Origin of the sequence: Kosakonia sp. CFBP8986 (genome assembly GCF_034044935.1) — a bacterium.
Lineage (GTDB): Bacteria > Pseudomonadota > Gammaproteobacteria > Enterobacterales > Enterobacteriaceae > Kosakonia > Kosakonia cowanii.
The window spans coordinates 620,835-668,292 of the sequence record NZ_JAXCXB010000002.1; the positions used below are offsets into that span (position 1 = coordinate 620,835).

49 protein-coding genes and 1 tRNA gene (1 of these 50 running past the window's edge) are annotated in these 47,458 nt (G+C 53.1%); 20 read left to right on the forward strand and 30 right to left on the reverse strand.

Features of this window, described 5'->3' with window-relative positions; all coding sequences use genetic code 11:
• Nucleotides 1–652, reverse strand: the 5' portion of a protein-coding gene (gene mtfA, locus SOM48_RS06550) for a DgsA anti-repressor MtfA (protein WP_128482674.1). The gene continues 146 nt to the left of window position 1, outside the view; the window shows 652 of its 798 coding nt (coding positions 1–652); the start codon lies at nucleotides 650–652; its stop codon lies off the left edge, out of view.
• Between the two features lie 93 nt (nucleotides 653–745).
• Here mtfA and SOM48_RS06555 point away from each other — a divergent pair.
• Nucleotides 746–835: transfer RNA gene (locus tag SOM48_RS06555), tRNA-Ser, on the forward strand.
• A 192-nt stretch (nucleotides 836–1,027) separates the two neighbouring features.
• Here SOM48_RS06555 and SOM48_RS06560 read toward each other — a convergent pair.
• Nucleotides 1,028–1,777, reverse strand: a complete 750-nt coding sequence (locus SOM48_RS06560; RefSeq protein WP_320511648.1) for an SDR family NAD(P)-dependent oxidoreductase — start codon at nucleotides 1,775–1,777, stop codon at nucleotides 1,028–1,030.
• A 97-nt stretch (nucleotides 1,778–1,874) separates the two neighbouring features.
• Here SOM48_RS06560 and SOM48_RS06565 point away from each other — a divergent pair, with 97 nt between their 5' ends.
• A complete protein-coding gene (locus SOM48_RS06565) occupies nucleotides 1,875–2,234 on the forward strand; it encodes a winged helix-turn-helix transcriptional regulator (RefSeq protein ID WP_206616715.1) in 360 nt (119 codons plus the stop codon).
• Between the two features lie 147 nt (nucleotides 2,235–2,381).
• Here the strand turns inward: SOM48_RS06565 and SOM48_RS06570 are convergent, their stop codons facing one another.
• Nucleotides 2,382–3,452, reverse strand: coding sequence for a LacI family DNA-binding transcriptional regulator (locus tag SOM48_RS06570; RefSeq protein ID WP_313354439.1), 1,071 nt, complete (start codon nucleotides 3,450–3,452; stop codon nucleotides 2,382–2,384).
• A 203-nt stretch (nucleotides 3,453–3,655) separates the two neighbouring features.
• Here SOM48_RS06570 and SOM48_RS06575 point away from each other — a divergent pair, with 203 nt between their 5' ends.
• The 3 genes from SOM48_RS06575 to SOM48_RS06585 all read left to right on the forward strand — a co-directional run bounded on the left by SOM48_RS06575 (nucleotide 3,656) and on the right by SOM48_RS06585 (nucleotide 5,555).
• The gene (locus SOM48_RS06575; protein ID WP_320511649.1) at nucleotides 3,656–3,910 is read left to right on the forward strand and encodes a hypothetical protein; all 255 of its coding nucleotides are present in this window, start codon (nucleotides 3,656–3,658) and stop codon (nucleotides 3,908–3,910) included.
• Nucleotides 3,897–5,162 carry an MFS transporter gene (locus SOM48_RS06580; RefSeq protein WP_320511650.1) on the forward strand — a complete coding sequence of 422 codons (1,266 nt, stop codon included), beginning with the start codon at nucleotides 3,897–3,899 and terminating at the stop codon, nucleotides 5,160–5,162. Before SOM48_RS06575 ends, SOM48_RS06580 begins: the two co-directional genes overlap by 14 nt.
• A gap of 138 nt (nucleotides 5,163–5,300) precedes the next feature.
• Nucleotides 5,301–5,555 carry a MafI family immunity protein gene (locus SOM48_RS06585; RefSeq protein ID WP_071193837.1) on the forward strand — a complete coding sequence of 85 codons (255 nt, stop codon included), beginning with the start codon at nucleotides 5,301–5,303 and terminating at the stop codon, nucleotides 5,553–5,555.
• A 163-nt stretch (nucleotides 5,556–5,718) separates the two neighbouring features.
• Here the strand turns inward: SOM48_RS06585 and SOM48_RS06590 are convergent, their stop codons facing one another.
• Nucleotides 5,719–5,901 carry a hypothetical protein gene (locus SOM48_RS06590; RefSeq protein WP_139568280.1) on the reverse strand — a complete coding sequence of 61 codons (183 nt, stop codon included), beginning with the start codon at nucleotides 5,899–5,901 and terminating at the stop codon, nucleotides 5,719–5,721.
• A gap of 83 nt (nucleotides 5,902–5,984) precedes the next feature.
• Nucleotides 5,985–6,887, reverse strand: coding sequence for a LysR family transcriptional regulator (locus tag SOM48_RS06595; RefSeq protein WP_139965341.1), 903 nt, complete (start codon nucleotides 6,885–6,887; stop codon nucleotides 5,985–5,987).
• Between the two features lie 124 nt (nucleotides 6,888–7,011).
• Between SOM48_RS06595 and SOM48_RS06600 the strand changes: the two genes are divergently transcribed.
• Nucleotides 7,012–8,403, forward strand: a complete 1,392-nt coding sequence (locus tag SOM48_RS06600) for an MFS transporter (RefSeq protein ID WP_320511651.1) — start codon at nucleotides 7,012–7,014, stop codon at nucleotides 8,401–8,403.
• A gap of 126 nt (nucleotides 8,404–8,529) precedes the next feature.
• Nucleotides 8,530–9,189: a hypothetical protein gene (locus tag SOM48_RS06605; protein ID WP_288882774.1), complete on the forward strand. Its 660-nt coding sequence runs from the start codon at nucleotides 8,530–8,532 to the stop codon at nucleotides 9,187–9,189.
• 304 nt (nucleotides 9,190–9,493) lie between these two features.
• On the opposite strand, the gene SOM48_RS06610 is transcribed toward SOM48_RS06605, so the two are convergent.
• The gene (locus SOM48_RS06610) at nucleotides 9,494–10,927 is read right to left on the reverse strand and encodes an MFS transporter (protein WP_320511652.1); all 1,434 of its coding nucleotides are present in this window, start codon (nucleotides 10,925–10,927) and stop codon (nucleotides 9,494–9,496) included.
• Nucleotides 10,928–11,067: 140 nt separating this feature from the next.
• Here SOM48_RS06610 and SOM48_RS06615 point away from each other — a divergent pair, with 140 nt between their 5' ends.
• Entirely contained in the window at nucleotides 11,068–11,424 is a 357-nt protein-coding gene (locus SOM48_RS06615; RefSeq protein WP_054803179.1) for an ArsR/SmtB family transcription factor, read from the forward strand.
• A gap of 241 nt (nucleotides 11,425–11,665) precedes the next feature.
• Here the strand turns inward: SOM48_RS06615 and SOM48_RS06620 are convergent, their stop codons facing one another.
• Both SOM48_RS06620 and SOM48_RS06625 read right to left on the reverse strand, forming a co-directional pair.
• Nucleotides 11,666–12,103 (reverse strand): VOC family protein, encoded by a 438-nt coding sequence (locus SOM48_RS06620; protein ID WP_320511674.1) that lies wholly within the window; start codon nucleotides 12,101–12,103, stop codon nucleotides 11,666–11,668.
• A gap of 57 nt (nucleotides 12,104–12,160) precedes the next feature.
• Nucleotides 12,161–12,580, reverse strand: a complete 420-nt coding sequence (locus tag SOM48_RS06625; protein ID WP_289745614.1) for a bleomycin resistance protein — start codon at nucleotides 12,578–12,580, stop codon at nucleotides 12,161–12,163.
• A 313-nt stretch (nucleotides 12,581–12,893) separates the two neighbouring features.
• Here SOM48_RS06625 and drpB point away from each other — a divergent pair, with 313 nt between their 5' ends.
• The 4 genes from drpB (at nucleotide 12,894) to SOM48_RS06645 (ending at nucleotide 22,589) form a co-directional block, all read left to right on the forward strand.
• Nucleotides 12,894–13,157 carry a cell division protein DrpB gene (gene drpB / locus SOM48_RS06630; protein WP_320511653.1) on the forward strand — a complete coding sequence of 88 codons (264 nt, stop codon included), beginning with the start codon at nucleotides 12,894–12,896 and terminating at the stop codon, nucleotides 13,155–13,157.
• 32 nt (nucleotides 13,158–13,189) lie between these two features.
• Nucleotides 13,190–13,888, forward strand: coding sequence for a phosphohydrolase (locus SOM48_RS06635; protein WP_312201214.1), 699 nt, complete (start codon nucleotides 13,190–13,192; stop codon nucleotides 13,886–13,888).
• Nucleotides 13,889–13,900: 12 nt separating this feature from the next.
• Complete coding sequence (locus SOM48_RS06640) at nucleotides 13,901–14,371, forward strand: very short patch repair endonuclease (protein ID WP_054803175.1); 471 nt, start codon at nucleotides 13,901–13,903, stop codon at nucleotides 14,369–14,371.
• 331 nt (nucleotides 14,372–14,702) lie between these two features.
• Entirely contained in the window at nucleotides 14,703–22,589 is a 7,887-nt protein-coding gene (locus tag SOM48_RS06645) for a hypothetical protein (protein WP_320511654.1), read from the forward strand.
• 101 nt (nucleotides 22,590–22,690) lie between these two features.
• Here SOM48_RS06645 and yedA read toward each other — a convergent pair whose 3' ends face one another.
• Nucleotides 22,691–23,602 (reverse strand): drug/metabolite exporter YedA, encoded by a 912-nt coding sequence (gene yedA, locus SOM48_RS06650; protein ID WP_320511655.1) that lies wholly within the window; start codon nucleotides 23,600–23,602, stop codon nucleotides 22,691–22,693.
• Nucleotides 23,603–23,814: 212 nt separating this feature from the next.
• Here yedA and SOM48_RS06655 point away from each other — a divergent pair, with 212 nt between their 5' ends.
• From SOM48_RS06655 to dgcQ, 3 genes are all read left to right on the forward strand, one after another.
• Nucleotides 23,815–24,723 (forward strand): DUF808 domain-containing protein, encoded by a 909-nt coding sequence (locus SOM48_RS06655; protein WP_320511656.1) that lies wholly within the window; start codon nucleotides 23,815–23,817, stop codon nucleotides 24,721–24,723.
• 73 nt (nucleotides 24,724–24,796) lie between these two features.
• Nucleotides 24,797–24,979, forward strand: coding sequence for a YodC family protein (locus SOM48_RS06660; RefSeq protein WP_042717206.1), 183 nt, complete (start codon nucleotides 24,797–24,799; stop codon nucleotides 24,977–24,979).
• An 87-nt stretch (nucleotides 24,980–25,066) separates the two neighbouring features.
• Nucleotides 25,067–26,776 (forward strand): cellulose biosynthesis regulator diguanylate cyclase DgcQ, encoded by a 1,710-nt coding sequence (dgcQ, locus tag SOM48_RS06665; RefSeq protein WP_320511657.1) that lies wholly within the window; start codon nucleotides 25,067–25,069, stop codon nucleotides 26,774–26,776.
• Here the strand turns inward: dgcQ and SOM48_RS06670 are convergent.
• Entirely contained in the window at nucleotides 26,740–27,570 is an 831-nt protein-coding gene (locus tag SOM48_RS06670; protein ID WP_094420817.1) for a mannosyl-3-phosphoglycerate phosphatase-related protein, read from the reverse strand. The genes dgcQ and SOM48_RS06670 overlap by 37 nt on opposite strands.
• A 207-nt stretch (nucleotides 27,571–27,777) precedes the next feature.
• Nucleotides 27,778–28,008, reverse strand: a complete 231-nt coding sequence (gene yodD / locus SOM48_RS06675; RefSeq protein WP_054803162.1) for a YodD family peroxide/acid resistance protein — start codon at nucleotides 28,006–28,008, stop codon at nucleotides 27,778–27,780.
• 127 nt (nucleotides 28,009–28,135) lie between these two features.
• Here yodD and dsrB point away from each other — a divergent pair, with 127 nt between their 5' ends.
• On the forward strand, nucleotides 28,136–28,324 hold the full coding sequence (gene dsrB / locus SOM48_RS06680; protein ID WP_023479212.1) for a protein DsrB: 189 nt from the start codon (nucleotides 28,136–28,138) through the stop codon (nucleotides 28,322–28,324).
• Between the two features lie 43 nt (nucleotides 28,325–28,367).
• On the opposite strand, the gene rcsA is transcribed toward dsrB, so the two are convergent.
• The 14 genes from rcsA to fliF form a co-directional block, all read right to left on the reverse strand.
• Nucleotides 28,368–28,991: a transcriptional regulator RcsA gene (gene rcsA, locus SOM48_RS06685; protein WP_076770094.1), complete on the reverse strand. Its 624-nt coding sequence runs from the start codon at nucleotides 28,989–28,991 to the stop codon at nucleotides 28,368–28,370.
• A gap of 280 nt (nucleotides 28,992–29,271) precedes the next feature.
• A complete protein-coding gene (gene fliR / locus SOM48_RS06690) occupies nucleotides 29,272–30,060 on the reverse strand; it encodes a flagellar biosynthetic protein FliR (RefSeq protein ID WP_076770093.1) in 789 nt (262 codons plus the stop codon).
• A gap of 8 nt (nucleotides 30,061–30,068) precedes the next feature.
• Complete coding sequence (fliQ, locus tag SOM48_RS06695; protein WP_023479157.1) at nucleotides 30,069–30,338, reverse strand: flagellar biosynthesis protein FliQ; 270 nt, start codon at nucleotides 30,336–30,338, stop codon at nucleotides 30,069–30,071.
• Between the two features lie 8 nt (nucleotides 30,339–30,346).
• Nucleotides 30,347–31,084, reverse strand: a complete 738-nt coding sequence (gene fliP, locus SOM48_RS06700; RefSeq protein WP_023479117.1) for a flagellar type III secretion system pore protein FliP — start codon at nucleotides 31,082–31,084, stop codon at nucleotides 30,347–30,349.
• On the reverse strand, nucleotides 31,084–31,458 hold the full coding sequence (gene fliO, locus SOM48_RS06705) for a flagellar biosynthetic protein FliO (RefSeq protein WP_054803161.1): 375 nt from the start codon (nucleotides 31,456–31,458) through the stop codon (nucleotides 31,084–31,086). The genes fliP and fliO overlap by 1 nt, the downstream gene beginning before the upstream one ends.
• Nucleotides 31,459–31,465: 7 nt before the next feature.
• Complete coding sequence (gene fliN / locus SOM48_RS06710; RefSeq protein ID WP_023479148.1) at nucleotides 31,466–31,882, reverse strand: flagellar motor switch protein FliN; 417 nt, start codon at nucleotides 31,880–31,882, stop codon at nucleotides 31,466–31,468.
• The gene (gene fliM, locus SOM48_RS06715) at nucleotides 31,879–32,883 is read right to left on the reverse strand and encodes a flagellar motor switch protein FliM (protein ID WP_054803160.1); all 1,005 of its coding nucleotides are present in this window, start codon (nucleotides 32,881–32,883) and stop codon (nucleotides 31,879–31,881) included. The genes fliN and fliM overlap by 4 nt, the downstream gene beginning before the upstream one ends.
• A gap of 4 nt (nucleotides 32,884–32,887) precedes the next feature.
• Nucleotides 32,888–33,355, reverse strand: a complete 468-nt coding sequence (gene fliL, locus SOM48_RS06720; protein WP_042712913.1) for a flagellar basal body-associated protein FliL — start codon at nucleotides 33,353–33,355, stop codon at nucleotides 32,888–32,890.
• A gap of 101 nt (nucleotides 33,356–33,456) precedes the next feature.
• The gene (gene fliK / locus SOM48_RS06725) at nucleotides 33,457–34,737 is read right to left on the reverse strand and encodes a flagellar hook length control protein FliK (protein ID WP_139965354.1); all 1,281 of its coding nucleotides are present in this window, start codon (nucleotides 34,735–34,737) and stop codon (nucleotides 33,457–33,459) included.
• On the reverse strand, nucleotides 34,734–35,177 hold the full coding sequence (gene fliJ, locus SOM48_RS06730; RefSeq protein WP_023479175.1) for a flagellar export protein FliJ: 444 nt from the start codon (nucleotides 35,175–35,177) through the stop codon (nucleotides 34,734–34,736). Before fliJ ends, fliK begins: the two co-directional genes overlap by 4 nt.
• 20 nt (nucleotides 35,178–35,197) lie before the next feature.
• Nucleotides 35,198–36,568, reverse strand: coding sequence for a flagellar protein export ATPase FliI (gene fliI / locus SOM48_RS06735; protein WP_023479135.1), 1,371 nt, complete (start codon nucleotides 36,566–36,568; stop codon nucleotides 35,198–35,200).
• The gene (gene fliH, locus SOM48_RS06740; protein ID WP_076770091.1) at nucleotides 36,568–37,290 is read right to left on the reverse strand and encodes a flagellar assembly protein FliH; all 723 of its coding nucleotides are present in this window, start codon (nucleotides 37,288–37,290) and stop codon (nucleotides 36,568–36,570) included. The genes fliI and fliH overlap by 1 nt, the downstream gene beginning before the upstream one ends.
• A complete protein-coding gene (gene fliG, locus SOM48_RS06745) occupies nucleotides 37,283–38,281 on the reverse strand; it encodes a flagellar motor switch protein FliG (protein WP_023479131.1) in 999 nt (332 codons plus the stop codon). Before fliG ends, fliH begins: the two co-directional genes overlap by 8 nt.
• Nucleotides 38,271–39,983, reverse strand: coding sequence for a flagellar basal-body MS-ring/collar protein FliF (fliF, locus tag SOM48_RS06750; protein WP_128482692.1), 1,713 nt, complete (start codon nucleotides 39,981–39,983; stop codon nucleotides 38,271–38,273). Before fliF ends, fliG begins: the two co-directional genes overlap by 11 nt.
• 223 nt (nucleotides 39,984–40,206) lie before the next feature.
• Here fliF and fliE point away from each other — a divergent pair, with 223 nt between their 5' ends.
• Nucleotides 40,207–40,521: a flagellar hook-basal body complex protein FliE gene (fliE, locus tag SOM48_RS06755; RefSeq protein ID WP_094193003.1), complete on the forward strand. Its 315-nt coding sequence runs from the start codon at nucleotides 40,207–40,209 to the stop codon at nucleotides 40,519–40,521.
• Nucleotides 40,522–40,612: 91 nt separating this feature from the next.
• Here the strand turns inward: fliE and yedF are convergent, their stop codons facing one another.
• Together yedF and yedE are read right to left on the reverse strand one after the other, a co-directional pair.
• Nucleotides 40,613–40,843, reverse strand: a complete 231-nt coding sequence (yedF, locus tag SOM48_RS06760; protein WP_034812490.1) for a sulfurtransferase-like selenium metabolism protein YedF — start codon at nucleotides 40,841–40,843, stop codon at nucleotides 40,613–40,615.
• The gene (gene yedE / locus SOM48_RS06765; RefSeq protein ID WP_320511659.1) at nucleotides 40,840–42,051 is read right to left on the reverse strand and encodes a selenium metabolism membrane protein YedE/FdhT; all 1,212 of its coding nucleotides are present in this window, start codon (nucleotides 42,049–42,051) and stop codon (nucleotides 40,840–40,842) included. Before yedE ends, yedF begins: the two co-directional genes overlap by 4 nt.
• A 205-nt stretch (nucleotides 42,052–42,256) precedes the next feature.
• Here yedE and yedD point away from each other — a divergent pair, with 205 nt between their 5' ends.
• Nucleotides 42,257–42,667 (forward strand): lipoprotein YedD, encoded by a 411-nt coding sequence (gene yedD, locus SOM48_RS06770; protein WP_320511660.1) that lies wholly within the window; start codon nucleotides 42,257–42,259, stop codon nucleotides 42,665–42,667.
• 65 nt (nucleotides 42,668–42,732) lie between these two features.
• Here yedD and fliT read toward each other — a convergent pair whose 3' ends face one another.
• The 3 genes from fliT to fliD are packed head-to-tail and all read right to left on the reverse strand — an operon-like array spanning nucleotide 42,733 to nucleotide 44,938.
• Nucleotides 42,733–43,092, reverse strand: a complete 360-nt coding sequence (gene fliT / locus SOM48_RS06775; protein WP_320511661.1) for a flagella biosynthesis regulatory protein FliT — start codon at nucleotides 43,090–43,092, stop codon at nucleotides 42,733–42,735.
• Nucleotides 43,092–43,502, reverse strand: coding sequence for a flagellar export chaperone FliS (fliS, locus tag SOM48_RS06780; RefSeq protein ID WP_076770089.1), 411 nt, complete (start codon nucleotides 43,500–43,502; stop codon nucleotides 43,092–43,094). The genes fliT and fliS overlap by 1 nt, the downstream gene beginning before the upstream one ends.
• A gap of 23 nt (nucleotides 43,503–43,525) precedes the next feature.
• Nucleotides 43,526–44,938, reverse strand: coding sequence for a flagellar filament capping protein FliD (fliD, locus tag SOM48_RS06785; protein ID WP_054803155.1), 1,413 nt, complete (start codon nucleotides 44,936–44,938; stop codon nucleotides 43,526–43,528).
• 244 nt (nucleotides 44,939–45,182) lie between these two features.
• On the opposite strand from fliD, the gene SOM48_RS06790 reads away from it, so the two are divergent.
• Both SOM48_RS06790 and SOM48_RS06795 read left to right on the forward strand, forming a co-directional pair.
• Nucleotides 45,183–46,088: a flagellin N-terminal helical domain-containing protein gene (locus SOM48_RS06790; protein WP_054803154.1), complete on the forward strand. Its 906-nt coding sequence runs from the start codon at nucleotides 45,183–45,185 to the stop codon at nucleotides 46,086–46,088.
• Between the two features lie 185 nt (nucleotides 46,089–46,273).
• Nucleotides 46,274–47,179, forward strand: coding sequence for a flagellin N-terminal helical domain-containing protein (locus SOM48_RS06795; RefSeq protein WP_054803153.1), 906 nt, complete (start codon nucleotides 46,274–46,276; stop codon nucleotides 47,177–47,179).
• The last annotated feature ends 279 nt before the right edge of the window (nucleotides 47,180–47,458 follow it).

Consider the following 47,458-nt stretch of genomic DNA (forward strand, 5'->3'; position numbering starts at 1 on the left):
CTGACAGCACCGCGAAACACTCGGCGGGATCGGTAGCGGCATAGGCATCAATGCTGGCGGCGCTTTCGCCGACGAGATCGATCTCATCCTGAATATTCTCCATGGCGGCACGCAGATCGTGCTCCCAGCCCGCCACATCGCGCAGCGGGATCAGCGGAATGCCGCTGGCGCGATCGCCGTTGCGCATATCAAGCTTGTGCGCCACTTCATGAATAATCAGGTTGTAACCGGAGGCATCGAAGGAGTCCTGAATGTCGAGCCAGTTAAGCACGATAGGACCCTGCTGCCAGCTCTGCCCGGAGTGAACCATGCGCTGGTTATGCACGAGGCCGAAATCGTCCTCCCACTCATCATCGACGATAAAAGGGGCAGGGTAGATTAGCACTTCGTGAAAGCCATCCAGCCATTCGAGGCCCAGCTCCAGCACCGGCAGGCAAAACAGCAGGCTGATGCGCGCGCTTTTCAGCGCGTCCAAATCGAATCCCTGTAGTGCCACCAGGCGCTTTTGCTGCAAAAAACGGTCGGCCAGCTGAACCAGTCTGTTTTGCTCGTCGGGCGATAAATTCGCCAACACGGGGACTTTTAACGCATCTTGCCAGGGAAGATCTGCTTCATCGGCAGTCTCCCGGATTTTCCAGGGCCACTTAATCATCGTTTTGCTCGCAAACTCGCCACTTGAACCAAATCAACGGGACTGGGTCTGTTAAAATGCCAAATTTCCTGGCATGATGGCAACTATCTGAACGGAGAGATGCCGGAGCGGCTGAACGGACCGGTCTCGAAAACCGGAGTAGGGGCAACTCTACCGGGGGTTCAAATCCCCCTCTCTCCGCCATTATTCAAGCACTTACCCGCCTGGCTTTCAACGATCCAGATCCCAATGAGAAAATCCTTTAAGAAAAATGCGGATCTAAACGTTCACGTTTTTTGGTTCAACTTCGGGCTCACTTTCACCTCTCTGCCGTAAACCCATACCAGCGATTTATACTTACAGGCACCCCGGCACTTATCGGAGCGCCTGAATTGTTCACACCTGAGCCATGCCGCCATCGACGAAGACTTCGCTGCCCGTCATGAAGCTGCTCTCATCGCTTGCCAGGAACAAGGCAACAGCGGCCGTCTCTTCCGGGCGGCCGATGCGGCCAAGCGGCGTTTGTGCGGCAAGGCCCGCGAGCAACGCTTCCGACTGTCCGCTTGTCCCGAACAGGTCCTGCAACCCCGGGGTTTCCGTGCCGCCGGGTGAGAGCACATTGATGCGAATACCGGTTCCCTTCATATCGAGAGCCCAGCTTCTGGCGAAGTTTCTGATTGCCGCCTTCGTCGCGCTGTAGATGCTGAAAGCGGGCGTTCCCATTGAACCTGTGGTTGACCCGGTCAGGATGATCGAGCCGCCAGCGCGCATGAGCGGAAGCGCCTTCTGAACCGTAAACAGCGTCCCCTTCACGTTGACGCCGAACATGTGGTCGAAGTCCGCTTCACTGATCTCGCCAAGCGGAGCGAACGTTCCTAAGCCAGCGTTAGCGAACAGGATATCGAGTTGGCCTGCTTCGGCCTTGATCTGCGCGTAGAGATGGTCGAGATCCTCCAGGCTGGAGACATCACAACGGATTCCCGTCGCGCCATGACCAATTTTGGCTATTGCCTTGTCAATCTCGGCCTGGCGACGTCCTGCGATATAGACGCGGGCGCCTTCTGCTGCGAAGCGTATGGCGCTTGCAAGGCCGATCCCCGTGCTTCCACCTGTAATCAATGCTGTCTTGCCTGTAAGTCTGGACATAAGCGTCTCCTTAAGTGATTTGCTGACTGCTGCACTTTAGACGGGAAATTACTTTTGGTATAGTATGCACCTTTTGGTAAGTACATAAGGAAACCCGATGACACCCTCATTTACATGTGGTCTGGACGCAGCGCTGGCTGTAATTGGCGGTAAGTGGAAGCCTTTGATCCTGTTCCATCTGGCGCATGACACCCGCCGCTATGGTGAGCTGAAACGCGCGGTTGCTGGCGTCAGTGACAAAATGCTTATTCAGCAACTGAAGGAGTTGCAGGCCGACGGCGTGGTTCAGCGCATCGACTACCAGACTATTCCGCCCAAAGTCGAATACTCGCTTACCGAATTCGGCGTCAGCCTTGCCAATAGCCTTGCCCCACTGTGCGCATGGGGAAGCGCGCACATGAGCGAGATTGAGAGGATTGCGCTTGCCCGACAGGGCGCATTGACGTCGACAGAGTGATAGCCGTTGTGGCAGGTGAAACCAGTCGTAGGTGTTTGGCTGTGCTCAAGGCCTTAAACGCTGTGAAAAGCACTCAATGTCCGCTTTGTGCCAGGAGTGAACGTTGATTAATAAGATGAGGCGCCCCACGGGCAGAATCTGTAGATCTTACAGCTTTTTCACCAGTGTTTTTAATTGCGTAATTAGCTGCGCGTTGTCATCCCCGGAGTGGCCGGCTACAGGCCAGGTGGACTGACGAATAACCAGTCGTGTAGGCAGCAGCTCACGGATCCTGATTTGCGGGTCGGCCACAAGTTGGATAAGCATCTCCACGGCCCGCTTACCGAGTTTATCGAAATCCTGTGCCACGGTCGTTAGCGGCGGCTGGAAGTAAAGGCTATCTGCCGTATCGTCATAACCCGTGACGGAGACCGCCTGGCTCCCGTTGCGATTGAGCTGCGCCAGGGCGCTCAACACGCCGAGTGCCATCTGATCGTTCGCCACAACGATTGCACTTATCTTCGGGTACTGATGTAACAGTTTGAAGGCATTGTGCCAGCCGCTGGCCGCGCTCCAGTCGCCAAAAACCGTCACAGCATTACTTACCCCAAGTCGATGCAACGTCTCACGCCAGCTGCTCAAGCGCATGCGCGCTGAAACCGAACTTTCAGGTCCGGCAAGCAGACCGAAATCCCGGTGCCCCAGTTCCCAGAGATGACGGATGCAAGCGCTACAACCATCAAGATGGTCAAAGCGCACGCAGCAGACATCGGTCTCCGGCGAAATATCCAAAAACAGACAGCAAATATCCGGATTCTCACTCACCAGCTTTTCGGCAACACTGCCTTCCAGCGGCAGATTGATAATTGCACCACGGATATTCTGCGCGCGAAACTCATTTAGCCGTGCCTGAAGTGAGGTGTAATCCACGATCGCGGGCATTGCAATAGCGACCTCAAGCTGGCGTGCGCTGGCGTGACTTTTTATTGCCGCGGCGATTTGTGAGGGCGCATGCAGGGTCAACGACGCGGTAATCAAACCAATCGACGGCGCAGACTTCCCCGCCAGCAATTGCGCCGAACGGTTAGGAACATAGAGTAACGCCTGCATCGCGCTGATAACCTTATCGCGGGTGCGTTCAGACACAACCCCGGGTTTATTCAGTACACGCGAAACCGTCTGCTGCGACACCCCGGCCTTGCGAGCTACATCTTCTAACGTTGCCGTACGGCGCTGCATAAACCACTCCTGTACACGTTCGTAACAATGTCGTTCGCTAACATTTTATGTCTTAAAGACGACAAAATAACACCATTTCCGCGGTATTTCGTGATCGTGTATGAGTTTCACTTTCGCCAGCATTGTGGCTTTAAACAAAATATCTGATAACTCACCCATCTTGTCTAGCGAACGACATTCTCATTTATCAGGCGAATATACCTATGCAATATCACGATCCCCGGACGTCTCCGGGCCACCTGTTTCATGACGTGCTGGCACGAGAGGAGTGGCAAAACCCGACAGGCTGCGATTCACTGACGTTCAGCATCGAGCAAAACTGGCGGGCTGGTGGCCTGAAGCAGGTTATCTTCGATGGCGATAACGCTCTGACCGGGGTGAAAGTGCGAAACCACCAAAAAAGCGGCTTTAATAATGACGCGTACACAGGATGGAATATAGACAATGAAACTCTCTGAACTCGCGCCAAGAGAACGGCATAACTTCATCTACTTTATGCTGTTCTTTTTCTTCTACTACTTCATTATGTCGGCCTACTTTCCCTTTTTCCCGGTCTGGCTGGCGGAAGTTAATCATCTAACCAAAACAGAAACGGGGATCGTTTTCTCCTCAATCTCGCTGTTCGCGATAATATTTCAGCCGATATTTGGCCTGATATCTGACAAGCTGGGGTTACGCAAACACCTGCTGTGGACCATTACGATCTTGCTGATCATGTTTGCGCCGTTCTTTATTTTTGTGCTGTCGCCGTTATTGCAGCTGAATATTTTCGCCGGTGCGCTAGCGGGCGGTATTTATCTGGGGGTGGTCTTCTCCAGCGGTTCCGGGGCGGTAGAGGCCTATATTGAACGCGTCAGCCGTGCGAACCGTTTTGAATACGGAAAAGTGCGCGTTTCCGGCTGTATTGGCTGGGCACTGTGTGCGTCCATCACCGGTATTTTGTTTGGCATCGATCCCAATATCACCTTCTGGATTGCCTCAGGTTTTGCGCTGGTGCTGGGAGTACTGCTGTGGATGTCACGTCCGGAAGGGAGCAACAGTGAACTGGTAATCGACGCGCTGGGAGCCAACCGTAAGGCCTTCTCGATGCGCACCGCCGCGGAACTATTACGTATGCCACGCTTCTGGGGATTTATTGTCTACGTAGTTGGCGTCGCCAGCGTATATGACGTATTTGACCAACAGTTTGCCAACTTCTTTAAAGGCTTTTTCTCCAGTCCGCAACGCGGAACAGAAGTATTCGGTTTCGTCACCACCGGAGGGGAATTACTTAACGCGTTGATTATGTTCTTTGCCCCTGCCATCGTGAACCGGATTGGCGCGAAAAACGCTCTGATCACTGCCGGTATTATTATGTCAGCGCGTATTCTGGGTTCTTCTTTTGCCTCTTCAGCTATCGAAGTGGTGATCTTAAAAATGCTGCATATGTTTGAACTCCCGTTCTTGCTGGTGGGCACCTTCAAATACATATCATCTGCCTTTAACCCGAAACTATCGGCAACGCTGTTCCTGATTGGTTTTAACTTATCGAAACAGCTTTCAGGTGTTGTACTCTCCGCATGGGTCGGAAGGATGTATGACACCGTCGGCTTCCACCAGGCTTATCTCATTCTGGGCAGCATTACGCTGAGCTTTACTATCGTCTCCCTCTTTACCCTGAAAGGGGGTAAAACGCTGCTGCAGGCTACCGAATATAAAAGCGCAGCCTGATAAGACGAGCCCGCTCTACAGAGCGGGCTTTATAGGTTATAGCCTTCGATGTAATGGCCAAATGACAGGTTGGTGCGAAAAGCAGACATTGATATATGTTAATTTATGGAGAGCAGGTCAGTTGAGGAATTTTAAAAAATGTTTGCTAATCGAATAAGGGAGTTTGGAAAGGCATTTGAAGGCAGATTAGAGCCTTTTTTGCTCGAAGGTGCTTTGGACTATATAAACTTTAACGAAGAACCATTAGCCTTTGAAATCTTATGCGAACATATTTGTGAGTATGATGTACAGCTTAGCCAGACTGAATATGATGAAGCCATAGCATTAGCTAAACATATGGGGTTAGATGTACTGGATGGACCCTACAAGCACTTAGCTGGATTGATTGTATAATGAGTCGATTTGACCTATACCCCGTTGATTTTCAAGGAATGTTATTAGCAATTTCCGCTCTGTGCCAGAGGTGGTCATTGCTGGCGTTACTTTGTGTTAATAGCAGGAGAACATGTCATTCAACCGTATCCATTTTAGCTGAAGCGTCTACTGCCAGGATTCATTAACTATCTGGATAGCTGCCTTCATTTGTCATATCTCTTTTCATATCTCTGGCAAAGAGATTCATATTGCGGCGAAATGCTTTACGCATGATGGCACCATCCGGGAATCTACTTACCTTTGTAATGACAGAAAGGAGGGGATTAATATTTTCGATTTTACTTCTGGTAAACCCCAGCCGCATAGTCTCGCCGGAGAGAGTCCCATGTGGCTTAAAACTTCCGTGATAACAGTGCAATTTACTTAGTTGATATGGGATGGAATACTTCACCGTTCTCGACACACTTCTAAAATTTTCTCCCGAAGCCAGCGGTGACCGGGTTCCTTTTCCATTCTTGGGTGCCACATCTGCGACACCACAATGTTGCGGGTTTTGAATGGCAATTCAAAGAGATGTAAATTGTCTGTCATTCGTTGGTTGCGCAAGTACAGTGCGGGAACCATGGCGATAAGGTCTGAGGCCAGGGCGACGGATAACGCAGTGGGAAAGCCTGGAACCACGCTCACCACTTTGCGCGTGACGCCTAACGCCGCCAGGGCATCATCGACAAAACCATGTAGCACCCCGTCGGGTGACGCCACCACATGTCCCCAGGCAATATAATCTTCAACGCTTATTTCCGGCCGTGAGGCCAGCGGATGCTCCTTGCGCACCGCTCCAATAAAGCGATCCTGAAAGAGTCTCTGCACCCGAATTTCTGGCCCCATATTGCTCTGAACACCAATCTCCAGGTCAACCAAACCCTCACGAAGATAACGAGACGTTTTTTCAGGTTTCGGCGCAAAGCGTATGCAAATACCTGGGGCCGCTTCGGCCACGGCGGCAATAAGCAGTGGGCCAAATGCCACCACAAAACCATCATTGGCCCTGATGGTGAACAGCCGTTCGAGGTTTTCCACCTTAAGCGTCCCGGATGAGGGCTGAAGTACCGCTCTCGCCTCATAGACCGCGCTTCTGGCACGGTCCCGGGTTGCTTCAGCCCAGGGGGTGAGCACCATGTTACGTCCTGCTCGCACCAGGATGGGATCCCCTGTCACTTCACGTAGCCTGCTGAGTGTGCGGCTCATCGCTGAGGTACTCAGGTTTAAGCGTCGAGCCGCCCCCGCAACGCTGGCTTCTGCCAGCAAAAAGTCGAGCGCAACCAGCAAGTTAAAATCAGGATCGGACATAGTGGTTCCTGGTGAGAATTCAGATATGGCGTCGAATGCAATTATAGAGTGCAAATGCTGCGTCTTCCGCCCTGACTCGCTGCTGATTATAGTTTTCGCATCCTTCCTTTCACAGGCATTAAAGATGACAACGTTATTTGCAAATCAGCCGGGCGATGAAGGCCTGCCGGGACAAGAGCGTGCACGCGTGATGGCCGCCGTGATGACCACGACGTTGATGGGCGTGTTTGACGGCACGATGATTAACATTGCCCTGCCATCCATGGCAAAAACGATGCAGGTACCGGCGAATGTCGCGGTCTGGTTCGCTAACGGCTATCTGCTCTCCGCCGCTATGACGTTGGCTATCTTCGCTGCGCTGGCAGTACGCGTCGGTTACCGCCCCGTGTTTCTTTCAGGCCTTACCGTTTTTACGCTCACTTCACTGGGTTGCGCGCTGGCCAGTACGCCGGAGATGCTCATCGGAATGCGCATTATGCAGGGGATCGGCGGCGCAGCTACCCTGAGCATTGCCCCGGCGATACTGCGTTCTGTTTTCCCCGGGCGACTGCTTGGCCGTATTCTTGGGCTACATGCCCTGCTTATTGCTTCAAGCTCGGCCATAGCGCCTGTACTTGGCGGTACAGTGCTGAACATAATGAGCTGGAAATGGTTATTCGCCATAAACGTGCTCCCTGGCGCCGTTTCCCTGCTGCTGGTATTCAGGTCGCTGCCACCAAAACCGGCGTCCGACAGAACGCCGTTCGATACGCCAGGCGCTGTGCTGTCTGCACTACTTTTAGGCTCAATGGTGATGGCGGCAAACAGCTTCTCCTCAGACCATCACATCAGCGTCGGGGCTATCAGCTGGAGTCTGCTTGCGATGTTTAGCGCCATCACATTTATCTGGCAGATCCGCCGGGCAAAGCATCCTTTATTACCACCCGTAATGTTCAAAAATGGACGCTTTACCCTCGCGGCTTTAACTTCGCTGGCCTGTTTTGTGAGTCAGGGAATTACCTTTATTGCGCTGCCATTTCTGTTTCAGAGCGTGTATGGCTACAGCCCCGTAATGTCGGCGTTACTTTTTACGCCATGGCCGATCGGCATTGTGTTGATAGCGACTCATGCGGGCCGGTGGGCCGACACATTTTCAGCGCCTCTGATTTCTACCGTTGGGTTAGCGCTTTTTGTGGTGGGTTTGATTTTGCTGGCCACGCTACCCGCCAGCCCTGCGGCATGGGATATCTGTTTACGTAGCCTGTGGTGCGGCATCGGATTTGGTTGTTTCCAGAGCCCTAACAACCGGGAGATGCTTTCTAACGTATCCCGCGACTATGCCAGCTACGCATCAGGGGTATTGTCTATCGTGCGGACGTTCGGTCAATGTCTCGGCGCTGCTGTCATGGGGGTGCTGTTGGCAATAAATGAACTGCAGGCTGTCCATTATGCTCTGTGGATTGCTGTCGTCGCTTCTGCGGCATCAGTGGTGTTAAGCGTGAGCCGGTTACGTAAAACAGGCCTGGCGGCAGCCTGAACTTGCGTGCTTGTGTCATTCAATCGGGAGGAGGGCATATACCTGCATCATTTTCTTGCGGAACTATTACTGGGGCAAACCCACACAATATCGGTTAATGAGTTTCCAGGAAAAAAGGAGGTCATAATGCAAGTAAATCGCTCAACTCCATTAACGCACCACGCTCAAGCTGAAGCTGGTCAGCCGTCATCTCAAGAAAGCGTCTCCCTGAAAGGGCCTTTAAGCGGCCTGCACGCTGGCGCTCCAGCTATGCGGGGTTCTGAGGCTCCTGAAAACCTGAAAAAAGGATTACTGGGGATGGGGCAGGCTGCACTTTTAAAAGGCAAAAACACCAGGATGGAAACAGGAGGGTGTGGTCCCTGTATTGGCGTGGGAATTACTTACCGATCAAACAACGGAGAAGTCAGTGGGTTACTTGCCCATCTTCAGCCCGAGGCCGACATCAGTGATTTTGCCCGTAATGTTCGGCATGCCTTTGATGACCACTTTGAGTCTGAAATGAAACTGACTCTTACCACCACGCTTGATGAAGATAAAAACGTCGCGAGTGACCAGCAGCTGAGACTGGAAAAGCTTCAAAATAGTCTCAAATCCCAGTATGACTTTCTTGATCTTGATGACGAGAACATACATGTATCCACATCCCATTCATCACTTTCTGTAGATATAGCTAAACAGGAAGTCAATCTCGGGCAAGATACAGATAAAAATTTCAGTAAGGATGACATGGACTATATGCAACATCACATGCTTAACGACAGCAGTTCATTGCGTTACTTTAGCTAGATTGTCGTGGTCAGGTAACACTGACCACTGTTTTACAGGCGACGACATTAGCAAAATCTCCATTTGCTGCAGAACAATAGTGGATGTCCGCTCCTTGCTCAAAGCAGACCTTCAGCTCAGTCAGCTTCGTGCCAGAGCAGACATTCATATACAGGCTGTTATTGCAGCCGTTGAATTTCTCGCGCACCTGCGGGCGTAAGTCAGCGACGCTGAGGATTATTTTCAGAAAGACCCGCCTGATAGCGGGTCTGTGAAGCGCTTATTTTAGGTGCATAAGCAGGTGCAGAAGAGGTTTGATCACCCGTTACGCGGAGGCTGTTGATAAACCCTTTGCCGCTTTACGAGGTAACAGACGGGAAACAAAAAGCCCCGCAACCTGTCCGGCCGCAGCAAGGTAAAAAGCCAGCTGTAAGGCATTCTCAAGACTGCTCACAGAGGTTTCCCGTTGCAGGCTCTCACTCCCGCTACCGGATAGCGCTATCAGCACAGCTATACCAATCGCATTACCCACATTCAGCGTTGTAGAAGCCATACCTGAAGCGATCCCCTGCTCGTTATGCGGAACGCCTGAGCCTGAAGCTATCCACATTGCCGTCCATACAATACCTTGTCCTGCTCCTGAAATGACCAGCCCCGGCATTATGTTCGCATAAGATGCACCAGAAAATGCTGCCGGTGCCAGAGCCAGCGTACCGGTAATCCCCATTAAAAAACCAATAAGTAATGTTGTGCGCACCGGCAGACGGTTTGCGAGCCGGGCACCGAGCTGCGTTCCGGCAAAGATTGCCAGCGAAGGAATAATAAAGGCCAGACCCGTCTGTAAAGCGCTGTACCCCATAACACTCTGAAACAGAATCGTCAGGAAATAAGGCAGAGCGCCGAATGTCCCCATATAAATGGACGTCATCGCCATGCCTGTAACCAGACTGCGGTTTCTGAATAACCGTAACGGCATCAGTGGATCCTGGCTACGAGCCTCAATAGTGACAAACAGCAGCAGAGATATAGCGGCCAGACTCAGAGAGAAAAGAATATGTCCTGACTGCCAGCCATCTTCAGGCCCCTGAACCAGAGCGTATACCAGCAGGGTGGCGCCCACCGTCACCGTTACCGCACCTGGAAAATCAAAACTGCGGCGCGTCTTCCTGAGGCTGTCTTTCGGTAAGACATAAAAAGCCGCACAAATCGCGATGGCTGACAGTAAAACGTTGACGAAAAATACTGACGGCCAGCCATACGCACTGGTAAGTACTCCTCCGGCAAGCGATCCCAGGGTGAGACCACTTGCGCCTGCGCCGCCCCAGACAGCCAGAGCCCGGTTTCGTGCAGGTCCTTCCTCAAACAGTCGGTTTATAAGTGACAGCGTGGACGGAAAAAGTAATGCAGCGCCTATGCCTTGCAGGGCTCGCGCAATGACGATAACGCCAGGCTCCCACGCTAAACCACCTGCAAGCGAAGAAAAGGCATATAGCCATAATGCGCAAATAAATACGCGACGTTGCCCCAGCAGATCGGCAGCCCGCCCGCCGAAAAGTAAAAAACCTCCGCAACATACCGTATAGGCACTCACGACCCACTGCAGAGTCTGCTCAGAAAACCCCAGTCCGGCACCAATTTCCGGCAGCGCCACAAATACAATATTTATATCCAGCGAGTAAATGAGCTGGGCGAACGCCAGTAGCGCAAGGCTCCAGTGTTGTAAACGTCGGGCACCTGAATCCATTGTGGATGTGGGCATAGAACAATCTCCGTATAATTTTAAGAAAACCAATGTACGAGTACATACGTACATTTAATGTATGTATGTACTCGTACATTAGTCAACTGATAAAACTTAAAGTAGGATAGGGAGATGTTAACTCCCTTATGGAAAAACGGATGCTTGCAAACCACCCTGACAGAGAACAACTTCGTCTTGAGAACGTGCTGGCCGCTTTGGGAAATCCATTACGCCTGACAGTGGTACGTGTGCTTGCTGGTGGCGGCGAACATGCGTGTAGCGCGGTGCTGAGTGGTATTCCCAAATCGACGCTGACTCACCACTGGCGTGTATTGCGCGACAGTGGTGTGATCTGGCAGCGCCCCTTCGGGCGAGAAAACTTATTGTCGCTACGTCGGGAAGATCTCGATGCGCGCTTTCCCGGTCTCCTTGATGTCCTGTTGGGCGCAGTTAACAATGATGCTCTCACAAAAGAGTCGACCGCAAAAAATCTGCCGCAGCCATCTTCAAAATAGGGTGCGGATGCAAGACTGAAAGAGAATCACATTACGAATTCGATATTCCTACAATCCGCTTTCCGCTCAGAGCTGCTGGCTGATAAAGATGACTTCGCCGCCTTTCGCAGCTTTATTACGGGCAGACGTGGTTGCTCGTCAGAAGATAGTCGGAGAGCCTTGAGGTCCGCTTCGTGCCAGAAGCGGACTTTGCAGGCATCACTGTGTTAATTAGAGGATAACAGGTCATTAGATGTGGACTTCATTGACTGGGTTCCATCAATTCAAGCGTCTGACCATCAGGGCTTTGTAAATATATTACTCTGGTTCCCTGCATGGGGCCTGACAACACTGTCTGAGGTTTACCCGGCGTCTTCCAGCCATACTCCGATACTTTGCTCAAGAGCGTATCGAGATCCTCAACTGTAAAAGCAAGGTGAGCGTAGCCTGGGATATAGGGTGCTGAAGGTTCTTCTGGCTGCTCAATGTTATTGTATTGTAGTAATTCAATCTTAATATCAGCCAGTTCAAGCAAAGCCATTTGTACATCAGCTCCCCTTGCTCCTGTGACTTCATCGATTATAGGTCCAGACAATTTTCCTTCGCGTAATAACTTACCCCCGAGGATCTGAGTCCAGAAGAATAATGAGTCTTCAATATTTTTAACTGAAAAACCAACGTGATTAGCACTTAAGATCATGCGATTACCTGCTGAGTTTTGAAAAATGAGCATCCAACTATCTGAAATTCCTGTATTTCATTCAATGTACTGGCTAAAGCGTAAAAGATAACCATCGGGGTCCTGCACGAGGAACTCTCTCTGGCAGGCGGACGTTTCTCCGGTACTGTAATGGCTATCGTGGAGATCCCGATAAAGCGTTACGCCATGTGCATGCACCCGGGCGAGGATCTGTTCAATATCGTCCACTTCTATCTGAAAATTAATGCCCCGTCCAAATGGCCTGGTGAGTTCGCCCGTATTCCAGCCGCCCGGATGATACTGCTCAAGCATCAGTTGTGCTTCACCCAGAGAGATATAAGCAAAATCAGGATCTTTGCGCTTTATCATGATGTTAAAGCCAAGCACGTCTGCATAGAAGTGCAGGGAGGCTGTAAAGTCCGTTACAGTTAGTTCTGGAACCATTCGGTTCCAGAAGATTTCATTCTTATCAATCAACTTTGCTTATCCTTTATTAACAGACCTAACATCCGGCAGACCTTCTCAATCCTGCGCGTGCATGCTTATTCCTTTTTCGGCTTTGCTAATACCATATATTCATAAATGTTTTTATAATTATTTTATTTATCAACGGGTTAATAAGTAGTTAACGCTGCAAGCGATGCGAATTATTCCGCCGTTATGCCTTAAAAGTATCAAAATTGTTGATATATCTTTAATTCATATTTTCTAACGATATGATGTCGGAGAACTCTGAATAGTGAGAACGTATCTTATTAACAATCCCCGACCACAAAAGGAAAACGAGATTATGGACGATTTCGCAGTTCGTAGCGCAGGTGGAAAGCTCGCGCTATGGGTCTTCTGGATTTTCTGCCTCTATTTTGGCTGGTCTCTGGCGAGCAATCTCTGGCTTGCCGGCCCGGCTGATATCGTCTCAGGCTTCGCCAGCGGCGCGGCGCGATCTGTCGAAAGCGGGTTAAACACGGTGTCTGGCATCGTTGCATTAAGTGCGGTAGGTGCGATACTGGGCGCCATTGCCTGGTATACACGTCCACGTGATATGCAAGCGTGACGTCAGGGCTCCACCGTTTCACAGGATGATGCATGTCTCTCTTCGACTGGCAGCAGCGCTTTGACAGCTGGATGACGCAGCACTTTACCCACGCCGATGCCGCTCACGATCTCGCGCACTTTCGCCGCGTATGGCAAACGGCGCAAACCTTGATGGAAGGCGAACAGGCTGACGCGCTGGTGGTGCTTACCGCCTGCTACTTCCACGACATTGTCAGCTTTGCCAAAAATCATCCGCTGCGTCACACCTCGTCGCAGCGGGCGGCAGAAAAAGCCGCCGCGATCCTTACTACCGACTTTCCTGACTTTCCTGAAACCGCCATTCCTGCGGTGCGCCACGCCATTGAGGCGCACAGCTTCAGCGCCGCCATTACGCCACAAACCCCTGAAGCTAAAATCGTGCAGGATGCCGACCGGCTGGAGTCCCTTGGCGCGATTGGTCTGGCACGGGTCTTCGCCGTCTCCGGCAGCATGGGGGGCGCGCTGTTTGACGGCGACGATCCTTTTGCTGCCCGCCGCGAACTGGACGACAAACGCTTTGCCCTCGACCACTTTCGCTGCAAGCTGCTAAAGCTGCCTGCGACCATGCAGACCGCCAAAGGCCGCGCACTGGCCGAGCATAACGCCGATTTCCTGGTACACTTTATGGCAAAACTGAGCGCCGAACTGCAGGGCGATTTTCAGCGTCTTGATGACGAGGTGCTGCGCCGCTACAGCGCGCGCCCATCCTGAGGAGAGGGAACGATGGCAGATGTGCATGACAAAGCGACGCGCAGCAAGAATATGCGCGCCATCGCCACGCGCGATACCGCCATTGAGAAACGGCTGGCCGGTTGCCTGGAGGCGCTGGGGCTGGACTTTCGCGTGCAGGACGCCACTCTGCCCGGACGCCCCGATTTTATCGTTGATGCCTACCGCTGCGTTATCTTCACCCACGGCTGTTTCTGGCACCATCACAACTGCTATCTGTTTAAAGTCCCCGCCACGCGTACCGATTTCTGGTTAGAGAAGATTGGCAAAAACGTGGCGCGCGACGCCCGCGACTGCGCACTGCTGCTGGAGCAGGGCTGGCGGGTGTTAGTCGTCTGGGAGTGTGCGCTGCGCGGAAAACTGAAACTCAGCGACGACGCGCTCAGTGTTCGTCTGGAGGAGTGGATCTGCGAGGGGCAACAGACCGCACAGATCGACACCCAGGGAATTCATGGCGCGTTTTAATTTGCCATAGCGAAAATAACTTCTCGGGTAAGTAAGGATGAGTGAGGCCCTGATTCCTGATAAGGAAATTAAAATAAACTCTCTAATTCATTAATTACTGCCGTAAAAAAGCAACGCTCTTTTGTTGCTTATAAACACTGAAGCCCATCACTGCTTAATTATTAGGTTGAATCAACCCCGTGTTTTGTTGTGTGGGACGCACGCCATCTGACTCGCTTTTATTAAAACCAACACATGTTGTATTTACTGATGATCAACAGGGTTGTTGTCGTCTGAATAAGACGGCCCCCAATAGATTGAAATAGATCACTCTTTTTATTGTGGAGGTTTTATGTCATCTCACGAGGCTTTATCTAAAACAGTTCATATCCTCTTTACTGATGATGAAAAGGCATCTTTTTCGTCTGCAGTAAAAAAGACTGAAGATGGTGAGGCGTTATTCTGCGAGGAGATGATTGACGTTGCGATAGATATTCCGCCGCGGGATCTGCATGGGGTGAGCAGCGAATGCTTATCGCGGCAAACAGAAGAGGCACAACACCTGAAAGCGCGCCTTCTTGAGACCCTGAGCCGCAAGATGCCGCACCTCATCGAAAACCGACATCGGGGATACAACAGGCATGAGCCTGATGCGGCCGACATTCAGCGGATACAGGAAAAGCTACGGGCCGTTCAGAGTACAACTGTGCCGGAGAGGCTTCTCGCCCCCGCTCACCATTTTCTCGACACCCTGTTATTGCTGCAACAAAGCCACCATCCCGCCGCGAATGAAATAGACCCTTACGCCTTCGATTTAATGTACGCGATCTCCGATGCGCTGGATGCTGTCACCGCCGCCGAAAAAGTCGAGCATCTGGAGTGGGACGCGCAGGTTGCCGCAACGGCGGATGCGTATCGACATAACTTGATCGCTGCACTCCCACAGGAACTCACCCAGCCTCAACAGGCTGAGGATTTACTTCTGTCCGCAAGCAATGCGTCATGTGTGGAGTATCAGCGATTCGCTCAGCTTAAACAGTCGCTTATGGCTGAAACCCGGCTGACCCGTCAGCGTCTGGCAGAATACCTGCAACAGCAGGCCAACGTCATACAGAGTAATGCCCGTGATGCGCGGCTATTCGCGATGAAGATGTTACTCAGGCAAGGGGATCGAGCGGCGTTGGGGAGTGCTGAGCAACTGGCAGACTGGATGCAGGAGTATCTGGTCTTCGCGTACCCGATGCCCGGCGTTGATGGTGCGCTGCAAGGCAATCCGCAGGTCAGCGAGCGCAAAGCAGGGGAGGATCATGAGCCCGATGATATCCGGCTGGTTCGTCATATTCTGCACATTGGCAAGATGTTTGGAAGCCTCGCTGCGAGGCTGAAGCAGGTGCAAAAGCGTGTCGCGCCTGACGATGAGAAAAAAGCGGCGGATAAACTGTGGCATCGCGCCGGGTGGCGGGTCAGAAATCTAACCCAACTTGCAAAGCAGGCCGGCGCTGGCCCGCACAATACCCTTACCAGAGTGAGCGCAAGGGAAAAGCCTTTGCGTCAGCCACCCTACAGCGAAGTTCTCAACCGTGCGGTAAGAGATAGCGCATTGCTTCTGCTTGACGCAATTCAACAGACAGAACGGCGAATCAAACAGATCCCTGCCGCCGCAGGGAGAGTGGCAGACGCAGTTGAGCAGTATCTGCAAATGATCGAATCTCGCGCGGGTGATGAGGTGTTACCGGTGCTCAATCATCTGCTCACTCAAGAGGTGGAGGCTGATGCAACGCGCTGGCACTCTGTCGCACATCACGCGCAGCAGCAGCTGGAAGCGCTTATTGATCCCCTGGCTAAACGCACAGAAGAGGAGTGGGCAGCCTTATTCCGCAGCGCTCATTTTGAAGCGCTTCGCGATGCGGGCAGAGGAGAAGAGATCGAAAAACTCGATAAAATCCTCCGTCAAACCGCAGAGGAGCTAAGCCAGCTGGCGCTGCAAATGCAGAGCGCAGTGGTTCGCCTGGCGAAACGCGGTCACAGCGGCAGGATTGAACTTAATCACCATATTGCGCAGTGGTTAGTGGCGTTAAAGCGGATGAAAGCAGGGGTCAAAAATAGTGTCGTTGAGATAACGGGCCGCGCGCTGGGCAGTTTCTCGCACAGTGGAATGTTGGTACGCGGCATAAGCGATTGGGCGACAGCGTTACGTCAGGAGTACTTACGTGACGTCCACCCGCAAAACAAAACCGAAGCAGCCATCTTATTTGACCGAACAGTACTGGAACTCATCAACGATAGCCGCAGTCACTGGGCGAAAAAATCCGATCCGCAGGCTGAAGGTTTCATAAGCAGGCTAAAGCTCTCGCTTCAGCTTGCAGCAGAAGTTACCACGGCTTACCCACCCACGCCGGAGGCGATCCTGGCCGGATCCCTTAGCCTGCCGGAGGATCTCCAGCGCTGGGCTAAGAGCAAGGTAATCGGTGGCGCATTGTCAGCGATACTCCGGGAAGGTTTTAGCCTGACAATCGGACCATGTTCTCTACCCGTGCGAGTCGTGCTAAGGGAAGGGCAAACGGGGGTGAATAGTTCTCGTCGCGATCGCATTATCAATAAAGCGTTATCGCCAATCGCGTTTCGTTTAACGATGTCACTGTCACCAACGCGAGATATTAGCGTCGCGGCCGCGCCTCTCTATAAACAGCAGGGTGAGATAACAAAACAGATCGTTTCGTTGCCGCAGGCGCTGGCCTGGACGGCAGGGTTTGTCGGAACGGGGGCAGGGGTTAATACTGCGCTGAGGCGTTGTATTGAGCAGGCACTGGTGCGGGAAGTTGAGAAATTCATGGCCGAAGCGGCTATACAAGGTGAGCTGGCGGCGAAACCCGCAGCACCCTTCGCAGAAGTAGATGAAAAATTACCGTCACGGCGGAAAAAACGCGCAGCCGAGTATCCTCAGGAACCCTCCGCGAAAGATTTTGATCCTGCGCCCGAACGGGAAACGGCACCTGATTTACAGCATGAGAGTGAAGTAAAAGAGGAGCCGGGTAATAAAGGTGCAACGGCTGCTTTATTATCTGATGTCAGGGGCTGGAACGTACGGGGCGCTTATAATCTTGCCCTCACTGGCGTACCCCGTGAGGGAGGTATTTACCATGCTGACGATGGGCATTTATATATTTATCTTGCCAGCCGCTTCTGGCCCTGCAAGAAATTGAGTGCCGATCTATACGGCGTGTTTGTTAGCGCGTGGGGTATGAAAAAAGTCGTAATTATCAGTGATGTTAATGGTCATTGGGATTACGCAGATCAGACCGATGTTGAAAAGTTTAACGCCTTTTTAGCTATCCAAAAAAACATTGCAGAATCTAATCTGGAATCTGCAGCGAAAAAAATAATTGATGCGTCTCTTTCTGCGGATAACTTTATCTCCTGGGGTGACTTAATTAAACGGATAATTAATATCATTAACAGGGAGTTTTATAATGTTTATTTGCATCCAGAGAATGAAAAACTTATCGCAATTATGATGCTCAGAAAATTGATTCTCGATACCCAGAGTGTGGCGGACGGGATCCTTAAAGGCAGAGCATATGAGAGCACGAATTTATTCTGGAATCAGCAGTTGCTGTCTCACTATTGGGAAGCATTCAATGTTGATATTACCGATATCAGTATATTAGCCACCGCGCGCTATGCGCGCATCCTCGCCGATGACGCGCTGGCTAAATATAATAAGCTTAATAAGAAATTCTTCGAGAAAGAAAAGAAACGATTGGCGAAAATTAACGCTAGCATCGCTGACTTGAAAAATAAAATATGGGAGGCGGAAAACAATCCTCGAGAATATATTAGCGCCTCTCTTGCTATGGCTTTCTATGTAAGATATAGCCAAGATTTTACCACCGAGTTGAAGAAAAAAGAGGGTGAAAGAAGCGTTGTTCAATCCATCGTTAACAGAGTGCAGAAAAAAAGAGATAGCTACAGACAACTTATTCAGGCGTATAAGGAAAAATACCAGCGATATGAAGAGGGAATGGCGCTTGGCGATAAAGCTTTTACCCAACGCCTGAGATTGCAGCATGATACATCAGATATTATTACCGCCGCAAAAGAAGCCGTGGCAGAGTTGGCGCTGAAGGAGGTTAAACTCCGACAAAGCCTTCGCTTCGGTGACGGCGAATGGGATAGCGAACAGATTGATACGCTTCGTATCGCCCGGGCAACCGTAAGAACAATACTGGTGCAACAACAAACATATATCGATTTGGTCGAAACTCTGGAAACGATAAATATTACAATACCCGCCGCCAGGGAGAGTTATGCTGATATTGTTTGGGCGAACAACGTTACTGATGAGATATACCCGAAAATCTTTGCCGGGGAAGAAAACGCTGCAGCACGCGATCTTCTTCCCGCTATGCTGCACTGGTTGCAGAAGAATAAAAAGAGTGTTTCACATCTAAAAAATCTTCGTGCGCAGGAGATCATTGATACTTATGCAAAAAGCCGTCATGAACTAAACCCCTTAATGATTGAAAAAGATATTCCAGAAGGATACACCTCCTTATCTGCAATGTTGGGTAGAGAATATTTTTCGAGTAAATGGTATTACAACCAGCAATTTATTGAGTACAAAAGAAAGTACAGCAGTTATGAAGCAAGCGAGCGGGTTAAGGAGTTGCTGATTGTTTCAGGTCTTTCGGTCGATGAAATTACAGCACCTGTTAAAAAAAGCATCCGGCTCGATGTCAGAAAGAAAAATAATGTCAAAAATGTTCATGCCGGAGAGCTGTTATTTATTCAACTTAAAGACAACAATTGGGTCTTTTTTTCCATTTTTCCAAATGCAACCTTTAGTCGACGCTTTACTGAAGCGCAAATGCACAGCAACCCGTGGCTGAACGCCATTGCCAATCTTGTGCCCCAGAGAGTTCATAGCCATGGGCTGGAGAGTGTATTTACCGAGGCCTTTTTTAAAAAGCAGTTCGGTCATGCAAATGAAAAAATTTATTGGGATGGCACGCGACGTGCAGCGAAAGAAAAAGAGGCCTTTATCAATAACATCCTTTATAAGAATGAGGGTGAAACGGAATATCCTAATCCCTTTGCACACGCTCACTTTGGTGGCACCGAGTACAGTGTTTATAAACATGAGGAGCAATTACACCATAGTCTTGTCGTTACGCTGAACATCAGTATGAAAAATGCACTCGATCGTTCGGCCAATAAACTTAAATCCGATCTTTATAAGCCATCTGCGCTGCATCGTATTGCATGTATTTTCATCCCATTTTATTCCGATATATACGGATCTGTGACTGATGGTGAATATCAACCCGATGGTTTTGCCCTCATTGCCGATATTTTTGCGGTAGTGTGTGTTGCGGCGCAGTTAGGGGCAAAAATAGGCGCGCTGATAAATAATGCGAAAGGGATCGCAACTATCGCACGCGAAGGGGTCGCGAGAGGTTTAACAGGTAAAAGCTTGTATAAATATATGATTCGTGAGATGGGGGAACAGGGGGTTATCAACGCTATTGAATTGGGAAAAATAAGTGCCAGCGCGATATTCGATTTAGTTGATGCATTAATGCTACGCGATCTCTCCAGCTATATCATGTCTAAAATTCGCGCTGACATGATCTTTCATAATATTGTTCCTGGAAAATCAGTCGCTGCAACAGTGGGTAAAGAGTTTATTCGTCTGGATGTAACGTTAAAAGATATGCATAAGCAGACTTTGCGCGGCGGTGAGGTTTATGTAAGCATCTCTCCTAAAACCAGGTTGCGCGTTTATTATATAGAAACTGCAAACGGTATCGCTGAAGTGCGTTGGAGCCCGACAACTAAAGCATGGCGTACTGTTGATCCCAAAGACCCATCAAATCCCGGTCAGATTATGCATCCTGAAAAGAACAAATGGGTCGTTACCTCAGTTGCGAAAGGTACCAGTATTCAACCTGAGATGGGTATACAGAGGTTACGTACTAATTTACCTGATGAAAAAATCCCCTTTAATACCCAGCATGCAAAAGAAACCGAAGGGGTGGATGCGCAGGCTTTACTTGAGGAGCTTTACAGACGTAATTCAATCAAACTCGCGATGACTAATCCTTCAGAACGAAGCAAATATGTAATGGCTTCAGTCGGAAATTACATGATCGAAAAAGGCTTCGAAAACATCCGCTATCGCGGTATGGCTGTTTTTGTAGACTCTGTGGATCAAATGCCGGCAAACCACTTTGTCGTTATCGGTGCTAAAAATAATCGCGACTATGTTTTTGATCTCTCGGCGGGAGCGTTCTCCAGAAAATATGATGAATTCAATGGTCCTGTTATTCTTCCTGAAGAGTTGTGGGCGCAAAAATATGCAAACATCAACGGTGCCAGCCTGATTAAATACGCTGATTATAAATCTCGCGTAAAAGCAGATGAGATATTTGGTGCTTACAGTGAATATACCCACCATGGGCCTCAGGCTGTTATTCCCAATGCGAAAGTGCTCAGGCGCCCTGAATGGTATTACCCCGATTCGGTAGCGGCAGATAACAGTGCTGAGGTAGTGACAACTGCGGCGCTCTGGCACGGTGCAGGAAATGAACTCATGTCATCGGTGCGCCGTAGCCAGAGGAGAACGGTTACCACTGACAATGCTGCAGATTACGCTGTAGATCTGCTCGAAAACAGTGAATTACTGAATAAAGAAACGGCGAATTTACTGCGCCAGTGCATAAAGCATGTCGAAGAGGGAGGAAAGGCGATTACCGAAGCCACGGGCTTACTCGACACGCCACGGCTGATTACCTCTCAGGACGATCTGCTGTGCGTGGATAAAGGGGAAATGCTGTTCTTCTTCAGGACGAATGCAGCGGTGCAGGCCACTTCGACACATCCTGTTCACGTTATGGTCAGCGTCGGTAACGGGCGTTTTGCCGGCATAAATAACAGCACTCTTGATCAGGCGCTCAGCAATGACCCCCGCATTCTACTGGCTGAGCAGCTTGGCGGCTTTACAGGCACTCAGGCCAAACGTAATGCAGACGGAGAAAAAATGCAGATCTTTGCGGCCAGGCCGACAGGACTTCTTCTCGCGGACAAACCGGCATTACGCGACTTAGCCAGCACTCTTCCTGCGGGCACGGATAGCATCAGCGGTTTGACCGATTTACTGGCACAGTGCGGTAAATTGTCGCCCGAACAGGCTCAGGGATTAGCGCGAGCGCTTCAGCCAGTGATTAACAATCCGGCTCCTGTTTATGGCCAAATGGGCACCATTGAGGATGTGCTCACTTCACCCCTGCGTATTAAAAAAGAGGCGGAGATGCTAGCTGTGCCGCAGGGACACCTTGTGACCTTTATGCGCATGGGTAAATCCAATGCCGGCCATGTGATGTACAGCCTGGGCAACGGTGAGTTTATTATCATCAACCCTGCAAAGCTTGATGCTTCATTAGCCGATAAAAGTACCATTATTCACGCCAGGGATATCCCTGCTGAAGTATGGCGCTATAACGTGATTTCTGCCGGTGGAATTGCCCTGAAAAAAATGCGCGTGTCGGCGTTACTGGGCGAGGGGGGAGCTTTTTCTGTAGAAGGGAGCACGCTGTCCATTAAAGCCATGGGTGGTCCCGGCGCGGTTAATAGTATGGATGCGCAGGAGCTGGCAGATACTATCCGTGGTTTAGCAAGAAGCGAAAATTTTGCCGTTGATCTATCCCGCATCAGTGAAATTAAATTTTACAGTCACTTTGGTGCATTTGGCAGGCTACCCGTCGGTAAGGCGCTGGCCTGGCTCCTGAATAAAAAGGTGACGGCTTACCCGGTATTTTATAGCCCTAAATTACAGGGCAAAGAGGCTTTACTGTCGGAAGCGAAGAGTTTTTTACCCGAGGATTTATCTGCAGATGAACTCGCTCTACTGGCTAACCAGCAAAGTCGGAGTCATGAATTTTGGCAGCATACACGCTCACTGTTCGGCGACAAAGGTGCAACGGAGAGCGTGGAGATGAGCAGTGACCTTAAAGAACTTTTACTTAAAGTGGCGGATTATGTCCGCGGCAAGATTTCAATAGATGATTTTTTAGATGGTATGCCTAACTTTACTAATGGATTGATGATTATGAAGGTTGGGCTAAACCTTCTGTATAACCATGAAGAGATTGATTTTGACGGATACGTTTCACTGAGTTGTGATGTATTAGGCGCAAGCCGGTTCGGCGTGGAGCTAATAATACAATTTATTGACAAGTAGGCTGCTCACGGGATTACAGAATGGTTGTCGTGAAGGCAGGAAGTATTACCCTCTTTTAGCCCGGTAATACTTCCTTTTTTATGGCGACGATGAGAAGGGGGTTATTTCTCAATCTCGCAGCGCTTAACTACCGGGGGCGCAGGCAGAAGATACTTTCCAAGGGTAACCAGCACCACTGCAAAAATAATCACCCCCAGTGCCAGCCACTCGATTGTGGAGAGATGTTCACCCGCAAAGGTGGTGCCGAGCAGCACCGCGACCACCGGGTTGACGTAGGCATAACTGGTGGCAACGGCGGGCGTGACGTTGCGGATCAGGTACATGTAGGCATTGATGGCGATAATTGAGCCGAACAGCGCCAGATAGCCGACGGCGAAGAAGCCCTCAATGGGCGGCACGGCGGTCAGACGCTCGCCGCTGAGCGCGGAGGCCGCGAGCAGTACGATCCCGGCGGCCAGCATCTCAATTGCACCAGCCATCATGCCGACCGGCAGTTCAATGCGCGATCCGTAGACGGAGCCAAACGCCCAACTGAGCGAGCCAATCAAAATCAGCCCGGCACCCCACGGATTGCCGCTCAAGTTGCCGCCGCTGTTAAGCAGCACGATGCCAACCAGGCCAATGGCGATGCCCAGCCACTCCAGCTTGCGCGTGGCAATACCAAAAAAGCGGCTAAAGCAGAGGGTGAAGAGCGGCACCGTCGCCACCACCACCGCCGCGATGCCGGACGGGACATTCTGGTGTTCGGCAACGGTCACAAAACCATTGCCGACCGCCAGCAGCAGCACGCCAATCAACGCCGCGTTAAGCATTGGGCGCAGCGGTGGCAGCTTGTTGCCGGTCAGCAGCAGCACTACGGTTAACAGCGTGCCGGCGCAGAAAAAGCGCGTCCCGGCCAGCATAAACGGCGGCCAGCTCTCAACGCCGATGCGGATAACAAAATATGTGGAACCCCAGATAATGTAGAGCGCAAAAAGCGCGCCAATCAGCGGTAAAACCTGCCTGAAACGCATAACCCACCACGGGAAAGGATAAGAGGCTTATAGTTAACGATAAAAGTATTTCTATGGCGAGGGGTTAATCACACCTCTGGTGTTAAATATTTGTTGACATTATGTTCGCTCATTCACCAAGGTTATTTTCGCCTGCTATCTTTTACCGCATACTGTTACGCGTTCAACACTCGCTGGGCGGTTTGCGCAGCTTAATTAAAAAGGAAGACATTTTGGCAGGAAGTAGTCTATTAACCCTTCTCGATGATATCGCCACCTTGCTGGATGACATTTCGGTAATGGGAAAACTGGCGGCGAAGAAGACCGCGGGCGTGCTGGGGGACGATCTCTCTCTTAACGCACAACAGGTTACCGGTGTGCGCGCTAATCGTGAGTTGCCGGTCGTCTGGGGCGTGGCGCGCGGCTCACTGCTCAATAAAGTGATCCTGGTGCCGCTGGCGCTGCTGATCAGCGCCTTTATACCGTGGGCCATCACGCCATTACTGATGCTGGGCGGGGCCTATTTATGTTTCGAAGGGGTAGAGAAAGTGCTGCATACCTTCGAAGCGAGAAAACATAAAGAGAGCCCGGAAGCGCGGCAGCAGCGGCTGGAAGCGCTGGCGGCGCAAAACCCGCAGCAGTTTGAAAAAGATAAAATTAAAGGTGCCGTGCGCACTGACTTTATCCTCTCGGCGGAAATCGTCGCCATCACGCTGGGGATTGTTGCGGAAGCGCCGCTGCTCAACCAGGTGCTGATCCTCTCCGGTATTGCGCTTTTGGTCACTATCGGTGTTTATGGCCTGGTGGGGATTATCGTCAAGCTGGATGATATGGGCTACTGGCTGGTGGAGAAGAGGAGCGTGCTGGCGCAGGGGCTGGGCAAAGGGCTGCTGTTTGTCGCGCCGTGGCTGATGAAGATCCTGTCGGTGGTGGGCACGCTGGCGATGTTCCTTGTCGGCGGCGGCATTGTGGTTCACGGTATTCCGGCGCTGCACCACGCGATTGAGCACTTCGCCAGCACGCAAAATGCGCTGGTGCAGGCAGTGGTGCCGATGGCGGCGAATCTGGTTATCGGTTTTGCTATCGGCGCGGTGGTCATCGCGGTAGTAAATGGCATCAACCGTCTGCGTGGCGCAAAATAAGCCGGTCCTGTTACGCAAAACATAAAAACTTCGTCTATGGTGAAAACGTTTCACTCTGATTCAGGAGGCAGGTATGGTCTTTGTGGTCAGTGATGAGGTTCAGGCTAAAAAGGGTGGTCCGCGCATGATTGTCACCGGTTACGCCAGCGGTATGGTGGAGTGTCGGTGGTATGACGGCTATGGGGTCAAACGGGAAGCCTTTCGTGAAGATGAGCTAATGCCCGGCGAAGGGCAGCGCATTCACGAAGAAGCATAACCAACCAAACGCCCGGCTCTGCTGGGCGTTTTTCTTGGCAACCGGCGCGCGACAAAAGCAGTTAACCAGACTTTTCAGGGAGCCTCTGTGCGCCACTCCACCTTTAATCATCTGCCCGGACAAAGTAACAACGCCGGACGCTATTTCGATCCCACCTGGGTGGTTAACCTCTGTTTTGTGATCGTGATGGTCTGCTCGACCGTGCTCACCTGGCGCGAAGTGCTGGTGCTGGAGAACGCGTATGCCACGAGCCAGCGTAGCGCGCTGGAGAATGTCAGCAATGCGCTGGATATGCAGATGCAGGTCGGCGTTGAACGGCTGCTCTTTTTCCGCCACACCATGGAGGCGGCGCTGCAAACGCCGCTCGATCTTAATGTCCTGCGAAAGCGCCACGGGGAGTTTGACAGCAAACGCGTGTTGCCGCAGTGGCAGATCGGTCGCGATAACCAGCGCACGCTGCCGGTATATGGCGTCTCGGACTACTTTGTTGAACAAACGGCGCTGCTGACCCGCGACAACCCGAACCTGCACAATGAACTGACCGCAGCGATGGAGCTGGGCTACCTGTTTCGTCTTTCAACTCATGCGCAGATGCTACCGCGTCGCGCCTGGTATATCTCCCGCGCCGGATTCTTCATTACTACGGATACTCAGGCCAGCGAAGAGACCATTGTGCCTACCTATTACCGTCTGCTGATGCGGCCGTGGTTTATCGGCCAGCAGAGGCAGGAGAACCACGGACGTGGCGTACGCTGGTTCAGCGACCTGACGCCGGGCAGTGAGCATCATGGCGATGTCACGGCCAGCGTACCGCTCGATTATCAGGGTAACTGGCTGGGGGCGCTGGGAGTCAGTTTCTCCGTTGATGCCATTCACGCGCTGCTGATGCACGCCAGTCCCGGTGGCGAAAGCGATGAGAAGGGCAACTATCTGCTCTATGACAGCCACTTTAAGCTACTCACTACCACCTCGCACGACGGCAACGTGAAGCCCGCCTTTAATCCTGAAGAGCGCGCGCGGCTCAGTGCGGAGATGGCGAAAGATACCGTGGGCGGCCTGCGCCTCGGCGCACGCTACATCAGCTGGCAAAAACTGAAACATTTCGATGGCGTGCTGGTGCGTATCCACACCTTGCGCGAAGGGATCACCGGCGATTTTGGCCGTATCAGCATTGCGATGGCCATTCTGTGGCTGCTGTTTATGACCATGCTGCTGGTGGCCTGGGGGGTGATTCGCCGGATGGTGAAGAATATGTACGCCATGCAGAATACGTTGCAGTGGCAGGCCTGGTACGATCCGTTAACCAGGCTCTGTAATCGCGGCGTGCTGTTTGAGCGGGCAAAAATCCTCTCACAACAGGCGCGCACGCAAAAGCAGCCCTTCGCGGTGATCCAGCTCGATCTCGATCACTTCAAAGAGGTTAATGACCGCTTTGGTCACCAGGCCGGGGATTTGGTGCTGTCGCATACCGCCGGGTTAATCAGCAGTAGCCTTGACGATAAGCAGGTTGCCGGGCGCGTGGGCGGCGAGGAGTTCTGTATTCTTCTGCCGGGCTGCACGCGGGCTGAGGCCGCCGCGATAGGCGAGCGTATTCGCCTGCGTATCGCCAGTAAGGAGATCCTCATCCATAAGCATACGACCATTCGCATTAGCGCATCGCTGGGGGTTAGCGATGCGCTGGAAGAGGGAAACTACGATTTTGAACACCTGCAATCCGTTGCCGACCGGCGTCTCTACCGGGCGAAGCATCAGGGGCGTAATCAGGTTTGCGCTGACGATGAGAGGCCGAACAGCTGATTAAGCCCCTCGCGCCAGCCCGCTGCGCCCTCAAGCTCGGTGTGGTAGACCCGCTCAGGCGTATCGCGGCGCACTGTCACACCTTCACGGTTCAGGCCACGGACGACAATCGCGTAATCGACGCTGTCGAGCAGCGGCGCATCGTTCGGGCCATCACCCAGCCCGACGGTGGTAAAGCTTTTCCCGGTGTAATGGTGATATTGCCGCGTCAGCCAGTTCACCGCCTGATCTTTACCGCCGCGCTCATCCAGCACGTGCCAGAAACGCGCCCCCTGCACGAAACGCAAACCGAGCTGCGATAAAGCATCGTCAAACGCAGCCATTTCGGAATCGCTGTCGCGCCAGATAAGAGTTTCAGAAGCTTCCTGTAACTTTGCCAGCGCCGCCTGGGCAGGCGGCAGGCCGGTCACTTCCGCCAGTACGCTCTCGTCGAGATCGGAAAAGGAGGTAAATTTCCACCCGTGCGTATTACGCAACTCGTTCAGCACGCGGGCAATCTCTTCATGGGGCGCGCCGCTCATCAGACGCGGGTAGTGCTCATCATCATGCCAGGAGTCATCAAGCTGAACTACCGCCCCGTTTTCCGCAATAAACGGCAAACCCTCCAGGCTCAATATCTTTTGCAGGGCAGCCATCTCGGCGGCGGTTTTACTGCTGCATAAAATGACCGGAATACCCTGCTCACGCAGACGGCTCAGCCAGCCTGCGGCGGCCTGCCATTCACCGGTATGGCTATCCATCAGGGTGCCATCCACGTCGGTAAAAATCAGTAACGGATCGTCCAGGCTCGGCATCGTTGGCTCCTTGGAATCAATAGGGCACTGCATACGTTATAAAGGGGAGGGCTCTAGGGCTAAATGCCTGTTTTATCGATATATCTTGTCAGCGCAAATAATAGCCGATAGAGTGGGCTCTACATCAGATTCCCCTGATGTGCGAATTTTGTAAGTGCTTCTTGCGTAAGCAAGTTTCCCCGGTCGTTAACCGGCCGGGGTATTTCTTTAGCGGTTCGCTTCCGTAATGCTGAAGTCATGCACATCCAGCTCAAAGGCTTCTGCCAGCTCCCGCCATGTATGATACTCACGCCCGTCGACGCTGACGCGCTGCCCCTCATCGTCGTCAATGCGCTGGACTTCGCTTTCGCTGATCTCATTAATGGCCGCCAGCAGTGCATCGATATCTACCTGCACGTCACGCTTGGCCGTCTCGTCGTACTCTCTCACCGTTTTCATGCTATCACCTCATGGTTGCGTGCTGAGCTTAAGTATAGACGCCAGAAAAAAGGTGACGCTTATGTCACGGGCTGCCAGCCTGCGCGTTTTGATCTACACTGGCGTAAATGTGACTGGAGGAGTGATTATGAAGGTTAACGATCGGGTTACGGTCAAAACGGACGGAGGTCCACGCCGTCCGGGTGTTGTGCTGGCTGTTGAAGCATTCAATGAAGGTACGATGTACCTGGTTTCTCTTGAAGATTACCCGCTCGGTATCTGGTTCTTTAATGAAAAAGATCACCCGGATGGGGTTTTCGTCGAGCTGGCTGAATAATTTATCGCCCTCCGTTGCGGAGGGTAGATATAAGAATTTTGTCTTACCGCATATTCACAAATATACCGTTAGTAACATTATCTGTTAGCCGCACTACATGATAGATAACTTGTTTATTGTGCGTTTTAATCTTCCTTTTAATATTTCCTTTATGTGACGATACCGTTTTAGCTTTAATATTCATCTGATCGGATATTTGAATAGTATCTTGTCCTGACATCCACATTTTTAACATGCTGGATTCTGTCCGACTCAGTGAAAGTGTTGGCAGATTGATAGTACCGATACTTTTTTTCTCTTTGCTCAAATAATCGCCCAAAATATTGTCCAGCGACTCAGGTTTTATCGATTTTGAGCTAATTAACAAGTTCTTACGGACTAACAGGTACTCATCAAAATGGATATTGGCGATGGCCATAAACACGATAAACAGTGTACGGGGATGCTGATTAATGACCTGCTTTATATGCTGACTGCTGCTTGGATCATGGATAAAGCAGTCTTCATTAATAAACACCACGGAAGGTTGAAATGTGGCGCAAGCTAATTCGAGTTCATCAACAGATTGCACGTCGTTGATATCTCGTTTTTTTACTCCCCGGCTTGTCAGATACCCTGTTAATCCCAACCGGGTATAACTGCATAAATCCATAATAATCGTTGACATGGCATACCCTCACTCAATGCGTAACGATAATTCACCACCCGCCAGAAGCTTCAGAAGCCATACAGGAATATATTACTGAAGTGCATGGGAAGACCTCAGGCGAATCCACTATCCCGTAAAGTTACGTATAATTTGCCAGGAATCATCTTAAAGTAAAGTAAATGTTGCGTTCTGTGAGAATGCTAAAAACAAATAAGCCGCGCCAGGGTTATCCTGGTGACTGTTTTTAAAATTTCACTTTAGGATTATCCTCAGGATGACACTGCAAAGCGGAGGGGTACTATCTCTGCGGCAGTTCGCTGACGATATCTGCCAGCAGATCGAAGATCTCACTGAAGAGACGTTCGCAGAAGGGCGCGATCAGCGGCATCATTGCCGAGATGAGCAGAATACCGACGCTCAATGTGACAGGGAAACCGATAACAAACACCGACAGCTGCGGTGCCATACGGTTCAGCAAACCAAGGGAGAGGTTGATGGTCAGTAACAGGGTAATAATCGGCAGCGCCAGCATTAAGCCATTGATAAAAATCATCCCCGCCGCGCGCGTCAGCGCCAGATACGCATTACTGTTGACCGGGTTACCGCCGATGGGCAGGGTGTGAAAGGTGTCGACCAGCATCGAAATCAGCCACAGATGGCCGTTAAAAGTCATAAACAGCAGCAGTGCCAGCATATCGAGAATGCGCGCCAGCACCGGCATGTTTAGGTGGCTGGTCGGGTCGACAAAGGTGGCAAACGACAACCCCATCTGCAGGCCAATCAGTTCACCGGCGAGACGAATCGTGGCAAAGGCGAACTGCATGGTGAAGCCGAGCGCAATGCCGATCAGAATTTGTTGCATCCCCACCCACAGCGCTGCGGGCGCAAAGATACCGATATCGGGCGTATCCGGCAGCGTCGGGGCGATGACGATGGTAATGACAATTCCCAGACCGACTTTAATGCGGCGGGGAATGCGCGATTCGCTCAGGATCGGCGCGGTCATGATCAGCGCCATCACGCGCAGCAGCGGCCAGAAGTACATACTGATCCAGTGCAGCCACTGGTCGCTGGTGACGTTCAACATAGGCCGGATTACCCGATGATGTAAGGAATGTTGTTGAACAGGGTACGCATGTAATCAAGCAGCAGATTCAGCATCCACGGCCCGGCTACTACGATGGTGACAAACACGGCGATGATCTTCGGAATAAACGACAGTGTCATTTCGTTGATCTGCGTTGCCGCCTGCAAAATGCTGATCACCAGACCCGTGATCAGGGCAATCAGCAGCAGCGGAGAGGCGAGGGCAAGGGCGACTTTCATCGCCTCGGTGCCCATCATCATGACCGATTCGGGTGTCATTGCCGCTCCTAACTGTAAAAGCTTTGCGCCAGCGAACCGACCAGCAACTGCCAGCCATCCACCAGTACAAACAGCATTAATTTAAACGGCAGCGCAATGGTCGCGGGCGGTACCATCATCATCCCCAGTGCCATCAGCACGCTTGCGATCACCAGGTCGATAATCAAAAACGGAATAAAGATGGTAAAGCCAATCTGGAATGCGGTCTTCAGCTCGCTGGTGACGTATGCCGGCAGCAGGATACGCATCGGTACCGCTTCCGGGCCTTCGATCGGCGCGCTGTTAGCGAGACGGGCAAAGAGGGCCAGGTCAGCCTGACGGGTCTGGCGCAGCATAAACTCGCGCAGCGGTTGGGCACCACGCTCCAGCGCGACATCCACAGAGATTTTGTTCTCGCTGAACGGCTGATAGGCGTCGGCGTAAATCTTATCGATCACCGGCGACATAATAAAAAATGTCAGAAACAGCGCAAGCCCGAGCAGCACCTGGTTCGGCGGCGCGGAGGGCGTGCCGAGGGCGTTACGCAGCAGGCCAAACACGATGATGATGCGGGTAAAACTGGTCATCATCAGCAGAATGGCGGGCAGGAAGGTGAGCGAGGTGATAAACACCAGCGTCTGCACCGGCAGCGACCAGGATTGACCGCCACCCGCCATCGGCTGGCTGATCAGGCCCGGTAACTGGGCAAATGCGGCAGGCGCCGCCAGCCACAACCCGGCGGCGGCGATAGATAACAAACGGCGCATCACGATCTCCCGGAACGCTTAAGCAGATTCTTCATCACGGCCTGAAAATCGACGTTTTTCTCGTTCACAGCGTCACTGTCGACGGGGGCGGGAGGAAGTTTGTGCAACAAATTGATGTGGGTGGGCGTTACGCCCAGAACCAGACGTGCATCTTCAACATCGACGATCACCACGCGCTCACGCGTGCCGACCGCGGCGCTGGCGGTGACTTTTAATCCCCGGCTGCTGGCGGTCTTGCCGCCAAAGCCGAAGCGTTTGGCCAGCCACGCCACGAGTAAAATCACGGCGATGATGCCAAACAGTGCGCCACTCACCTGAATAAGTGGCGAACCGGAAACGGCGGACGGTTGCGAAACCGTGGCCTGTGTCTTCATACGTGCCTCAGCGGCTCAAACGACGCATACGCTCGGACGGGGTGATGATATCGGTAATGCGCACGCCATATTTATCGGCGACCACCACCACTTCACCCTGTGCAATCAAATAACCGTTGATCAGGATATCCAGCGGCTCGCCCGCCAGACCGTCAAGGGCAACCACCGAACCCTGCGTCAGGCGCAGCAGCTCTTTGATGGTCATCCGGGTACGGCCCAGTTCGACGGTCAGCTTCACCGGGATATCCATAATCAGATCGATATCCTGCAGATTGCCGCCCACTTCGCCACCGCCCAGCTGCTGGAACACGGCATCGGCCGCGCTCTTGGTTGCCGGCGGGTTCTTTTGTTCGTTCAACGCGTCAGCCCACAGATCGTCCAGTGCTCCGTTGTTGTCATCGGACGGATTGTTCATATCACTCATTTGGGCTGTTCCTCATTCAGCGAATTCAAAATCGGGTTTATCAAGTGCTCTACACGTAACGCATATTGTCCGTTGACCGTGCCGTACTGGCTGGTAAGCACCGGTACGCCGTCCACATGAGCGATAATGCGATCGGGTTTATCAATCGGCAGCACATCGCCGGGTTTGAGCTTAAGTATCTGCGACAGGCGCAGGGGAATGTCGGCGAAATTGGCAATCAAATTCAGCTCAGAGTGCTGAACTTGGCGCACCAGGTTGTCACGCCAGTTCTGGTCCTCATTACGTGAGTTCTCCAGCGGCGGGTTCACCAGCGTTTCGCGCAGCGGTTCAATCATGCTGAACGGCAGACAGATATTAAACTCACCTGTCAGGTTACCGATCTCAACATGGAACGGCGTATTCACAACGATATCGTTGGGCGACGTGGTGATGTTGGTAAACTTCACCTGCATCTCAGAACGCACATACTCGACATCCAGCGGGTGAATCGCTTTCCACGCGTCGCTGTAGCCTTCAAGCGCCAGCTTCAGCATGCGGTTGATCACGCGCTGTTCGGTGTGCGTAAATTCGCGGCCTTCTACCTTAGTCGGAAAACGCCCGTCGCCACCAAACAAGTTATCCACTGCGATAAACACCAGGCTCGGCGAGAAAACAAACAGGCCGGTACCGCGCAGGGGTTTTAAGTGGATCAGGTTAAGGTTAGTCGGTACGGGTAAGTTACGCGCAAACTCATGATAGGGCTGAATGCGGATCGCGCCGACGGTAATGTCCGGGCTACGACGCAGCAGGTTGAACAACCCCATACGGAACTGGCGCGCGAAACGTTCGTTGATGATCTCCAGCGCCTGCAGACGTTCACGAACGACGCGGCGCTGGGTATTCGGGTCATAGGGGCGAATATCGCTATCGCCCGTTTTACCCGGTTTCGGATCATCGCTGTTATCGCTGTCGCCGTTGAGTAGCGCATCGATTTCTGCCTGAGAAAGAATACTATCGCCCATGTCTTTACCGCAAAATGAAAGCTGTATAAAGAACGTCAGTGACTTCCTGCTTCGGTTGTCCTGGCACTAGTGGCGTTGCGATTGTCTCTTTAATCGCGTTAGCAAGGTTCTGCTTGCCTTCGTTGGTCGCAAGTTGTGCGGCATCCTGACGTGAGAAGAGCATCAGCAGGCGGCTACGTACTTCCGGCAGATATTCGCTCAGTCGTGCACGCGTGGCGTCATCTTTCAGACGCAGCGTAATGCCGACGTAAAGCACGCGATCCGCATCACCCAGGTTCACCGTAAAGGTGTCGAGTGCGAAAAAGACCGGTGCCGGCGGCGGTGGCGCTTCTACCTTGGCATCAGCCGCAGGTTTTTGCTGCATACGCCAGTAACTATAGCCAGCCGCGGCGCATGCCGCGAGTGTGATTAAAACCAGCAGCGGGATCCAGATAGAGCGCTTGCGTTTTTTTGTGATAGCGGAGTCAGTCATCTGATACGGGCTTCCTGTTAACAGCTTATGCGATGATTATCCCGTGTCCTGCTCCGGTCAAAGGGTGGAAAAGACGGGGATAATCATGCTACCTCTGCCGTTTAGGCGAAGATATCGACTGCGCCAGTGCCGCGAGCGGCGGATTGCAGGCTGGCCGGCGCAACGATGGCTTCATCTTCTTCGCCGCCAAACGTGCCATTATTACCGGTACGCGAAGGCTGCTGTTGCTGCTGAGAGGCCTGCTGTTGCTGGCCTGCGAAGCTTTCGCTGCTGATATAGCTCTGGCCAAGCTGGATGCCGTTCTCCGCAAGGGAGGTACGCAGCATCGGCAGCGCCGCTTCCAGCGCCTGACGCACATGGCTGTGGGCGGAAACCATCTGCAGCTGTGCCTGGTTATCTTCAAGCTTAATCGAGATTTGCACCTGGCCCAGATCTTCCGGATGCAGATGCAGCTCGGCGCTCTGCTGGCCCTGGCGGGTAAAGAGCGTCACGTGCTGGCTAATATTCTGCTGCCACTCGTGGCTGCCAAGTGGGGCGCTGATAACCGACGCGGCCACCGGAGCGCTGGCCTGCGCGCCGCTGACGGCGCTCGACACCGGTGCCATGCTGGCGGTGGTGTTGGTGGTCTGTAGGGCAGCCGTTTCATGCTCGCGTTTAACGGCGAAGGTTGAGGCGATCGGCGCATTTTGCTGACCATCGTCTGCCGCTTTAAACGGTACGCCGTTCGCTGCGGTATCCGCTTTCCCATTGCCGCGCGGCTGATCGCTATCCACGGCGTCGCTCAGCGTGCGGCCTGCAAGCGCGGTTTTCGCACTTGCGCCAGCATCAATGGCGGCGGTCGTAGACGTCGGTTTCGCTTCTGAGCTGAGCTGCGCTGCTTGTTGATGCGGCAGCATCGCCATCAGGGCGCTCAGCCCGGCTAAATCTTCATTCGGGGTGTCGCTGTCGGCTTTGACATCGCTGGCTTTCGCCGTTTTGCTTAACGCGGCGAGGACATCGGTTTTCGCCGCAGGCGACAGGCCGGAGAAGAGTTTCGCAATCTCTTCATCGCTCTGGGCACTGGCAACGATATCCGCTTTCGCATCCTGACGTGCCAGCAGATCCGCCAGCTTCTGCGCCGGGGTTTGCGCGCGTGCGTCACCGCCAGCCGCCGCGACAGCAGCACCGTTGATTGCACCTTTTGCCAGCTTGCCGCTCAGGGCGGCCGCCTGCAGATCGGCCAGCGTCACCGGGGCATCGCTACCCGGGCGTTGCACGCCGGAGAGCGCGCCGGTCAGCAGACCGAGAAAATCTTGTGCGCCATCAGCGCCTGCTTTACCCGCTGATGCGCCGGTTGCGACATCATCGGTTTGAGTAACTACCAGTTTTGGCAGAGTGATCATTCTATTTTCCTCGATGACGCTCGTTGTGCAAACTCATCCATTTTTTTCTGATCAAGGCGGTTTTCCGCCAGCAACGCCGCGGCGCTCTGACGATCCTGCAGGGTTTGCCAGGCTTGTAAACGCTGTTTCTTCTCGCGCCAGCAGCCGAGCGCGAAATCGACTTTCTCGTTCCAGTGCTTCAGCTGCAGACGATGTTGTTCAATGGCTTTCTCCAGCGTCTGGATAAACTGCTGGTAGTTCTGCCAGCGCTGGTTATCGATCCCCTGGCTCATGGTGTTGTTCAGGCTGTTGCGGTATTCATGCTGATAATCGATCAACATTTTTAACTGCTCTTCAGCCTGCTGGCAGGCGCGTCGCATCTCACCCAGTTTCAGTGCGGCGTCGTCGACCTCTTTTTCCGCCAGATCCTTTAGCGTCGTTAATGCGCTGTTTTGCGTCATAAAGTCAGCTCTCCACTACCTCAGACACCCGGGAAGATAAGCTCTAAAGCCTGCATTGAATCTTCCCACCCGGCACGTTCGAAAATGCCCTGTTGCAGAAACGCTTCCAACTGCGGCCACAGTGATATGGCTTTATCCAGCATCGGATCGCTGCCGCGCGCGTAAGCGCCGACGCTCACCAGATCGCGGTTACGCTGGAAGCTTGACAGCAACTGTTTAAAGTTGCGCACGCGTGCGTAATGTTGCTCAGAGATCAAGGCGGTCATCGCACGGCTGATAGACGCTTCGATATCAATCGCCGGATAGTGTCCGGCTTCCGCCAGTCGGCGGGATAAAACAATGTGACCATCGAGGATGGCGCGCGCGGAGTCGGCGATCGGATCCTGCTGGTCATCCCCTTCGGTAAGCACGGTGTAAAACGCGGTGATGGAACCGCCGCCGTGAATACCGTTACCCGCGCGCTCTACCAGCGCCGGCAGTTTGGCAAATACTGAAGGCGGGTAGCCTTTAGTCGCCGGTGGCTCACCAATTGCCAGCGCGATCTCACGCTGCGCCATTGCATAACGGGTCAGGGAGTCCATGATCAGCAACACATGCTGACCGCGGTCGCGGAAGTCTTCCGCAATACGCGTGGCGTACGCCGCGCCCTGCATACGTAATAAAGGAGAGACATCCGCAGGCGCGGCGATCACCACGGAACGCGCACGGCCTTCAGCGCCGAGGATGTTCTCGATAAAGTCTTTTACTTCACGACCACGTTCACCAATAAGGCCGACGACAATCACGTCCGCCTGGGTGTAACGGGCCATCATGCCTAACAGCACGCTTTTACCAACGCCGGAGCCTGCGAACAGCCCCATACGCTGGCCGCGCCCGACCGTTAACAGCGCATTGATGGCGCGCACGCCGGTATCAAGCACATGTTCAATCGGCGTACGTTGCAGCGGGTTAAAAGGTTGCGTGATCAGGGCACCGGTTTCACCGGTATCAGGTGCGGGCAGGCTGTCGAGAGGTTTTCCGGCACCGTCGAGTACGCGGCCGAGCAGGGCAGGGCCGAGCGGCAGCTGTTTGCTGCTTTGTAAACCATCGCCTAATGCGCTGCGGGCATAGACACGCGCGCCGGGCAGAATGCCTTCCACCTCTTCTAACGGCATCAGAAACAGGCGCTGACCGTTAAAGCCGACCACTTCGCTCTCGACTTCACGGGTCTCCAGACCATCCTGACGTTCAATAATGCACGTCGCGCCGAGCGGCAGCTGTAACCCGGTTGCTTCCAGCACCAGACCGGTGGCGCGGGTCAGCCGACCGTAACGACGCACCGACGGGAGCTGCGTCATTTTGTGTTCGAAATTATCCAGCGTGGTCAGCCAGCGGGTTAAACGTGCGGTCATTACACGACTCCGGGTGCCGCCAGACGGCACAGTTCCTGCCAGCGTGTGGCGACGCTGGCATCTAAATCGCCCTCATCGGCGGAGACTTTGCAGCCGCCCTGATGCAGGGTCGGGTCGCCGCGCAGACGCCAGCCGTGCAGGCTGAGCGTTGCGCCAAGCATCTCTTCAACGCGCTGCAGATCGTCCGGGTGGACGCGCAGCTGCGGTTTGCCGCTAAACAGCGGCTCCTGCTGTAATAGTAGTTGGATCTGTTTGATCAGCGCGCTGTTGTCCACCACCGGCGCATGACCCAGCACCTGGCGCGCCGCTTCCAGCGCCATCTGCATCAGGCGCGAGGCGATTACGCTATCGAGGGCATCCAGCGTGTACTGGAATTCACTCACCAGTTGCTGCATGCGGGCGTGGATCGGGGCCTGCTGCTGGCGAGCCTGGTTAAGACCCTGCTCCATACCCTGAGCAAGGCCTTCCTGAAACGCTGCGTCATAACCCGCTTTGCGTCCTTCGGCGAGACCGGCGTTGTAGCCGCTTTCGTGCGCCTGCATCTGGATCTGCGCCAGCTGCTGCTGTTGCAGCTGCTCGGCGCTCAGTTCGTCCTGCTCTGTCTCTTCGCTCTCATAAGGCGAGGCGGTTTTTTCCTGCTTCAGCAGGGGGGCGAATTCGGCTGCCTGCGGGAACGCCAGATCATCTGGCGTCCAGCGTTTCCACGGCAATTCATTAGACATAGGTATCCTCGCCGCTGCCAATTACCATCTCGCCGGTTTCCGCCAGACGGCGAACGATGAGCAGGATAGCTTTCTGTTCGTTTTCCACCTGCGAGAGGCGAACCGGGCCGCGGTTGGCCAGGTCGTCGCGCAGGATATCTGCCGCACGCTGCGACATGTTGCGCAGGAACTTCTCGCGCAACGGCGGCTCGGCGCCTTTGAGGGCGATAAGCAGCGATTCGGAATCCACTTCCTGCAGCAGGCGCTGGATAGAGCGGTCGTCGACATCCACCAGGTTCTCGAACAGGAACATCTCGTCGATGATCTTCTGTGCCAGCTCGCCGTCGAATTCGCGCACTGCGGTAATAACCGCTTCTTCCTGCTGCGTCTTCATCAGGTTGATGATTTCCGCTGCGGTTCTCACGCCGCCCATTTTGCTGCGCTTGAGGTTCTGGCCGTCGAGCAGGTTGTTCAGCACTTCGGTCAGTTCTGCCAGCGCGGCAGGCTGTACGCCGCCGAAGGTGGCGATACGCAGCATCACATCGTGACGCATACGCTCATCAAATAGGGCCAGAATATCCGCCGCCTGCGACCGTTTGAGGTGCACAAGGATGGTGGCGATAATCTGCGGGTGCTCGTCGCGGATAAGGTCGGCGGCGCTCTGCGGCTCCATAAAGTTGAGCGTTTCGATGCCGCTGGTGGTATCGCGCGTTTCGAGAATATCTTCCAGCAGGCTGGAGGCGCGCTCTTCGCCGAGCGCTTTTACCAGGACGGAGCGCAGGTAGTCGTTGGCGTTGACGTTCAGCGCCGCGAACTGTTCCGCTTCGTTCTCAAACTCCTGCAGTACGTCCATCAGCTGTTTGTTAGAGATCTGACGTACGCTGGCCATCGCGGTACTTAAGTGCTGGACTTCGCGGGCGGAGAGGTGCTTAAACACCTCAGCCGCGCGATCTTCACCAATGGTCATCAGCAGAATGACGCTCTTGTCCGTTCCGGTAAGATTATTGCTCATGTTCATTACTCATCCACTGGCGAATGACCAGCGCCACGACGCGCGGATCGTTATCTGACATTTCGCGAATACGCTGGCTCATGACCTCGGCGCTCAGACGCTGATTACTGCGGCGCTGCTGCTGTTGCTCATCTTTGCTGAGGCGTACTTCCACGGACTCTTCAATTTCGTTACGCGCTTGTGCCGCTTCCTGCACCGCTTTCGCTTCTTCCTGGCGGCGAACCAGCTGCGGACGGACCGCTTTACGCCACAGGATGAAGGCGACAATCAGTACCAGTAACCAGCGACCTGCGGTCATCAGCTGGTCGATAAACGACTGCTGTTGCCAGAACGGAAGCTCACCACCGACATCTTCGGTCATGTTGAACGGCGAGTTCACGACGTTCAGCGTGTCACCGCGTTTCTCGGTGTAACCCATCGCTTCGCGGGTTAAATCTTCAATCTGTTTCAGCTGATCGGCGGTCAGTGCGGCAGTTTTGCCATCTGCCAGCGTGCGGTAGTTCACCACCACGGCGACGGAGAGACGCTGCACATCGCCAACATTCATCTTGGTGTGACGAATGGTGCGATCGACTTCGTAGTTGTTCGTTTCATTATGCGTCGTGTTACGCGGGCCGCTTGATGCGGTATTGGTCGAGGTCGTCTGCTGACCCTGCTGCTGACCCTGGGCATTCTGCTGGCCGTTCTGACCGTTCTGACCGTTCTGCGGCGTAGTAATCGGCGCAGAGTTAGCCGGAGCCGGCTGGTTGGAGAGTGCGCCAGGCACGCCGCCCGGATACTGACCACCAATCTGCTCGCTGCTGTTAACCTGGCGTGAACGCAGCACTGCTTGTGCCGGGTCGCCGCCGTTCGGCGCGTACTGCTCTTCAGTCTGCTCTTTGCTGGCGAAATCCAGCTGGGCAGTCACCTGAGCGTGAACATTACCGTTACCGACGATAGGGCCGAGAATTGCTTCGATACGACGCTGCACACGGCTTTCGACATCGGCGGTGTATTTCAGCTGCGCGTCATTCAGATCGCGACCGGCAACGCCAGACTGCGTCAGCAGGCGACCGCTCTGATCGACAACGGTCACGTTGCCCGGCGGCAGGCCAGCAACGGCGCTGGAGACCAGGTGAACGATAGCGCTGATCTGACCATCATCCAGCGCACGACCCGGTTGTAAATTGACCGTGACCGACGCGGACGGGGATTTCTGCTCACGCACGAACAGTGACGGTTTTGGCATCGCCAGGTGAATACGTGCGCCTTTTACCGGACCGAGCGTTTCGATAGTGCGGGCCAGTTCGCCTTCCAGCGCGCGCTGGTAGTTAACCTGCTCGCTGAACTGGCTGATACCAAACTTCTCTTGATCCAGCAGTTCAAAACCCGCCGCGCCGCCTTTCGGCAGACCTTGCTGGGCGAGACGCAGGCGCAGCTCGTGCACCTTGTCAGCGGGCACTTCAATCGCGCCGCTGCCGTCAGCAAAGCGGTAAGGGATATTCATCTGCGTTAACTGGGTAACGATGGCACCGCCGTCCTGATCGGACAGGTTGCTATAAAGGGTGCGGTAATCCGGCGATTTCGCCCACAGCACCATAGCGACAATGATGGCGCAGGCTGCTGCCGCGGCCACCATCAACGGAATTTTTGGGTTCGCGCGTAAGCGGTTGATCCACTCAAGAGATTTATTCTGCGGTGCAGTTGTTGCAGTCGCACTCATTGTGCACCTCGTGACTCTGGGTGGATGTTGTTATGTGAGTTGAGAAACAAATCGGACTCCCGGGTCGGCAAACTCGACAAATGACCATTAAGATGGCGATGTCATTATTTGATGAAATGGATTTTTCTATGCCTCAAATAACCTGGTTTTTTGACGCTATTTACCGCCATCATCTCATTGACAAACTGTTAGCCTTGTCAGGTATCAATCCATCCGGGGAATAATAATGGCTATACAGGGCATTGAGAGCGTTGTCAGTCAGCTGCAGGCAACTGCAGGTGTTGCGCGTGCTCAGAGCGTGGAGAGCGAACCGTCTATCAGCTTCGCCGGGCAACTGCACGCGGCGCTGGATCGCATCAGCGACACGCAGAACGCCGCACGTGTACAGGCGGAGAAATTTACGCTTGGCGAGCCGGGCGTGGCGCTGAATGACGTGATGACCGATTTGCAGAAATCATCGATCTCGCTGCAGATGGGCATTCAGGTGCGTAACAAACTGGTTTCTGCTTACCAGGACATCATGAATATGCAGCTGTAGTTCACAGACGCAGAGATAAAAAAAACCAGGCCGGAGCACTCCCGCCTGGTTTTTTTATACCTTGCGCCGCCTGTTGCGGCGCAAAAGTGCGCTACTTCTGAATCAGGTAGCGGATGGTTGGCCCATCCTGCTGAATATCCAGCACCGTGTAGCCGTGGTTGCGCGCATCGAGCGGAATGTTGTTAATCGACTGCGGGCAGTCGCTGACCACTTCAAGAATTTCCCCTTTTTTCAACTGCGGCATCGCTTCAAGGGTGGCGACCGCCGGGTAGGGGCAGGGTTCGCCGCTCATATCGAGACGGTAATCAGGCACAATGCTCATGCAGGCTCCTTGGCAGGGTTGGCGGCAGGTTTCTGGCGGCGGAAGAACTGTTTCTCCCAGCCGACCACAAAGAGAAACGCGGCCAGTAACAGAAGATAGGTGACCAGCAGACCGCCGAGCGGCCCGAAGGTGTTAAGCAGGTTGATTCTGTCCCAGCTGGTGGCAAGCGTCGGCGCGAGATCGTCCCAGAAATACGCCAGGATGGTTGAGCCAATCACGTTGCCCAGCCCGACCCACCAGTAGTGCACCTGGCCTTCAACGGCGCGGTACATCCAGCCCGTTTCACACCCGCCCGCCAGCACAATACCAAAACCGAACAGCAGACCGCCGAGCACCGCATTGGGGCCGGCCCACATGATTTTCGCTTCCAGCCCCAGCTGTACATAGCTGAAAATGCCGATGGCGCTCGCCGCCATGCCAAAGATGATCGCCTTCGCCATCATCGTCCGCCCGGTGATCCACATATCGCGGAACGCCGAGGTAAAGCAGATTTGCGCCCGCTCAATCAGCAGACCAAAGCCCACGCCGAACAGCATTGCCAGCCCCAGCTTCGGCTGGTTCATCGCCGTTAACAGCGCCCAGCCGAGCATGCCAATAAACACCAGCATTCCAAGACGAAAACGGCGCTTCGCCTGATCGGGCTTCTGGGTGAGCGGCGAGGCGGCAGTGACTTTCTGCATCTTCACCGGGATGCGGAACAGCGGCAGCAGGGTAAAGCGCGCGCCGAACCAGGAGCCAATTGCCGTGGCGATGGCAAAAAACCAGGCGTGCAGGGAGAACTGTGGGATCCCGGTAAAGAAGGCCGCAAGGTTACAGCCCATCGCCAGGCGTGCGCCAAAGCCAGCAATAATGCCGCCAACAATCGCCTGCGCGATACGGATGCGGTTCTGCGGCATACGCAGTTTCACATTATTGGCCCACAGCGCAGCGGCAAAACAGCCGCCGAACATGCCGATAATCATCATGCCGTCGATGCGCGTCAGCGGCGTGCCCTCGAGGTGGATTATTTTGAAGTAGCCCCACTCTTCGGTGTGCACTCCGGCCAGTTGCAGTAACTGACCGCCCCAGCGGGTAAACTCGCCGGTCACCGCCCAGAAGGTGCCGGTAATGCCGAAATAGTAGGTAGAGAGAATACCGGCCGCGATCACCGCCGGAACAGGAGACCAGAACTTAATAAGGAAGCGGTCTTTGAAGTGTTGCCATGACATAGTAAAAAGCCTCTGAACTCAGAAGGTATGGGGACGTACAGAAAAGTCGTACAAAAGAAGCGGGATGATACACGTCTTCGCGCCTGAACCGCTGCACAATAGGGCAAAAACCTGGCGTAGATCAAAGTTGTTCTCGCGCGGTGAAAGGGTGGCGAGGCGCGGCCTTTAATGCCACAATCGCTTTTTTTCACGAGCAGGATGAAGAATGAAAAAGCGTATGATTCTCGGCGCGATGCTGCTGCTGAGCGGCTGCGTGCAGGTGGATAACTATCAGGCGGTGGTGAAACACCCGGCGCCCGAAGGATTAGCGGGTTACTGGCAATCAACGGGGCCGCAGAGCAGCCTGGTCAGCCCGGAGGCGATCGCCAGCCTGATTGTGACGCCGCAGGGCGATACTCTTGATTGCCGCCAGTGGCAGCGCGTAATCGCGGTTCCTGGCAAACTGATGCTGGATGGCGATAAATTCTATAACGTCACGCAGAAGCTGGATGTCTATCGTTTAAATCAGGAAGGCAATACGCTGGAGTTTGATGGGTTAACGCTGTCGCGCACCGATAAACCGACCGTGGAGTGCCAGCAGGCGCTGGAGAAAGCGGGTCTGGATATTAACCGCTAGGTCGTGCGAAAAGAGGAAAGCGTGGCGGGTGAGGGGGAAACCGCAGCACCCGCCGCTAATGAGATTTACATCTCATTGGGGAAGAGAATATTTCCGGAAAGACGTCCATATGTCGAATTCAGGTTATGTTGTCGGGATGATTGACCAACCAATGTCCTCAGCTCGTCCATTCGCTGGTGTAACAATGTTTTCAATAACACTTCATTATCCAGGATTTGCTTGAGCATCGGGCGAATTTGCGCCTGCACATGAGGCGCTGCTTCGCTCGAGTCCTGGAACTGTGTCAACTTCTCAACTGAGGTAACGTACCCCAGTTCGTAGTTGATAAGTTCGTCCCAACGCCCTTCCTTAGCAAGGTTGAGCATGGTACGGCTGGTGGCCAACAGTTGCTGATAGTGGTGGACCAACCCGAGATTTGCTTCCATTAGTAAGTGTCCCGCGCGTTTTGATGAGTGGGGCCAATCTCTTTCCAGGCATCAGCAATATTGCTCAGCAACAGGGTGACTTCATCAATAGCGGCGAGGTCATTATGGAGATTTGCCTGTAAAAGACGTCGTGTCATGTAGTCATAAAGACTGTCCAGGTTTGCCGTGAGATCGCCACCGACTTCATGGTCGAGACCCGCACGCAATCCGTTGTTAATGATATTAATTGCCTTTGTAAGCGCCTGTCCTTTACCGGGGATATCTCCCTGCTCAATCAGGATCGCGGCTTTTTTCATGGCGCTTAACGCGCCATCAAAAAGCAATACCACGAGTTGATGCGGGCTCGCGCTCATCACGGCGCTTTCGACGCCGACCTGAGCATAAGCCTGAATTCCCGATTTCGTATACATGTCCAACCTCAACTAATGGTTTATTAACTCATTGCATTAAACTGTTGTGTCAGATAGTTCCCTGTTGATGTCATGGAGGAGACTAACTGGCTCAAACTGGTGAACTGCGCTTTGTAGCGTGCCATGGTGGCCGTAATCTGGTCACTCACCGCTTTGTATTGCGTATCCAGGCGCTTCAGGGTTTTGTTAATGCCGTCGGTCGCATTCTGGATGCTACCTTTACTGCCGAGAATATCTTTCAGCAGGTTACTCGCCTGAGTCGCAAAGCCTGTGGTTTTGCCATCGCCGGAGAGGAACGTCACCACATCGGCGGATTTTTCATTCATTGCTTTTTCAAGCTTGGTGCTGTCCACGGTCAGCTTACCGCTCACATCCTGGGTAATCCCCAACTGCGACAATACAGAAAAACTGTCATTCCCCGCCTGCGATGTAGAGAGCTGAGAGCGCAGACGCGTCTGAATGTTACGCAGCGTACCGTCACCCAGCAGATCGCCGTTTGAGGTGTTCTGTTTGTCACTGCCCTGATCTACCGCCGTGTATTTGGTCTGGTTACCAATGGTGGTTTGCAGCGAGTTATACGCATCAACATACGCCTGGATCGCTGCGGTCATCGGTGCGTTATCTTTCGTTACCGACAGCGTTTCCGGCGTACCGGTAGTCAGCTTATTCAGCGTCAGCGTTACGCCTTCCGGCGCATCGGTGATCTTGTTGCTGCTACGGGTGATATCGATACCGTTAATTTTGACTTTCGCATCGCTTGCTGCCACCTGCTGCGTCATCACATTGCTGGCACTGCCGGTGTTGGTTGAATCATAGCTAACGTACTTCGCCAGTTCCGCATCATTGGTGGTGATGGTCATCTGGTTGGTGGTGCCACTGTCGCGTGAGGTCAGCGCCAGGTAGTAACTGTTATCGTCAGCTTTAATGATACTGGCGGTGACGCTGCCCTGTTTGGCGTTAATCGCATCACGCATGTCCGCGAGGCTGGTTTTATCTTTATCCAGTGTTACCGTCAGCGGATCTTTTTGACCCGGCTGCGTGATGGTAATCGTGCGCGAGTCGAGGCTCTGGTCGCCTAAATCGGTATCTTTACTAGCCACTTTCGGGCTCAGCAGAGACTGTGACGCCGCCAGCGCGGATACTTCAATAGAGTACGTCCCCGCCGACGCTGTGTTAGCAAGCGTGGCAGTAAACGCGGTGTTAGTGCTCGACACTTTCGTCCCTGCGATCGCCGAGGTATTTTTCAGTGCATCCGCCGCCGTTTGCAGTTTGTTGAGGGAGGTTTGCACCACGCCCCAGGCCGTCAGCTTGGCTTTGTAAGAGGACTGCTGAGACGCAATTGGCGTCAGCTTGGTCTGTTCAGCCGTCTGCAAATTGTCATACAACGTATTGAGATCCAGGCTGGTGCCTGCGCCGAGTGAACTAATAGTTGCCATTTCATCATCCTTCAGTTTTAGACAATCACTGTGGAGAGTATCGGCAGCGATGATGAAAAGATTAGAAGCTTTTTTTTAAAGCAATGGCTAAATAAAGAGGGTGAATCAGGGGCAGTTTGTCGCTTTAAAAAAATGATCTTTTTTTCTAAAGGTTGTTTTCAGGCTGTCGATAATCAGGTTAACGGTGAGAAAGCCGTAGGCAGATGCCTGAATCTGATAACTATTTTTATGAAGGAATTACATCATGGCTGTTATTAATACTAACACCCTGTCGCTGATGACTCAGAACAACCTGACTAAATCTCAGTCTTCTCTGGGTACATCTATTGAGCGCCTGTCTTCCGGCCTGCGTATTAACAGTGCTAAAGATGATGCCGCGGGCCAGGCAATTGCCAACCGCTTTACTTCTAACATCAATGGCCTGACCGTTGCTGCCCGTAACGCCAACGACGGTATCTCTCTGGCACAGACCGCTGAAGGCGCGCTGAGCGAAATTAACAACAACCTGCAGCGTATCCGTGACCTGACCGTTCAGGCGCAGAACAGCTCCAACTCCGCGTCTGACATCGACTCCATCCAGGCTGAAGTTAACCAGCGTATGGAAGAAGTGAACCGCGTGACCACACAGACCGACTTCAACGGCATCAAAGTGCTGAACACCGGTACCGGTTCAAGCAGCTACAGCTTCCAGGTTGGCGCGAAAGATAGCGAAACTATCTCCATCAGCCTGACCAAGTCTGACTCCTACAACCTGTACAATGCGACCGGCGCAACCGCAGCGACTACCGGCCAGACCATCAACGGCAACAAACGTTCTACTGCCGCTGAAGGCTTCGACGTACTGAAAGGTACTGTTGATGCGTCCGGTAACACCGATGGTAGCCCGCTGGCAGATATCGATAAGGCCATCAAAGCGGTTGACGATCAGCGCAGCCTGCTGGGTGCCTCCCAGAACCGTTTTGAGTCCACCATCACTAACCTGAACAACACCGTGAGCAACCTGTCAGCTGCCCGCAGCCGTATTCAGGACTCCGACTATGCGACCGAAGTGTCGAACATGTCCCGCGCGCAGATCCTGCAGCAGGCCGGTTCTTCCGTGCTGGCACAGGCCAACCAGGTTCCGCAGACTATGCTGTCCCTGCTGCGTTAATCCGCAGACACCGTTGTACAGAAAAGCGCCGCTTGTCGGCGCTTTTTTATTTGCCTGAAAAATAAAAGATAAAAAGAAGTAAAAAAGAACTAAAGAGTTCGAAAGGTCCGTCGATAACTACTTGGACGGTGATGAAGCCGCTGGCGCTTACCGGAATATAAATTTCTTACTTAAGGATAACTATCATGGCTGTTATTAATACTAACACCCTGTCGCTGATGACCCAGAACAACCTGACTAAATCACAGTCTTCTCTGGGTACTTCTATTGAGCGTCTCTCTTCCGGTCTGCGTATCAACAGTGCAAAAGATGATGCTGCTGGTCAGGCAATCGCCAACCGCTTTACTTCCAACATCAATGGCCTGGGTGTTGCTGCCCGTAACGCCAACGACGGTATCTCTCTGGCGCAGACCGCTGAAGGCGCGCTGAGCGAAGTGAACAACAACCTGCAGCGTATCCGTGACCTGACCGTTCAGGCGCAGAACAGCTCCAACTCCGCATCTGACATCGACTCCATCCAGGCTGAAGTTAACCAGCGTATGGAAGAGATCAACCGCGTAACCACCCAGACCGACTTCAACGGCATCAAAGTGCTGAACACCGGTACCGGTTCAAGCAGCTACAGCTTCCAGGTTGGCGCGAAAGATAACGAAACTATCTCCATCAGCCTGACCAAGTCTGACTCCTACAACCTGTACAACGCCACTGGCGCCACTGCAGCGACTACCGGCCAGACCATCAACGGCAACAAACGTGCCACCGCTGCTGAAGGCTTCGACGTACTGAAAGGTACCGTTGATGCGTCCGGTAAAACCAACGGTGCTCCGCTGGCAGATATCGATGCGGCCATCAAAGCGGTTGACGATCAGCGCAGCCTGCTGGGTGCCTCCCAGAACCGTTTCGAATCCACCATCACTAACCTGAACAACACCGTGAGCAACCTGTCAGCTGCCCGCAGCCGTATTCAGGACTCCGACTATGCGACCGAAGTGTCGAACATGTCCCGCGCGCAGATCCTGCAGCAGGCCGGTTCTTCCGTGCTGGCACAGGCCAACCAGGTTCCGCAGACCATGCTGTCCCTGCTGCGTTAATTCGCAGACATCAGTTGTACAGAAAAAGCGCCGCTTGTCGGCGCTTTTTTATTTTCTGCCCTGTGCACTTTTTCGACGATTTTCGCGCAAAAAGTATAAAAACTTCTAAAGAGTTCGCTGAACCCGTCGATAACAATTATGACGGTGATGAAGCCGATGGCGCTTACCGGAATATAAAAAATTTCTCACTGAAGGATAACTATCATGGCTGTTATTAATACTAACACCCTGTCGCTGATGACCCAGAACAACCTGACTAAATCACAGTCTTCTCTGGGC

Coding starts and splice junctions, on each gene's coding strand:
- SOM48_RS06605 (WP_288882774.1), top strand. CDS start 8,530: ATGCAAGTAAATCGCTCAACTCCATTAACGCACCACGCTCAAGCTGAA.
- fliT (WP_320511661.1), bottom strand. CDS start 43,092: ATGGAAGCAAATCTCGGGTTGGTCCACCACTATCAGCAACTGTTGGCC.
- fliG (WP_023479131.1), bottom strand. CDS start 38,281: ATGAGCAATAATCTTACCGGAACGGACAAGAGCGTCATTCTGCTGATG.
- SOM48_RS06610 (WP_320511652.1), bottom strand. CDS start 10,927: ATGCCCACATCCACAATGGATTCAGGTGCCCGACGTTTACAACACTGG.
- SOM48_RS06585 (WP_071193837.1), top strand. CDS start 5,301: ATGTTTGCTAATCGAATAAGGGAGTTTGGAAAGGCATTTGAAGGCAGA.
- fliR (WP_076770093.1), bottom strand. CDS start 30,060: ATGTTGAACGTCACCAGCGACCAGTGGCTGCACTGGATCAGTATGTAC.
- yedE (WP_320511659.1), bottom strand. CDS start 42,051: ATGTCATGGCAACACTTCAAAGACCGCTTCCTTATTAAGTTCTGGTCT.
- yodD (WP_054803162.1), bottom strand. CDS start 28,008: ATGAAAACGGTGAGAGAGTACGACGAGACGGCCAAGCGTGACGTGCAG.
- fliF (WP_128482692.1), bottom strand. CDS start 39,983: ATGAGTGCGACTGCAACAACTGCACCGCAGAATAAATCTCTTGAGTGG.
- SOM48_RS06595 (WP_139965341.1), bottom strand. CDS start 6,887: ATGTCCGATCCTGATTTTAACTTGCTGGTTGCGCTCGACTTTTTGCTG.
- fliN (WP_023479148.1), bottom strand. CDS start 31,882: ATGAGTGATATGAACAATCCGTCCGATGACAACAACGGAGCACTGGAC.
- fliD (WP_054803155.1), bottom strand. CDS start 44,938: ATGGCAACTATTAGTTCACTCGGCGCAGGCACCAGCCTGGATCTCAAT.
- SOM48_RS06795 (WP_054803153.1), top strand. CDS start 46,274: ATGGCTGTTATTAATACTAACACCCTGTCGCTGATGACCCAGAACAAC.
- SOM48_RS06570 (WP_313354439.1), bottom strand. CDS start 3,452: ATGCAGCGCCGTACGGCAACGTTAGAAGATGTAGCTCGCAAGGCCGGG.
- SOM48_RS06790 (WP_054803154.1), top strand. CDS start 45,183: ATGGCTGTTATTAATACTAACACCCTGTCGCTGATGACTCAGAACAAC.
- SOM48_RS06575 (WP_320511649.1), top strand. CDS start 3,656: ATGCAATATCACGATCCCCGGACGTCTCCGGGCCACCTGTTTCATGAC.
- SOM48_RS06600 (WP_320511651.1), top strand. CDS start 7,012: ATGACAACGTTATTTGCAAATCAGCCGGGCGATGAAGGCCTGCCGGGA.
- SOM48_RS06635 (WP_312201214.1), top strand. CDS start 13,190: ATGTCTCTCTTCGACTGGCAGCAGCGCTTTGACAGCTGGATGACGCAG.
- SOM48_RS06615 (WP_054803179.1), top strand. CDS start 11,068: ATGCTTGCAAACCACCCTGACAGAGAACAACTTCGTCTTGAGAACGTG.
- fliJ (WP_023479175.1), bottom strand. CDS start 35,177: ATGACGCAAAACAGCGCATTAACGACGCTAAAGGATCTGGCGGAAAAA.
- SOM48_RS06590 (WP_139568280.1), bottom strand. CDS start 5,901: ATGCGGCTGGGGTTTACCAGAAGTAAAATCGAAAATATTAATCCCCTC.
- yedD (WP_320511660.1), top strand. CDS start 42,257: ATGAAAAAGCGTATGATTCTCGGCGCGATGCTGCTGCTGAGCGGCTGC.
- dsrB (WP_023479212.1), top strand. CDS start 28,136: ATGAAGGTTAACGATCGGGTTACGGTCAAAACGGACGGAGGTCCACGC.
- fliS (WP_076770089.1), bottom strand. CDS start 43,502: ATGTATACGAAATCGGGAATTCAGGCTTATGCTCAGGTCGGCGTCGAA.
- SOM48_RS06670 (WP_094420817.1), bottom strand. CDS start 27,570: ATGCCGAGCCTGGACGATCCGTTACTGATTTTTACCGACGTGGATGGC.
- fliO (WP_054803161.1), bottom strand. CDS start 31,458: ATGAAGACACAGGCCACGGTTTCGCAACCGTCCGCCGTTTCCGGTTCG.
- fliM (WP_054803160.1), bottom strand. CDS start 32,883: ATGGGCGATAGTATTCTTTCTCAGGCAGAAATCGATGCGCTACTCAAC.
- SOM48_RS06645 (WP_320511654.1), top strand. CDS start 14,703: ATGTCATCTCACGAGGCTTTATCTAAAACAGTTCATATCCTCTTTACT.
- fliQ (WP_023479157.1), bottom strand. CDS start 30,338: ATGACACCCGAATCGGTCATGATGATGGGCACCGAGGCGATGAAAGTC.
- fliL (WP_042712913.1), bottom strand. CDS start 33,355: ATGACTGACTCCGCTATCACAAAAAAACGCAAGCGCTCTATCTGGATC.
- yedF (WP_034812490.1), bottom strand. CDS start 40,843: ATGAGCATTGTGCCTGATTACCGTCTCGATATGAGCGGCGAACCCTGC.
- SOM48_RS06640 (WP_054803175.1), top strand. CDS start 13,901: ATGGCAGATGTGCATGACAAAGCGACGCGCAGCAAGAATATGCGCGCC.
- fliK (WP_139965354.1), bottom strand. CDS start 34,737: ATGATCACTCTGCCAAAACTGGTAGTTACTCAAACCGATGATGTCGCA.
- SOM48_RS06560 (WP_320511648.1), bottom strand. CDS start 1,777: ATGTCCAGACTTACAGGCAAGACAGCATTGATTACAGGTGGAAGCACG.
- rcsA (WP_076770094.1), bottom strand. CDS start 28,991: ATGTCAACGATTATTATGGATTTATGCAGTTATACCCGGTTGGGATTA.
- yedA (WP_320511655.1), bottom strand. CDS start 23,602: ATGCGTTTCAGGCAGGTTTTACCGCTGATTGGCGCGCTTTTTGCGCTC.
- fliP (WP_023479117.1), bottom strand. CDS start 31,084: ATGCGCCGTTTGTTATCTATCGCCGCCGCCGGGTTGTGGCTGGCGGCG.
- SOM48_RS06660 (WP_042717206.1), top strand. CDS start 24,797: ATGGTCTTTGTGGTCAGTGATGAGGTTCAGGCTAAAAAGGGTGGTCCG.
- SOM48_RS06565 (WP_206616715.1), top strand. CDS start 1,875: ATGACACCCTCATTTACATGTGGTCTGGACGCAGCGCTGGCTGTAATT.
- SOM48_RS06620 (WP_320511674.1), bottom strand. CDS start 12,103: ATGATCTTAAGTGCTAATCACGTTGGTTTTTCAGTTAAAAATATTGAA.
- drpB (WP_320511653.1), top strand. CDS start 12,894: ATGGACGATTTCGCAGTTCGTAGCGCAGGTGGAAAGCTCGCGCTATGG.
- SOM48_RS06580 (WP_320511650.1), top strand. CDS start 3,897: ATGAAACTCTCTGAACTCGCGCCAAGAGAACGGCATAACTTCATCTAC.
- fliI (WP_023479135.1), bottom strand. CDS start 36,568: ATGACCGCACGTTTAACCCGCTGGCTGACCACGCTGGATAATTTCGAA.
- fliH (WP_076770091.1), bottom strand. CDS start 37,290: ATGTCTAATGAATTGCCGTGGAAACGCTGGACGCCAGATGATCTGGCG.